General features: G+C 62.8%; 48 protein-coding genes, 1 tRNA gene and 1 pseudogene (2 of these 50 only partly in view). 20 read left to right on the forward strand and 30 right to left on the reverse strand.

The genetic code is table 11. The features are described from left to right. Positions 1 to 702 carry the 3' portion of a TetR/AcrR family transcriptional regulator gene (locus tag GDH07_RS08300; RefSeq protein ID WP_022643354.1) on the forward strand. The gene continues 6 nt to the left of window position 1, outside the view, so 702 of the gene's 708 nt are visible here — the last part of the coding sequence; its start codon lies off the left edge, out of view; the stop codon is at positions 700 to 702. A 177-nt stretch (positions 703 to 879) separates the two neighbouring features. Next, positions 880 to 1,878 (forward strand): beta-N-acetylhexosaminidase, encoded by a 999-nt coding sequence (gene nagZ, locus GDH07_RS08305; RefSeq protein ID WP_178124032.1) that lies wholly within the window; start codon positions 880 to 882, stop codon positions 1,876 to 1,878. 23 nt (positions 1,879 to 1,901) lie between these two features. On the opposite strand, the gene GDH07_RS08310 is transcribed toward nagZ, so the two are convergent. From GDH07_RS08310 to mfd, 3 genes are read right to left on the reverse strand one after another with little or no spacing between them, the layout of a single operon-like run. Next, positions 1,902 to 4,592: a DEAD/DEAH box helicase gene (locus tag GDH07_RS08310; RefSeq protein ID WP_152897116.1), complete on the reverse strand. Its 2,691-nt coding sequence runs from the start codon at positions 4,590 to 4,592 to the stop codon at positions 1,902 to 1,904. An 11-nt stretch (positions 4,593 to 4,603) separates the two neighbouring features. Then, the gene (locus GDH07_RS08315; protein WP_022643356.1) at positions 4,604 to 5,173 is read right to left on the reverse strand and encodes a CsiV family protein; all 570 of its coding nucleotides are present in this window, start codon (positions 5,171 to 5,173) and stop codon (positions 4,604 to 4,606) included. Between the two features lie 10 nt (positions 5,174 to 5,183). Beyond that, the gene (gene mfd / locus GDH07_RS08320) at positions 5,184 to 8,633 is read right to left on the reverse strand and encodes a transcription-repair coupling factor (RefSeq protein WP_343038195.1); all 3,450 of its coding nucleotides are present in this window, start codon (positions 8,631 to 8,633) and stop codon (positions 5,184 to 5,186) included. Positions 8,634 to 8,986: 353 nt separating this feature from the next. On the opposite strand from mfd, the gene GDH07_RS08325 reads away from it, so the two are divergent. Continuing rightward, complete coding sequence (locus tag GDH07_RS08325) at positions 8,987 to 10,450, forward strand: glyceraldehyde-3-phosphate dehydrogenase (protein ID WP_085597094.1); 1,464 nt, start codon at positions 8,987 to 8,989, stop codon at positions 10,448 to 10,450. 70 nt (positions 10,451 to 10,520) lie between these two features. On the opposite strand, the gene tcuC is transcribed toward GDH07_RS08325, so the two are convergent. After that, complete coding sequence (tcuC, locus tag GDH07_RS08330; protein WP_022643358.1) at positions 10,521 to 11,822, reverse strand: MFS transporter; 1,302 nt, start codon at positions 11,820 to 11,822, stop codon at positions 10,521 to 10,523. A gap of 291 nt (positions 11,823 to 12,113) precedes the next feature. Here tcuC and GDH07_RS08335 point away from each other — a divergent pair, with 291 nt between their 5' ends. Continuing rightward, positions 12,114 to 13,109 (forward strand): FAD:protein FMN transferase, encoded by a 996-nt coding sequence (locus tag GDH07_RS08335; protein WP_152897367.1) that lies wholly within the window; start codon positions 12,114 to 12,116, stop codon positions 13,107 to 13,109. A 201-nt stretch (positions 13,110 to 13,310) separates the two neighbouring features. After that, on the forward strand, positions 13,311 to 14,705 hold the full coding sequence (gene sthA / locus GDH07_RS08340) for a Si-specific NAD(P)(+) transhydrogenase (protein ID WP_031321327.1): 1,395 nt from the start codon (positions 13,311 to 13,313) through the stop codon (positions 14,703 to 14,705). Between the two features lie 42 nt (positions 14,706 to 14,747). On the opposite strand, the gene GDH07_RS08345 is transcribed toward sthA, so the two are convergent. Then, positions 14,748 to 15,470: a glycerophosphodiester phosphodiesterase gene (locus GDH07_RS08345; RefSeq protein WP_022643361.1), complete on the reverse strand. Its 723-nt coding sequence runs from the start codon at positions 15,468 to 15,470 to the stop codon at positions 14,748 to 14,750. A 50-nt stretch (positions 15,471 to 15,520) separates the two neighbouring features. Continuing rightward, positions 15,521 to 16,108: a PilZ domain-containing protein gene (locus tag GDH07_RS08350; protein ID WP_031321328.1), complete on the reverse strand. Its 588-nt coding sequence runs from the start codon at positions 16,106 to 16,108 to the stop codon at positions 15,521 to 15,523. 94 nt (positions 16,109 to 16,202) lie between these two features. Here GDH07_RS08350 and GDH07_RS08355 point away from each other — a divergent pair, with 94 nt between their 5' ends. The 3 genes from GDH07_RS08355 (at position 16,203) to GDH07_RS08365 (ending at position 19,460) form a co-directional block, all read left to right on the forward strand. Beyond that, entirely contained in the window at positions 16,203 to 17,453 is a 1,251-nt protein-coding gene (locus GDH07_RS08355; protein WP_152897117.1) for a lipoprotein-releasing ABC transporter permease subunit, read from the forward strand. A gap of 7 nt (positions 17,454 to 17,460) precedes the next feature. Then, the gene (gene lolD, locus GDH07_RS08360) at positions 17,461 to 18,144 is read left to right on the forward strand and encodes a lipoprotein-releasing ABC transporter ATP-binding protein LolD (RefSeq protein ID WP_178124015.1); all 684 of its coding nucleotides are present in this window, start codon (positions 17,461 to 17,463) and stop codon (positions 18,142 to 18,144) included. A 71-nt stretch (positions 18,145 to 18,215) separates the two neighbouring features. After that, on the forward strand, positions 18,216 to 19,460 hold the full coding sequence (locus GDH07_RS08365) for a lipoprotein-releasing ABC transporter permease subunit (RefSeq protein ID WP_085597090.1): 1,245 nt from the start codon (positions 18,216 to 18,218) through the stop codon (positions 19,458 to 19,460). Between the two features lie 36 nt (positions 19,461 to 19,496). On the opposite strand, the gene GDH07_RS08370 is transcribed toward GDH07_RS08365, so the two are convergent. Beyond that, a complete protein-coding gene (locus GDH07_RS08370) occupies positions 19,497 to 20,858 on the reverse strand; it encodes a heavy metal sensor histidine kinase (RefSeq protein WP_053138653.1) in 1,362 nt (453 codons plus the stop codon). Beyond that, positions 20,858 to 21,538, reverse strand: coding sequence for a heavy metal response regulator transcription factor (locus GDH07_RS08375; protein WP_152897119.1), 681 nt, complete (start codon positions 21,536 to 21,538; stop codon positions 20,858 to 20,860). The genes GDH07_RS08370 and GDH07_RS08375 overlap by 1 nt, the downstream gene beginning before the upstream one ends. Before the next feature lie 157 nt (positions 21,539 to 21,695). Here GDH07_RS08375 and copI point away from each other — a divergent pair, with 157 nt between their 5' ends. Both copI and queF read left to right on the forward strand, forming a co-directional pair. Then, complete coding sequence (gene copI / locus GDH07_RS08380; protein ID WP_152897120.1) at positions 21,696 to 22,262, forward strand: copper-resistant cuproprotein CopI; 567 nt, start codon at positions 21,696 to 21,698, stop codon at positions 22,260 to 22,262. Positions 22,263 to 22,330: 68 nt separating this feature from the next. Beyond that, complete coding sequence (gene queF, locus GDH07_RS08385; RefSeq protein WP_152897121.1) at positions 22,331 to 23,161, forward strand: NADPH-dependent 7-cyano-7-deazaguanine reductase QueF; 831 nt, start codon at positions 22,331 to 22,333, stop codon at positions 23,159 to 23,161. 58 nt (positions 23,162 to 23,219) lie between these two features. Here the strand turns inward: queF and GDH07_RS08390 are convergent, their stop codons facing one another. Both GDH07_RS08390 and pcrP read right to left on the reverse strand, forming a co-directional pair. Then, positions 23,220 to 23,483: a DUF4404 family protein gene (locus GDH07_RS08390; protein WP_022643370.1), complete on the reverse strand. Its 264-nt coding sequence runs from the start codon at positions 23,481 to 23,483 to the stop codon at positions 23,220 to 23,222. A 124-nt stretch (positions 23,484 to 23,607) separates the two neighbouring features. Next, positions 23,608 to 24,228, reverse strand: a complete 621-nt coding sequence (pcrP, locus tag GDH07_RS08395; RefSeq protein WP_152897122.1) for an HAD superfamily inactivated hydrolase PcrP — start codon at positions 24,226 to 24,228, stop codon at positions 23,608 to 23,610. Positions 24,229 to 24,419: 191 nt separating this feature from the next. Here pcrP and GDH07_RS08400 point away from each other — a divergent pair, with 191 nt between their 5' ends. After that, complete coding sequence (locus GDH07_RS08400) at positions 24,420 to 25,106, forward strand: MlaA family lipoprotein (RefSeq protein WP_031321331.1); 687 nt, start codon at positions 24,420 to 24,422, stop codon at positions 25,104 to 25,106. A gap of 79 nt (positions 25,107 to 25,185) precedes the next feature. On the opposite strand, the gene GDH07_RS08405 is transcribed toward GDH07_RS08400, so the two are convergent. Continuing rightward, positions 25,186 to 25,485, reverse strand: a complete 300-nt coding sequence (locus GDH07_RS08405; protein ID WP_085597084.1) for a PilZ domain-containing protein — start codon at positions 25,483 to 25,485, stop codon at positions 25,186 to 25,188. A 273-nt stretch (positions 25,486 to 25,758) separates the two neighbouring features. Here GDH07_RS08405 and rssB point away from each other — a divergent pair, with 273 nt between their 5' ends. Beyond that, on the forward strand, positions 25,759 to 26,940 hold the full coding sequence (rssB, locus tag GDH07_RS08410) for a two-component system response regulator RssB (RefSeq protein WP_031321348.1): 1,182 nt from the start codon (positions 25,759 to 25,761) through the stop codon (positions 26,938 to 26,940). Beyond that, on the forward strand, positions 26,940 to 27,422 hold the full coding sequence (rssC, locus tag GDH07_RS08415) for an anti-sigma factor antagonist RssC (protein ID WP_022643406.1): 483 nt from the start codon (positions 26,940 to 26,942) through the stop codon (positions 27,420 to 27,422). The genes rssB and rssC overlap by 1 nt, the downstream gene beginning before the upstream one ends. 75 nt (positions 27,423 to 27,497) lie before the next feature. Here the strand turns inward: rssC and tal are convergent, their stop codons facing one another. Beyond that, positions 27,498 to 28,424 carry a transaldolase gene (tal, locus tag GDH07_RS08420; RefSeq protein WP_022643376.1) on the reverse strand — a complete coding sequence of 309 codons (927 nt, stop codon included), beginning with the start codon at positions 28,422 to 28,424 and terminating at the stop codon, positions 27,498 to 27,500. A gap of 178 nt (positions 28,425 to 28,602) precedes the next feature. Further along, positions 28,603 to 29,613, reverse strand: coding sequence for a tRNA dihydrouridine(20/20a) synthase DusA (dusA, locus tag GDH07_RS08425; protein ID WP_152897123.1), 1,011 nt, complete (start codon positions 29,611 to 29,613; stop codon positions 28,603 to 28,605). 93 nt (positions 29,614 to 29,706) lie between these two features. On the opposite strand from dusA, the pseudogene GDH07_RS32475 reads away from it, so the two are divergent. Beyond that, positions 29,707 to 29,859, forward strand: a pseudogene (locus GDH07_RS32475) (site-specific integrase); the annotation flags it as partial. Positions 29,860 to 29,874: 15 nt separating this feature from the next. On the opposite strand, the gene GDH07_RS08435 reads toward GDH07_RS32475, so the two are convergent. Next, the gene (locus GDH07_RS08435; RefSeq protein ID WP_152897369.1) at positions 29,875 to 30,762 is read right to left on the reverse strand and encodes a serine hydrolase domain-containing protein; all 888 of its coding nucleotides are present in this window, start codon (positions 30,760 to 30,762) and stop codon (positions 29,875 to 29,877) included. A 211-nt stretch (positions 30,763 to 30,973) separates the two neighbouring features. On the opposite strand from GDH07_RS08435, the gene GDH07_RS08440 reads away from it, so the two are divergent. Continuing rightward, a complete protein-coding gene (locus tag GDH07_RS08440) occupies positions 30,974 to 31,456 on the forward strand; it encodes a hypothetical protein (protein WP_053138678.1) in 483 nt (160 codons plus the stop codon). A gap of 96 nt (positions 31,457 to 31,552) precedes the next feature. Here GDH07_RS08440 and GDH07_RS08445 read toward each other — a convergent pair whose 3' ends face one another. The 9 genes from GDH07_RS08445 to GDH07_RS08485 form a co-directional block, all read right to left on the reverse strand. Then, the gene (locus GDH07_RS08445) at positions 31,553 to 32,056 is read right to left on the reverse strand and encodes an SPOR domain-containing protein (protein ID WP_152897124.1); all 504 of its coding nucleotides are present in this window, start codon (positions 32,054 to 32,056) and stop codon (positions 31,553 to 31,555) included. Positions 32,057 to 32,194: 138 nt separating this feature from the next. Then, positions 32,195 to 33,073 (reverse strand): glycosyltransferase family 2 protein, encoded by an 879-nt coding sequence (locus tag GDH07_RS08450; protein ID WP_343038196.1) that lies wholly within the window; start codon positions 33,071 to 33,073, stop codon positions 32,195 to 32,197. Position 33,074: 1 nt separating this feature from the next. Then, entirely contained in the window at positions 33,075 to 34,178 is a 1,104-nt protein-coding gene (locus GDH07_RS08455) for a glycosyltransferase family protein (protein ID WP_053138688.1), read from the reverse strand. Further along, complete coding sequence (locus tag GDH07_RS08460) at positions 34,175 to 36,259, reverse strand: glycosyltransferase (protein ID WP_152897126.1); 2,085 nt, start codon at positions 36,257 to 36,259, stop codon at positions 34,175 to 34,177. The genes GDH07_RS08455 and GDH07_RS08460 overlap by 4 nt, the downstream gene beginning before the upstream one ends. 13 nt (positions 36,260 to 36,272) lie before the next feature. Further along, a complete protein-coding gene (locus tag GDH07_RS08465) occupies positions 36,273 to 37,301 on the reverse strand; it encodes a class I SAM-dependent methyltransferase (protein ID WP_343038197.1) in 1,029 nt (342 codons plus the stop codon). Between the two features lie 38 nt (positions 37,302 to 37,339). Continuing rightward, complete coding sequence (locus GDH07_RS08470) at positions 37,340 to 39,520, reverse strand: glycosyltransferase (protein WP_152897127.1); 2,181 nt, start codon at positions 39,518 to 39,520, stop codon at positions 37,340 to 37,342. After that, a complete protein-coding gene (locus GDH07_RS08475) occupies positions 39,513 to 40,205 on the reverse strand; it encodes a 2OG-Fe(II) oxygenase family protein (RefSeq protein ID WP_152897371.1) in 693 nt (230 codons plus the stop codon). The genes GDH07_RS08470 and GDH07_RS08475 overlap by 8 nt, the downstream gene beginning before the upstream one ends. A gap of 117 nt (positions 40,206 to 40,322) precedes the next feature. Continuing rightward, the gene (locus GDH07_RS32820; RefSeq protein ID WP_152897128.1) at positions 40,323 to 42,845 is read right to left on the reverse strand and encodes a polysaccharide pyruvyl transferase family protein; all 2,523 of its coding nucleotides are present in this window, start codon (positions 42,843 to 42,845) and stop codon (positions 40,323 to 40,325) included. Then, positions 42,835 to 43,647: an ABC transporter permease gene (locus GDH07_RS08485; RefSeq protein WP_246195911.1), complete on the reverse strand. Its 813-nt coding sequence runs from the start codon at positions 43,645 to 43,647 to the stop codon at positions 42,835 to 42,837. The genes GDH07_RS32820 and GDH07_RS08485 overlap by 11 nt, the downstream gene beginning before the upstream one ends. A gap of 490 nt (positions 43,648 to 44,137) precedes the next feature. Here GDH07_RS08485 and GDH07_RS08490 point away from each other — a divergent pair, with 490 nt between their 5' ends. Beyond that, positions 44,138 to 45,694: a GGDEF domain-containing protein gene (locus GDH07_RS08490; RefSeq protein WP_031321354.1), complete on the forward strand. Its 1,557-nt coding sequence runs from the start codon at positions 44,138 to 44,140 to the stop codon at positions 45,692 to 45,694. A 3-nt stretch (positions 45,695 to 45,697) separates the two neighbouring features. Here the strand turns inward: GDH07_RS08490 and GDH07_RS08495 are convergent, their stop codons facing one another. Continuing rightward, positions 45,698 to 46,222, reverse strand: a complete 525-nt coding sequence (locus GDH07_RS08495) for a GNAT family N-acetyltransferase (RefSeq protein WP_152897129.1) — start codon at positions 46,220 to 46,222, stop codon at positions 45,698 to 45,700. A gap of 30 nt (positions 46,223 to 46,252) precedes the next feature. After that, complete coding sequence (locus tag GDH07_RS08500) at positions 46,253 to 46,837, reverse strand: GNAT family N-acetyltransferase (protein ID WP_053138703.1); 585 nt, start codon at positions 46,835 to 46,837, stop codon at positions 46,253 to 46,255. 234 nt (positions 46,838 to 47,071) lie between these two features. On the opposite strand from GDH07_RS08500, the gene GDH07_RS08505 reads away from it, so the two are divergent. Beyond that, a complete protein-coding gene (locus tag GDH07_RS08505; RefSeq protein ID WP_022643418.1) occupies positions 47,072 to 47,911 on the forward strand; it encodes an arylamine N-acetyltransferase family protein in 840 nt (279 codons plus the stop codon). 388 nt (positions 47,912 to 48,299) lie between these two features. Beyond that, positions 48,300 to 49,835, forward strand: a complete 1,536-nt coding sequence (locus GDH07_RS08510; protein WP_152897130.1) for a nucleobase:cation symporter-2 family protein — start codon at positions 48,300 to 48,302, stop codon at positions 49,833 to 49,835. A 47-nt stretch (positions 49,836 to 49,882) separates the two neighbouring features. Here GDH07_RS08510 and GDH07_RS08515 read toward each other — a convergent pair whose 3' ends face one another. The 5 genes from GDH07_RS08515 to GDH07_RS08535 form a co-directional block, all read right to left on the reverse strand. Next, the gene (locus GDH07_RS08515; RefSeq protein ID WP_152897131.1) at positions 49,883 to 50,464 is read right to left on the reverse strand and encodes an SH3 domain-containing protein; all 582 of its coding nucleotides are present in this window, start codon (positions 50,462 to 50,464) and stop codon (positions 49,883 to 49,885) included. A gap of 89 nt (positions 50,465 to 50,553) precedes the next feature. Continuing rightward, on the reverse strand, positions 50,554 to 51,708 hold the full coding sequence (locus tag GDH07_RS08520) for an MFS transporter (RefSeq protein WP_152897132.1): 1,155 nt from the start codon (positions 51,706 to 51,708) through the stop codon (positions 50,554 to 50,556). Positions 51,709 to 52,278: 570 nt separating this feature from the next. Next, positions 52,279 to 52,354, reverse strand: a tRNA-Asn gene (locus tag GDH07_RS08525). A gap of 87 nt (positions 52,355 to 52,441) precedes the next feature. Beyond that, entirely contained in the window at positions 52,442 to 52,639 is a 198-nt protein-coding gene (locus GDH07_RS08530) for a hypothetical protein (RefSeq protein WP_053138707.1), read from the reverse strand. A gap of 121 nt (positions 52,640 to 52,760) precedes the next feature. Then, positions 52,761 to 53,957 (reverse strand): amino acid aminotransferase, encoded by a 1,197-nt coding sequence (locus GDH07_RS08535; RefSeq protein ID WP_022643423.1) that lies wholly within the window; start codon positions 53,955 to 53,957, stop codon positions 52,761 to 52,763. A 336-nt stretch (positions 53,958 to 54,293) separates the two neighbouring features. On the opposite strand from GDH07_RS08535, the gene uvrB reads away from it, so the two are divergent. Together uvrB and gltX are read left to right on the forward strand one after the other, a co-directional pair. Further along, positions 54,294 to 56,309, forward strand: coding sequence for an excinuclease ABC subunit UvrB (gene uvrB / locus GDH07_RS08540; protein ID WP_053138709.1), 2,016 nt, complete (start codon positions 54,294 to 54,296; stop codon positions 56,307 to 56,309). Positions 56,310 to 56,464: 155 nt separating this feature from the next. After that, positions 56,465 to 57,413: the 5' portion of a glutamate--tRNA ligase gene (gene gltX / locus GDH07_RS08545; RefSeq protein ID WP_152897133.1), read on the forward strand. The gene runs 533 nt beyond the window's last position; the window shows 949 of its 1,482 coding nt (coding positions 1–949); its start codon is at positions 56,465 to 56,467; the stop codon falls past the right edge of the window.

The raw sequence follows: 57,413 nt of genomic DNA on the forward strand, positions 1-57,413 counted from the left end.
CAGTCGGAAACCGTTGAACGCATTCTCGATGCTGCCGAGCAGTTGTTCGCGGAAAAAGGTTTTGCCGAAACCTCGTTGCGCCTGATCACCAGCAAGGCCGGGGTTAACCTGGCGGCGGTGAATTACCATTTCGGTTCCAAGAAGGCCCTGATCCAGGCGGTGTTCTCGCGCTTCCTCGGGCCGTTCTGCATCAGCCTCGATCGTGAGCTGGAGCGGCGCCAGTCCAAGCCCGACAGCAAGCCGAGCCTGGAAGAGCTGCTGGAAATCCTGGTGGAGCAGGCCCTGGTGGTACAGCCGCGTAGTGGCAACGACCTGTCGATCTTCATGCGCTTGCTGGGCTTGGCCTTCAGCCAGAGCCAGGGTCACCTGCGGCGTTACCTGGAAGATATGTACGGCAAGGTGTTCCGTCGCTACATGTTGTTGGTCAATGAAGCGGCGCCACGTATTCCACCCATTGAGCTGTTCTGGCGAGTGCACTTCATGCTGGGTGCGGCTGCGTTCAGCATGTCCGGGATCAAGGCCCTGCGGGCCATCGCCGAGACCGACTTCGGGGTCAACACTTCCATCGAGCAAGTGATGCGCCTGATGGTGCCGTTCCTGGCTGCCGGCATGCGTGCGGAAACCGGCGTCACCGACGAAGCCATGGCCAGTGCCCAGCTCAGGCCGCGCAGCAAACCCGCCCCGGCAGCCGCCAAGGCCTGACCCTCCGGCTGGGCGCGACAGCTTACATCCGCTAAGCTAGCCGCCCATGCCGATTCTCGTTTTCCACTTCCGTACCTTCCCCTTCGCGACATCGATCGCCGTGGGCGCCCGTGTTTCGCGGCTGCCGGCGTCGATGGTGCGCGCATTCGTGTTTAAGGAAACTCTATGACCGCTGGCCTGCAAGGCTCCTTGATGGTGGACGTCGCCGGTACCTGGCTGACGGCCGAAGATCGCCACCTCCTGCGTCAGCCTGAGGTGGGTGGGTTGATCATCTTTGCCCGCAATATCGAGCATCCACGCCAGGTGCGCGAGCTGTGCGCGGCGATCCGGGCGATCCGTCCCGACCTCCTGCTGGCGGTAGACCAGGAAGGTGGTCGGGTGCAGCGCTTGCGCCAGGGCTTCGTCCGCCTGCCGGCGATGCGTGCCCTGGCCGACAACCCGAATGCCGAGTACCTGGCCGAGCAGTGCGGCTGGGTCATGGCCACCGAAGTCCTGGCGGTTGGCCTGGATCTGAGTTTCGCGCCGGTTCTGGATCTCGATCACCAGCGTAGCGCTGTGGTGGGCACCCGGGCCTTCGAAGGCGATCCTGAGCGCGCCGCGCTGCTGGCCGGAGCCTTCATCCGTGGCATGAATAGCGCCGGCATGGCGGCCACCGGCAAGCACTTCCCCGGCCATGGCTGGGCCGAGGCGGATTCCCATGTGGCGATCCCCAATGACGAGCGCAGCCTGGAAGAGATCCGTGCCAAGGACTTGCTGCCATTCGCCCGCCTGAGCAAGCAGCTGGCGGCGGTGATGCCGGCCCATGTGATCTATCCGCAGGTCGACGGCCAGCCGGCTGGCTTCTCGCGGCGCTGGCTGCAGGACATCCTGCGTGGCGAGTTGCAGTTCGACGGGGTGATCTTCAGTGATGACCTGTCCATGGCTGGAGCCCATGTGGTGGGCGACGCCGCGAGCCGGATCGAGGCGGCCCTGAGCGCCGGATGCGACATGGGCCTGGTGTGCAACGACCGTGCTGCCGCCGAGCTGGCCCTGAGCGCTGCCCAGCGCCTCAAGGTCAGCCCGTCGCCACGGATCGCGCGGATGCGTGGCCAGGCCTTCGCCGGCCTGGAGTACAAGCAGGACCCTCGTTGGTTGGCCGCACTGGCCGCGCTGCGCGAGGCGCAGTTGATCGACTGACCTCGACCCCTCGACAGGCCGCTTCAGCGGCCTGTCTTGTTATCCGGCAGCGGGGCGAACAATGCCTCGATGTCCTCGCCCTGCAGTTTCCAGTCGCCAGCTTGGCGGCCATCCAGTACGCCTGCCGCCAAATCGGATTTTTCCTGCTGCAGGTGCTGGATTTTCTCTTCTACGGTACCCCGGGCGATCAGCTTGTAGACGAACACCGGTTTTTCCTGGCCGATGCGATAGGCCCGATCGGTAGCCTGGGTTTCGGTGGCCGGGTTCCACCAGGGGTCGTAGTGGATCACCGTGTCGGCCTCGGTCAGGTTCAGGCCGACCCCGCCGGCCTTGAGGCTGATGAGGAAGATCTGCAGCTTGCCGCTCTGGAAATCCCGCACTGGGGTGCGCCGGTCCCGGGTCTGGCCGGTGAGCAGGCCGTAGGTGATGTTGCGTCGCTTGAGCTCGATCTCGATCAGGCCCAGCATCGAGGTGAACTGCGAGAACAGCAGGATGCGACGGCCCTCATCGAACAGTTCCTCGAGCATGGTCATCAGGCTGTCGAGTTTGCCGGACGAACTGCCACGGGCTGGCGGCGAGTCATTGACCAGGCGCAGGTCGCAGCACACCTGGCGCAGCTTGAGCAGCGCCTCGAGGATGATGATCTGGCTGCGCGCCACGCCCTTGCGGGTGATCTCGTCGCGAACCTTCTTATCCATGGCCAGGCGCATGGTTTCGTAGACGTCGCGTTGCGCTTCGTTGAGCTCGACCCAGTGGATGATCTCGGTCTTGGGTGGCAGTTCGGTGGCTACTTGTTCCTTGGTGCGGCGCAAGAGGAACGGCTTGATCCGGCCGTTGAGGTGCTGCAAGCGCGCCTCGCTGGCTTGCTTCTCGATAGGCACCCGGTAGTCGCGATTGAAGCTCTTGGCGTCCCCCAGCCAGCCAGGCAGCAGGAAGTGGAACAGTGACCAGAGCTCGCCCAGGTGGTTCTCCAAAGGCGTGCCGGACAGGCACAGGCGCTGCCGGGCATTGAGCTGGCGGGTGGCCTGGGCGGCCTTGCTCGATGGGTTCTTGATGTACTGGGCTTCATCCAGGATCAGCACGTGCAGCGGCTGCGCGGCCAATTGCTCGATGTCCTTGGGGAGCAGGGCGTAGGTGGTCAGCAACAGGTCGTAGTCGGCCAACTGCGGGAAATGCTTCTTGCGCCCGGCGCCGTACAGCGCCAGGACCTTGAGCTGCGGCGTGAAATGCGCGGCCTCGTCCAGCCAGTTGGGGATCAGGCTGGTAGGCATCACCACCATGCACGGGCGGTCCAGGCGCCCGGCGTTTTTCTCGCTGAGGATGTGAGCCAGGGTCTGCAAGGTCTTGCCCAGGCCCATGTCGTCGGCCAGGATGCCGCCCACTTCCAGTTGGCGCAGCGACTGCATCCAGCTCAGGCCTTCGAGTTGATAGGGGCGCAGGGTCGCGTTGAGCCCCTCGGGGGCTGGCGCTGAATAGTCGCGGATGTCCCGCAAGCGCTGGGCGAAGCTGCGAATGTGCTCGCCACCCTCCCAAAGCAGCGGCAGTTCCTCCAGCGGGTTGAGGCGGATGGCGTCGGCGTTGCTCAGGCGCAGGGCCAGATCGCTGTTTTCCTGCAAGTAGAACTCGCCCAGGGTCGCCAGTACCGGTTTCAAGCGGCCATAGGGCAGCGCCACCTGCAGCGGGCCGTGCAGGGAGTTGGGGCGGTTGGGGATGTTCACCAGGATCAGCTCGTCGTCGCGGCGCTTGGCCAGGCGTTCCGGGTTGAGGATCTCGGTGTGCGAGCGCATCAGGTTGAGCAGGATCGGCAGCAGGCTCAGGCGTTCGCCATTGACGATGATCCCCAGTTCCAGGTCGAACCAGTCCCGCCCCGGGGCTTCATCGACGCTGGCGTACCAGTCGTCCACCGCCGTCAGGTCGAAGCCGAAGCCCTCGTCGATCTGCAGCTCCCACTGTTGTTCGCGCAGTTTGGGCAACTCGTTGAGGGTGAAGGTCAGCCAGGCGCTGTCGTTGACCATCTCGTACAGCTCACCGGCGCTTTCCGCAAGCGCCTTGCTTTGCCGGGTGGCGATCTTGAAGCCCAGGGCGCGCAACTGCTCGCGGCAGGCCTGCTCCAGCTCCGGCTGGCGCTTGATGCGCAGGGTCTGTTGTTCCTGGTGGATGATCAGGTCGGCGTGCTTCTGGCCGCTGGCATATTCGCCCAGGTAGTTGAAGGACAGTGCGGCGCGGTGCTGGATGTAGCGCTGCATCTTGCCGTTGCGCGGCTCGAAGGCACTGAACTCGATGCTCGCCAGCCATAGCCGGGGCACCGGTCGCACGTCGTCCAGCAGTTGCTGGGGTGGAGCCGGTGGGCGGCGGCTGTCGAGCACGGCGGAGAGTTTCTCCAGGAGCTCGGCGTCCTTGGCCGCCGCCGGGTAGGCCAGGGTTTCCTCCACTTGGAGGAGGACGGCGGCGATGTGCTTGCAGTTGCTGTGTACCGGGCACGTGCAGTGGCCGTCGATCAGCAGCAGGTTGCCCTTGCTCGACTCGCGCAGGGTGATGGTCTGGCGGTAGACATTGCCGCCGGAGCCTTCGCAGCTGGCGGTGATAGCGCTGTCTCCGGCGCTGACGATACGCACGCGTTTTTCCAGGGCATAACGCCGGCCGCGCTCCAAGGCTTGTTCCTTGAAGCGGTTGACCCAGGACGGGGCCAGGGGTTTGGTCAGGGGCGGGGTCATAGGGACTTCGATCAGTCCGGAATTTCAGTTGGGGCAGGGCGCGGTGCCGGTGCGGTCAGCGAGGTGATCTTGATCAGCAGCGCCAGGTGGCCGTTATCCAGGTAGTTGAGCTGGCCATTCTTGGTGTGGCTCTGCTGCTTCAGGCGCTCACTGCGGGTCACCAGGCCGTTGCTGTCGATCTGGTTGACCCAGAAGTCGGCATTCACGTCGGTGAAGCGCCCGAGGGTCAGGCCCAGGGTGCCCTCGATGGGGAACTGGCCGAACTGCTCGGGCCCGTCGCTGATGGCGACCTTGACCGGGGTTTCCCCCAGGTTTTGTTGCCAGGCTCGGTGCAGCAGCACGCTGTAGTTGCCGCTGGCGCCGAGCTTCTCGACGATCCCGCCCAGGGCCGGGGTGCGCTGGCTGTCCGGCCCCAGGCGCTGGGCGCCGGCGGCCCAGTCCTCCGGCGCGGCGCGGCTGATGATCTGGGGTTCGGCATTCTGGCGGACCAGGATCATTTCCACCTGGTACAGGTCATCGGCCAGGGCCATCGGCGCGACGACCAGGGCCAGGAGCAGGGGCAAGGAGCGGAACAGGCGCATGGGGCGTCCTTCAAGCTGTTTTCGGGGTGAGGCTCTCAAGCAGGGCCTCCAATGTATTAAAGCGCTCTTCCGGGCGTTCCATCGGCACCATGAACTTGAACAGGGTCGCGCCTTCGAACTTGTAGCGCTTGGGCTGGCCCTGGATCAGCTTGATCAGCGCCAACGGGTCCACCGGCGTGTCTGAGGCGAACTCGATGCGCCCGCCCTGGGGGCCACCGTCGATCTTCTTGATCCCCAGTTGCTCGGCCTGGAGCTTGAGCTGGGTCAGGCGGATCAGGTTCTTGGTCGGCTCGGGCAGCAGGCCGAAGCGGTCGATCATCTCCACCTGCATGTCCTTCAGGCCGTCTTCGTCGGTGGCCGAGGCGATGCGCTTGTAGAGAATCAGCCGGGCATGGACGTCCGGCAAGTAATCCTCGGGAATCAGCGCCGGCAAGCGCAGGTTGATTTCCGGGCCGCCGCCCAGGGGCTGGTCGAGGTTCGGCTGCTCGCCCTTGCGAATGGCCTTCACCGCCCGCTCCAGCATCTCCATGTACAGCGTGAAGCCGACGGCCTGGATCTGGCCGCTCTGGCCATCGCCCAGCAGCTCGCCGGCACCGCGGATTTCCAGGTCGTTGGTGGCCAGCACGAAACCGGCGCCCAGGTCCTGGGTGTTGGCGATGGCTTCCAGGCGCTTTTCTGCATCCGTGGTGATCTGCTGGCGTGGCGGGGTCAGCAGGTAGGCGTAGGCCTGGTGGTGGCTGCGACCGACGCGACCGCGCAACTGGTGCAGCTGGGCCAGGCCGAACTTGTCGGCGCGCTCGATGATGATGGTGTTGGCGCTGGGTACGTCGATGCCGGTCTCGATGATGGTCGAGGCGATCAGTACGTTGAAGCGCTTGTGATAGAAGTCGCTCATCACCTGTTCCAGCTCGCTCTCGCGCATCTGCCCGTGGCCGATGCCGATCCGCGCTTCGGGCACCAGTTCGGCGAGGTCGGCGGCGCATTTCTCGATGCTCTTCACATCGTTGTGCAGGTAGTACACCTGGCCGCCACGCAGCAGTTCACGCAGCAGGGCCTCCTTGACCGTGCTCTTGTTCTGCTCCATGACGAAGGTTCGCACCGACAGGCGCCGGGCCGGTGGCGTGGCGATGATCGACAGGTCGCGCATGCCCGAGACCGCCATGTTCAGCGTCCGCGGGATCGGGGTGGCGGTCAGGGTCAGGATGTCCACTTCGCTGCGCAGGGCCTTGAGCTGCTCCTTCTGGCGCACGCCGAAGCGGTGTTCCTCGTCGATGATCACCAGGCCCAGGTTCTTGATCTTCACATCGTCCTGCAAGAGCTTGTGAGTGCCGATGACGATGTCGATCTTGCCCTCGGCCAGGTCCGCCACGGCGGCGCTGACTTCCTTGGCCGACTTGAAGCGGCTCATGACCTCGACGGTCACCGGCCAGTCGGCGAAGCGATCTCGGAAGCTGTTGTAGTGCTGTTGGGCGAGCAGGGTGGTAGGGACCAGGATCGCCACCTGCTTGCCGCCATGCACGGCGATGAACGCGGCGCGCATGGCCACTTCGGTCTTGCCGAAGCCCACGTCGCCGCAGACCAGGCGGTCCATCGGCTTGGGCGAGAGCATGTCCTCGCGCACCGCTTCGATGGTGCTCTGCTGGTCCGGAGTCTCCTCGAAGGGGAAGCCGGCACTGAAGGTGGCGTAGTCGGCCTTGGGGTCGGCGAAGGCATAACCTTCGCGGGCCGCCCGGCGGGCATAGATATCCAGCAGCTCGGCGGCCACGTCGCGCACCTGTTCGGCGGCCTTGCGCTTGGCCTTTTGCCAAGCCTCGGAGCCCAGGCGGTGCAGGGGGGCGAGGGCATCGTCGCTGCCGGTGTAGCGGGCGATCAGGTGCAGGTTGGCCACCGGCACGTAGAGCTTGGCGCCCTCGGCGTACTCCAGGGTGAGGAATTCGGCGGCCTGGTTGTCGATCTCCAGGGTCGCCAGGCCCAGGTAGCGGCCCACGCCATGGTCGATGTGCACCACCGGCGCGCCTTCACGCAGCTCGGTGAGGTTCTTGATGACCGCGTCGTTGCTGGCGTCGGCGCGTTTCTCCCGGCGCCGGCGCTGCATCACGCGTTGGCCGAACAGCGGGCTTTCGGCGACCAGCGCCAAAGCCGGTTCGTCCAGGGCCAGGCCTTCATCCAGGGGGGCGATGGTGATCGCCAGGCGCTCCTTGCTGGCGACGAAGTCCGGCCAGTTGTCGACGGTCCTGGGGCGCAGCTTGAGGCGCTCCAGCAGCTCCAGCAACACCTCCCGGCGCCCGGCGGATTCGGCGGTGAAGAGTATCCGCCCGGGGAATTCGTCGAGGAACCTGGAAAGGGCCGCCAGCGGCTGGTTGGCCTTGGCCTCGATGGCAAGATCTGGCAGCTCGCGCGCCGGGAAGCGCTCGCGGCCCACGCCGGTCTCGATGTCTTGCTGGCTGGCTACCACTCGTGGCCAGTTCTTCAGCCGGGCGAAGCAGTCTTCCACCGGCAGGAACAGCTCGGCCGGCGGCAGCAAGGGCCGTGAGGGGTCGATCCGGCGCTCTTCGTAGCGATTGCGTACGTCGTTCCAGAAGTTTTCCGCGGCTTGCTCGATGCCCGGCAGGGAGAACACCTGGGTGTCCTGGGGCAGGTAGTCGAGCAGGGTCGAAGTTTCTTCGAAGAACAGCGGCAGGTAGTACTCGATGCCGGCGGGGGTGATCCCGCTGGTCAGGTCCTGGAAGATCGGGCAGCGGCGGAAGTCCACGTCGAAGCGTTCGCGAAAGCGTGCCTTGAAGCGGGTCACGGCTTCTTTCTGCAGGGGGAATTCCTTGGCCGGCAGCAGGCGCACCGAGTCGACCTTGTCGATGGAGCGCTGGTTTTCCGGGTCGAAGGTGCGCAGGGTCTCGATCTCGTCATCGAACAAGTCGATGCGGTAGGGCAGCTTGCTGCCCATGGGGAACAGGTCGATCAGCGCGCCACGCACGGTGAACTCACCGTGCTCGTAAACCGTGTCGACATAGCGATAGCCGCTGGCTTCCAGGCGGGTGCGCATCAGCTCCACGTCGAGCTTCTGGCCCACGTCCAGCACCAGGCTGCTGCCCAGCAGGAACTGGGTTGGCGCCAGGCGGTGCAGGGCGGTGGTGATCGGCACCACCAGCACGCCGTGCTCCAGTTCCGGCAGCCGATAGAGGCTGGCGATGCGCTGGGAAATGATGTCCTGGTGCGGCGAGAACAGGTCGTAGGGCAAGGTTTCCCAGTCAGGGAAATGCAGGACCGGCAGATCCGGGGCGAAGAAGCTCAGCTCCTGTTCCAGCCGGTCAGCGCTTTGGCTGTCGGCGGTCAGCAGGAGGGTGAAGCGCTTGGCGGCGCTGGCGGCTTCGGCGATGGCCAGGCTCAGGGCGGCACCGGGCAGATTGCCCCAGTGCTGTTTCCCGGTGGCGGCGGGGAGTAGCGGTAGACGCAGGACAGGCACGGACGGTCAAGCTCCAGGCGTTGCGACAAAGTCGGTAATTGTAACGGGCCGGGGTCGCCACTGTCAGTGGCTGATGTGTCGATTGGGCCAGTTAGGGAAAATGTAGTGGCAATGACAAAATAATCGGCTTTTGACGGCAAAATGTAGTGCCGATTTCGGGCGGTGTTACGGAGGGTTACGGACAGAAGGCCTGGCGCGGGTAAAAGCTGGCGTCGCTGGAAGCCGCGTGTTTACTGGGCTGCAGCGCGGTGTCAATTTTTTTGCAAGGGCTTTTGTTACGTTCCGCACGACAGGCGCGCATTGCTAGAGGAGGCTCTGGGCGGCATAATGTAGCCCCTTTTTTCTGCCCCTACATGTGGAAGGTTCCCGTGACTCAGAAGCCCGACCAGTGTCTTGGTGAATGGATCGACCGTGAAGCACTCGCAGAAGCGATGATTCCGCTTATCGGTCAGCTCTACCGCAACAACAATGTGGTGAGCTCGATCTATGGCCGCAGCCTGATCAACCAGTCTGTCATCGCGATTCTCAAAGCTCACCGCTTTGCTCGCCATCGTCAGTCCGACGACAGCGAATTGTCCGTCCACGAAACGTTCCCTCTCCTGAAGGCCATGAGCGAGCTCAAGCTCGGCGCAGCCTCGGTTGATCTGGGCAAGTTGGCTGTCAAATTCAAAACCCAGGGCAATGGCCGCACCGCCGAACAGTTCGTTCGCGAAGAGCTGGCCGATGTCGTGGGCCAACAAAACGCCTCGGCGCGCAAGGGCACTGACGTAGTGCTGTACGGCTTTGGCCGTATCGGTCGCCTGCTGGCACGCATCCTGATCGAAAAAACCGGTGGTGGCGACGGCCTGCGCCTGCGCGCCATCGTGGTGCGCAAGGGCGCCGAGAACGACCTGACCAAGCGCGCCAGCCTGCTGCGTCGCGACTCGGTGCATGGTTCGTTCAACGGCACCATCACCATCGATGAAGCAAACAACACCATCACCGCCAACGGCAACCTGATCCAGGTGATCTACGCCAAGAGCCCGAGCGAAGTCGACTACACCCAGTACGGCATCCACGATGCGCTGATCGTCGACAACACCGGTGTATGGCGCGATGCCGACGGCCTGGGCCAGCACCTGGCCTGCCCGGGCGCTGCCCGCGTGGTCCTGACCGCACCTGGCAAGGGCGCGCTGAAGAACATCGTGCACGGCATCAACCACGGTGAAATCACCCCTGACGACAAGATCGTTTCGGCTGCTTCTTGCACCACCAACGCCATCGTGCCGGTGCTCAAGGCCGTGAACGACCAGTACGGCATCGTCAATGGCCACGTCGAAACCGTTCACTCGTTCACCAACGACCAGAACCTGATCGACAACTTCCACAAGGGCAGCCGTCGTGGCCGCGCCGCGCCATTGAACATGGTGATCACCGAGACCGGTGCCGCCACCGCTGCCGCCAAGGCGCTGCCTGTGCTCAAGGGCAAGCTGACCGGCAACGCGATCCGTGTGCCGACGCCGAACGTGTCGATGGCCATCCTCAACCTGAACCTGGAAAAGGCCACCACCCGCGACGAGATCAACGAGTACCTGCGCCAGACCGCCATGCACTCGGATCTGCACAAGCAGATCGACTTCGTCAATTCCCAGGAAGTGGTGTCCACCGACTTCGTCGGTTCGCGCCACGCCGGTGTGGTCGATGCTGAAGCCACCATCTGCAACGATAACCGCGTTGTCCTGTACGTCTGGTACGACAACGAATTCGGTTACAGCTGCCAGGTAGTGCGCGTGATGGAAGACATGGCTGGGGTCAACCCGCCAGCGTTCCCACGCTAAGCGTCTATCGATGTGAAAACGCCCCGACTTGTCGGGGCGTTTTTGTTTGTGGCGATTGCCCGCGATGGGTTTACTGAGCGCCGCCAGTCACGGTCGCCTGCGCGGTCCGCAGGGCATGGCGGTTGCCGTGGAACAGCACCAGGGTGGCGATCAGCCCCAGCACGGCGGCGCCGCTGAGCCAGATCCCGGGAGCGGCCTTGTTGTCCAGCACGTGGATCAGGTAGGTGCAGGCTGCCGGAGTGAAGCCGCCAAAGGTCGCGGTGGCCAGGCTATAGGCCAGGGAGAAACCGGTGGTGCGGACTTCGGCGGGCATGATTTCGGTCAAGGCCACCACCATGGCACCGTTGTACGAGCCGTAGAGGAAGGACAGCCATAGCTCGACGATCAACAGGTGGCTGAAGCTGGGGTTGGCCACCAGCCAGGACAACGCCGGATAAGCGGTGAGAATCGCCAGGATGGTGGCACCCAGCAGCAGTGGCTTGCGCCCGATCTTGTCCGACAGCGAACCCATGACCGGCAACCAGAAGAAGTTGGACGCGCCGATGCACACGGTCACCAGCAGCGAGTCCAAGTCGGACAGGTGCAATTCGGCTTTGCCGAAGGTCGGGGTGTAGGCGGTGATCAGGTAGAAGGACACGGTGGTCATCACCACCAGGGCCATGCCGGCGATGACGATGCCGAAGTTCTGGCCGATGGAGCGCACGATTTCCTGCAGGGTCGGACGATGCTTGCGTGCCTGGAATTCCGGGGTTTCCTCCAGGGAACGACGAATCATGAAGATGGCCGGCACGATCATGCAGCCCACCAGGAACGGTACGCGCCAGCCCCAGTCGCCCATCTGTTCCGGGCTCAGCCAGTGGTTCAGGCCTACGCCCAGCAAGCCGGCGAACACCACCGCGGCCTGTTGGCTCGCCGATTGCCAGCTGACGAAGAAGCCCTTGCGGCCGGGAGTGGAGATCTCGGCCAGGTATACCGACACGCCACCCAGCTCCACTCCGGCGGAGAAGCCTTGCAGCAGGCGGCCGAGCAGGACCAGCAGCGGTGCGGCCACCCCGAGGGTGGCGTAGCCGGGGACGCAGGCGATCAATACGGTGCCGGCGGCCATCAGCGCCAGGGTGATGATCAGGCCTTGGCGGCGGCCATGACGGTCGATGTAGGCGCCAAGGAAGATCGCCCCCAGGGGGCGCATCAGGAAGCCTGCACCGAAGGTCGCCAGGGACAGCATCAGCGACGCGAAGGCGCTGTCGGCGGGGAAGAAGGTCTTGGCGATCGCCGTGGCGTAGAAGCCATAGACCATGAAGTCGAACATCTCGAGAAAGTTGCCGCTGACAACGCGAAAGATCGCCTTGCCTTTGCCCGTGGTCGTGGACATGTTTTGCACTCACTTTGGCTGTCTTGTTAGCAATCCCTGGTCATTGGTCGTCCTCACTGCAAAGGTGGGGGCGCGAGGCTGCACACTGAACAGTTTTGTAACAATATGTGTGTGGGCGGCGCCAGGCAACTAAAACTCTCGGTCATGGCCCGAGCCTCTGGTTCGTGGCTTTGCTCTCGGCCTGGGCGCGCCGGGAACCTGGCGTCTGTCGCATAATGGCCCGTTGTTTGGCGGGCAGGCCCGGTAGGGCGCGGATCGGAAGAGGTGGACTTGGCAGCTTGCAGGTGGTGGATGTGGTGCGCGGTGGTGGCGTCGCTGGCCGGGTGTGGCGCCGGGGAACGGCTGGAAACTGTCTCCGGTCCGACCATGGGCAGTACCTGGTCGGTGCAGTACGTCAAGCCGGAGGGCGGACTTGCGGCCCCGGCGGTCAAGGCCGAAGTCGAGGCGATCCTGGCCGAGGTGGACCGGCAAATGTCCACCTATCGCAGCGATTCGGATATCGAAAGGTTCAATGGCTTGCCCGCCCACAGTTGCCAGCCCATGCCCGGGCCGGTACTGCAACTGGTCCGGCTTGGCGAGCAACTGTCCCGGGACAGTGACGGTGCCTTCGACCTGACGGTGGAGCCGCTGCTGGATCTCTGGGGATTCGGCCCGCAAGGGCGGGTCGAGAAGGTGCCGGACGTGGCAGCGCTGGCCCAGGTGCGCGAGCGTGTGGGGCATGGGTTGCTGCGCATCGAGGGCGCGCAACTGTGCAAGGACGCGGCGGTGGAGGTGGATTTCAACAGTATCGCTGCTGGCTACGCTGTGGATCGCATCGCGGCGCGGCTCGAGGAGCTGGGTATCTCCAGCTATCTCGCCGAGGCCACTGGCGAGCTCAAGGCGGCAGGGCGCAAGCCTGGAGGCGCACCCTGGCGCGTCGCCCTGGAGGAGCCCCGGGATGATCGGCAAGTAGCCGAGCGAGTGATCGCGGTGGACGGTTATGGCGTTTCCACCTCCGGCGACTACCGTCATTACTTCGAGCAGGATGGCCAGCGTTATTCCCACACCTTCGATGCCCGGCTCGGCCGGCCCATTACCCACAAGCTGGCGGCGGTAACGGTGGTCCACCGCTCGGCGCTGATGGCCGATGGCTTGTCGACGTTGTTGCTGATCCTCGGTCCCGAGGCTGGTTGGGACTATGCAGAAAAACACGATATCGCCGCATTTTTTGTGCTGCGTGCCGATACAGGTTTCGTCACACGTGGCAATCCGGCGTTCGAGCAATTGTTCGCCGGGCAGGCCAACTGACCTTGCATGGGGTTGTGGGCGCCGTAGTGCAGGCAAAAGTAGCTTACGACGCGACCAAGGGTTAATGTGCGCGGCGTTGACGCTTCTATAGACTGTGCCCGGGTTCGTAACCGAGCCAAATTGATCCTTCATGTCGCTGGCCGCGGCATGATTTAGCCGTCGATGCCAAGCGGGCATCGCGGCCTGTTCTGAGGAGTACGCATGGCTGTCTACAACTACGACGTAGTGGTGCTGGGTTCAGGCCCCGCAGGAGAAGGTGCGGCGATGAACGCCGCGAAAGCAGGACGCAAGGTGGCGATGGTCGACAGCCGTCGCCAGGTCGGCGGTAACTGCACGCACCTGGGTACCATCCCGTCCAAGGCCTTGCGTCACTCGGTCCGGCAGATCATGCAGTTCAACACCAACCCGATGTTCCGGGCCATCGGCGAGCCGCGCTGGTTCTCCTTCCCGGACGTGCTCAAGAGCGCGGAGAAGGTCATCTCCAAGCAGGTGGCCTCGCGTACCGGCTACTACGCGCGCAATCGGGTCGACGTGTTCTTCGGTACCGGCAGCTTCGCCGACGAGCAGACGGTCGAAGTGGTCTGCGCCAATGGCGTGGTGGAAAAACTGGTGGCCAAGCACATCATCATCGCCACCGGCTCGCGTCCCTATCGCCCGGCGGACATCGATTTCAACCACCCGCGGATCTACGATAGCGACACCATCCTCAGCCTCGGCCATACCCCACGCAAGCTCATCGTCTATGGCGCCGGGGTGATCGGTTGCGAATACGCCTCGATCTTCAGCGGCCTTGGGGTGCTGGTGGAACTGGTGGACAACCGTGGCCAGTTGCTCAGCTTCCTGGACTCGGAGATTTCCCAGGCCCTGAGCTATCACTTCAGCAACAACAACATCACCGTGCGCCATAACGAAGAGTACGAGCGGGTCGAGGGTGTGGATAACGGCGTGATCCTGCACCTCAAGTCCGGCAAGAAGATCAAGGCCGACGCCTTGCTCTGGTGCAACGGCCGTACCGGCAACACCGACAAGCTGGGCATGGAGAACATCGGGATCAAGGTCAACGGCCGTGGCCAGATCGAGGTGGACGAGAACTACCGCACCAGCGTGCCGAACATCTATGGCGCCGGTGACGTGATCGGCTGGCCGAGCCTGGCCAGTGCCGCCCACGACCAGGGGCGCTCCGCTGCCGGCAGCATCGTCGACAATGGCAGCTGGCGTTTCGTCAACGACGTGCCGACCGGGATCTACACCATTCCCGAGATCAGCTCGATCGGCAAGAACGAGCAGGAACTGACCCAGGCCAAGGTGCCCTACGAAGTGGGCAAGGCGTTCTTCAAGGGCATGGCCCGGGCGCAGATCGCCGGTGAGCCGCAAGGCATGCTGAAGATCCTGTTCCACCGCGAGACCCTGGAGGTGCTGGGCGTGCACTGCTTCGGCTACCAGGCATCGGAGATCGTCCACATCGGCCAGGCGATCATGAACCAGCCGGGTGAGCTCAATACCCTGAAGTACTTCGTCAATACCACCTTCAACTACCCGACCATGGCCGAAGCCTATCGGGTAGCTGCGTACGACGGCCTCAACCGGCTTTTTTGAGCGGCTCCGGCCGGTGGCCTGAGCCGGCCGGGGAGACCGATTTCAGTAATTCTCGAGGGTGGCGCTGGCCAAACCGGGAAAGTCTGTAATCAGGCTGTCTACGCCGAAGTCGGCGAGCCTGCGCATCAGCGCTGGCTCGTTGACTGTCCACACTGACACATGCAGGCCCTGGCGCTGCGCCCGTTGCAGGCGTTCCGGGGTGCACAGGGTCCAGTTCAACGCAAGAATCTCGCAGCCATAGCTCTGGGCGACTTTCAACGGGTCGAGCCAGGCGTATTCGGCTACCAGTCCGCGGGACAGGTCCGGGGTCAGCTCCAGCGCGGCCTTGAGGACTTCGCGGGAACTCGAGGTCACGGTGACCTTATCCAGCAGGCCGAAGCGCTGGGCCATTTCGCGAATCGCCAGCACAGTGGTGGCGGCGCGGGTGCGCGAGGCGCTCTTGACCTCCAGCTGCCAGTGCTCGAAGTCGCATTTCTCGAACAATTCTTCCAGGCGTGGAATGGGGCAGGGGCTGACCCAGCCCGGCCCGCCCTTGCGCGCGTCGTAGGTCACCAGCTCGGCAGCGCTGTGCTCTACCACCTTGCCGCGTCGATCGGTGGTGCGCTTGAGGGTCGGGTCGTGGATCACCATCAGTTCCCCGTCCATGGACAGGTGCAGGTCGAGCTCGCAGCGGCGTACGCCGTGCTTGAGGCATTCCTGGAAGCTGGTCAGGGTGTTTTCCGGCGCTTCGCCCTTGGCGCCGCGATGGCCATAGATCAGGGTCACAATTGCTCCTTCAAGGGTGTGGTTGTTCTTCAGGGAGGGCCGGGCAGGGGTCAGCCGGCGGCTGGGTCGTTCTGTTCCCGGGCCTGGCGGCGTTGCTGGGCCTGTTTCTGCAGGATGTAGCGGGCCAGCAGCTGGCGCTGGGAGTCGGTCAAGGCTTCGAACTCGGTGCCGATCTCGAAGGTGCCGAAACCCTGGGGTTCGCAGTGGGTGACCTTGGCCCGCAGCAGCAGGCCCAGGGCCTGGGGCATCAACAGCAGCTTCACCGCCAGCTGGCTGCCGGTGGGATAGCACTGGTGATGGCTGAACTCGATGCCGCCTTCGGAGAGGATCACCCGCTGGGGTTCGCCGAACTTGCCCAGCACGGTCTGGGCCACCACCTGGCCGAGCAGGTCGATGCGCTTGTTCATGGCCTTGAGGTAGCTGGCCAGGGTGCGATCGCGCTCGCTGACCTGGCGTAGCAGGTGCTGGGATTCGAACTCGCTCAGGTGCAATTCGCTGAGCAGATTGAACAGCACGGACTCATCCTGCAACACTTCCTTGCTCGCCGCATCGTGGGCGGACAAGGGGCTAATTTCCAGTGCGATCGTGTCCTCGATACGGTAGTATTCGCGGCGATCTTCTTCATCTAATGTCGACATGGCGAACCCATGGTAGAGGCGGTGGTCTGAGTGTAAAGCTGCTTACCAGGCCTCGCCACAAGGACGTCTTCTTTTCCTCCGAACAAGCCCCGACATGTTCAGACCTCTGTTTGCTTTCATCGGCACGCGTTATACCCGTGCAAAGCGTCGCAACCATTTCGTGTCATTCATTTCCCTGACTTCGATGATCGGTCTCGCCCTCGGCGTGATCGTGATGATCGTGGTGCTGTCGGTGATGAATGGCTTCGACCATGAGATGCGCACCCGCGTGCTGGGCATGGTGCCCCACGCCACCATCGAATCCGGCGAGCCCATCAGTGACTGGCAGGGCCTGGCCGCCAAGGTCAAGGCCAATCCCCAGGTACTGGCGGTGGCGCCCTTCACCCAGATGCAGGGCCTGTTGACCAACAACGGCCAGGTGCAGAAGGTGTTGCTCAACGCCATCGACCCGGCCCAGGAACGCCAGGTCTCGATCATCGACCACTTCATGCGGCAGGGGCAGCTGGACGCGCTGGCGCCCGGCAGTTTCGGCATCGTCATCGGTGACAAGGCCGCCAACAAGCTGGGCGTCGGCCTGGGCGACAAGCTGACCTTCGTCGCCCCTGAGGTCTCGGTGACCCCGGCAGGCATGTTCCCGCGCATGAAGCGCTTCACCGTGGTGGGCATCTTCCACGTTGGCGCCGGCGAGATCGATGGCTACCTGGGCCTGACCAACCTCCAGGACCTGGGCCGCCTGCACCGCTGGAAGCCAGACCAGGTCCAGGGCTTGCGGTTGAAGTTCGACGACCTGTTCCAGGCACCGCGCACGGCCTGGCAGATCGCCCAGGAGCTGGGCGAGAACCATTTCTACGCCCGTGACTGGACCCGCACCCATGGCAACCTGTACCAGGCCATCCGCATGGAAAAAGCCATGATCGGCCTGCTGTTGTTGCTGATCGTCGCGGTCGCCGCCTTCAACATCATCTCCACCCTGGTGATGGTGGTGAACGACAAGAAGGGCGACATCGCCATCCTGCGCACCCTGGGTGCCACGCCGGCGACCATCATGGCGATCTTCATGGTCCAGGGCACGGTGATCGGCGTGGTCGGTACCCTGATCGGCGCCGTGCTGGGCATGCTCGCGGCACTGAATGTCAGCGCTGCGATCGCCGGTCTCGAGCGCCTGATCGGACACAAGTTCCTCAATGCCGACGTGTACTTCATCGACTACCTGCCGTCCCAGCTGATGGCCGAGGACGTGTTGATGGTCTGCGGTGCGGCGTTGGTCCTGAGTTTCCTCGCCACCCTGTATCCTGCCTGGCGTGCGGCGCGCACCCAGCCTGCGGAGGCGCTACGTTATGAGTGAGTTGGGCATGAGTGAAAAAGCAATCCTGAGCTGCCGCGACCTGGGCAAGTCCTATGAGGAAGGTCCGGAGTCGGTGGTGGTCCTGTCCGGCCTGCAACTGGAACTGCATCCGGGCGAGCGGGTAGCCATCGTCGGCAGCTCCGGCTCCGGTAAAAGTACTTTGCTCAACCTGCTGGGCGGCCTGGATACCCCTTCCAAGGGCAGCGTCTGGCTGGCCGGCGAGGAGCTCTCGGCCCTGGGGGAAAAGGCCCGTGGCCAGCTGCGCAACCGCGCCCTGGGGTTCGTCTATCAGTTCCACCACCTGCTGCCGGAATTCACCGCCCTGGAGAACGTCTGCATGCCGCTGCTGATCGGTCGTACACCGATCCCGGAAGCCCGCCAGCGGGCCACGGCGCTGCTGGAGCGGGTCGGTCTGGGCCATCGCCTGGAACACAAGCCCGCCGAGCTGTCCGGTGGTGAACGCCAGCGCGTGGCCATCGCCCGCGCCCTGGTGAACAAGCCGGGGCTGGTGATGCTCGATGAGCCCACCGGCAACCTCGATTCCCATACCGCCCAGGGCATCCAGGACCTGATGCTGGAGCTCAGCACCTCGATGCGCACCGCCTTTTTGGTGGTGACCCACGACATGAACCTGGCCCGGCAGATGGATCGCGTATTGCACCTGCAAGAAGGTCACCTGGTCGCGATCTGACGCGACCGCACGCGGCGTCGGCGGCTCGTCGGCCGGCGCCGGGTCATTAATCTTTCCAGGGTGCCTTGCCCATGTTCCGACCCTTATCGATCTTTATCGGCACGCGCTACACCCGCGCCAAGCGGCGTAACCGCTTCGTTTCCTTCATTTCCATGACCTCGATGATCGGCCTTGCCCTGGGTGTGCTGGCGATGATCGTGGTGCTTTCGGTGATGAACGGCTTCCAGCGGGAAATGAGCTCGCGGATCCTCGGCATGGTGCCCCATGCCACCATCGTCGGGGTCAAGCCCATCGACGACTGGCAGCCGGTAGCCGCCGCAGCCTTGAGCAATCCGCAAGTCACCGCAGCGGTACCGTTCACCGAAATGGAGGGCATGCTGTCCTACAAGGGTGCGATGCAGCCGATCCAGATCAGCGGCATCGACCCGGCCCAGGAGGGCAAGGTCTCCATCGTCGCCCAGCACATCGTCCAGGGCAGCCTGCAGGACTTGAAGCCTGGCGAGTTCGGGGTGGTGGTCGGCGAGATCACGGCCCGGCGGTTTCGCCTGAATGTCGGCGACAAGCTGACCCTGATCGTGCCGGAAGTCAGCACGGCACCCGGTGGTATCACCCCGCGCATGCAGCGCCTGACGGTGGTGGGAGTGTTCAGGGTCGGTGCCGAGCTCGACGGTTCCATGGGCCTGATCCACGTGGCCGATGCCGCCCAGATGCAGCACTGGCAGCCCAACCAGGTGCAGAGCGTGCGCCTGGCGGTCAAGGACCTGTATGCCGCGCCGCAGGTCTCGGCGAGCATTGCCAAGGACCTGGGGGCGGACTTCAGGGCCGATGATTGGACCCACACCCAAGGCAGCCTGTTCAGCGCGATGAAGATGGAAAAGACCATGATCGGCCTGCTCCTGCTGATGATTGTCGCGGTGGCGGCCTTCAACATCATCGCCACCCTGATCATGGTGGTGAACGACAAGGGCGCGGATATCGCGATCTTGCGCACCATCGGCGCCACTCCGCGGCAGATCATGGCGATCTTCATGGTCCAGGGGACGGTGATCGGCATCGTCGGCACCCTGATCGGCGGCGTGCTGGGCGTCCTGGCGGCGCTCAACGTGAGCGAGCTGGTGGGTTGGCTCGAACGCATCAGCGGCCAGCAGATCTTCAGCTCTGACGTGTACTTCGTCAGCAACCTGCCTTCGGAACTGCAGGGCGGCGATGTGGCACTGATCTGCAGCGCCGGGTTCATCCTGAGCTTCCTGGCGACGGTCTATCCCGCCTGGCGCGCCTCCAAGGTCGAACCGGCCCAGGCGCTGCGCTACTCCTGAGCCCAGGGCCCCTGCGCTGCGTCAGTGGCGCGGGGCTCAGGCTTGCTTGGGCAACTCGATCACGAAGCGGGTCCAGCCCGGGCCGGATTCGCAATGGATCTGTCCGCCATGGGCGCGGACTATCGACTGGGTGATGGCCAGCCCCAGCCCCGCATGTTCGCTGCTACCTTCACGGCGCGCCGGATCGGCCCGGTAGAACCGGTCGAACAGGCGTGGCAGCACTTCCTTGGCGATACCTTCGCCGCTGTTCTCGATGCTCAGTGACAGGTCCTTGGGGCGGTCGCTGATCTGCACCTGCACCGTGCCGGCAGCGGGAGTGAAGCGCAGTGCGTTGTCCAGCAGGTTGGACAGCGCCCGGCGCAGCATGCTGCGGTCCCCGGAGATCCGGGCGTTGCCTTCACGAGCGAGCTGCACTTGCGCGTCCTCGGCCAGGGGGCCGTAGAACTCCAGCAGCATGTCGGTCTCCTGGGCCAGGTCGAGCATTTCCCGTCGGGGGGCCAGCAGGCCATGGTCGGCCTTGGCCAGGTACAGCATGTCGTTGACCAACTGCGCCATCCATTGCAGTTCCTCGAGATTGCTGTGCAGGGCTTCGCGGTAGTCCTCGATGGGCCTGGGGCGGGTCAGGGTGACCTGGGTATGGGTCAGCAGGTTGGACAGCGGCGTGCGCAGTTCATGGGCGATGTCGGCGGAGAAGGCCGAGAGCCGCTGGAACGACTCATCGAGGCGACCGAGCATGGCGTTGAAGCTGCCGGCCAGTTCTGCCAATTCGGCGGGCATCTGCTCCGCCGGCAGGCGTTGGGTCAGGGAGTTGGCGGAGATGCCGGCCGCCACGCTGCCCATGCTGCGCAATGGGCGCAGGCCGCTCCGGGCCGCCCAGGCGCCGAGCAGGGCGGTGGCCAGTGCCGACAGGCCTACGGTGAGCCAGATCAAGTGCTGCATGCGCTGCAGGAAGTGCTGGTGATGGGTGATGTCCAGCAGCAAGGTCAGCCGTGGCGAGTCCGCCTGGCCGGGCACCAGCGCTGCGTTGTAGACCCGGTAGGCGGTTCCGGCCAGGTCCAGGCTGTGCAGTCCCTGGGTGGCGGGTAGCGGGGCGGGCAGGGCTGGCAAGGTATCGAACCAGGCCTGGCCATCGGCGGCGCCCACGCGCAGGGCCAGGTCCGGCTGGTGCTGCAGTTCATCTTGTAGTCGTGGCCGGTGGCGAGGAAAGTCCGCCGCCGTGGTGACGTCCTGCAAGGCGCTGCGCAGGGCGATCAGCTTGCCCTCCAGCAGTTGCTGGTCCAGTTCGACGAAGTGCGCCTGGCTCGCCCGGTTGAAGAGTATTCCGGCCAGCAACGAGACCACGGCGGTACAGGCGGCGAACAGCAGCGCCAGGCGCCCGCTCAAGGACAGGCGGCGCATCAGGCCAGGCGCTCTTCGAGCACATACCCCATGCCGCGCACGGTATGGATCAGCTTGTTGGGATAGTCGTCATCGATCTTCAGGCGCAGGCGGCGGATCGCCACTTCGATGACGTTGGTGTCGCTGTCGAAGTTCATGTCCCAGACCTGGGACGCGATCAGCGACTTGGGCAAGACCTCGCCCTGGCGCCGCAGGAGCATCTCCAGCAGGGCGAACTCCTTGGCGGTCAGGTCGATGCGCTGGCTGCCACGCTCCACCCGGCGACGGATCAGGTCCAGGCGCAAGTCGGCCAGTTGCAGGCTGGTTTCCTGGGTCGCGCTGCCGCCCCGGCGCAGCAGGCTGCGAACCCGTGCCAGCAGTTCGGAGAAGGCGAAGGGCTTGACCAGGTAGTCGTCGGCGCCCAGTTCCAGGCCATGTACCCGGTCTTCCACCGCGTCGCGGGCGGTGAGGAACAGTACTGGCATCTCCAGCCCGGCCCCCCGTACTGCCTGCAGGATCTGCCAGCCGCTGCGGCCGGGGAGCATCACATCGAGGATCAGCAGCGCGTAGTCGCCGGTCAGCGCCAGGTGCTGGCCGGTATTGCCGTCCGCCACCAGTTCGGTATTGAAGCCGGCTTCGCTCAGGCCCTGGCGCAGGTAGTGGCCGGTCTTGGGTTGGTCTTCGACGATCAATAACTTCATGGCGGGACTCTTGGCATATGGAACCGGGGCTTTATACCTTGCAGGGGCGCTGCGCAGGTGAAGCTGACAAAGTTGTAATCTACTTGTCAGCTGGCTGGCAGCGGTCCGGTCCTAGAGTGTGGCACAGGCTCAATTCTGTTCTTGTCGGGGTTTGATGATGAATCTGCAAAAGTTGTTGTTGCAAAGCCGTTCCATGCTCGCTGCCTGCCTGATGCTGGTGGCAGCACCGCTCTGGGCGTCGTCGGCCACGTCCTATGATTTCGGCCAGCCGGCCGCGGCGGCCAAGGCCACGCGCAGTATCGAGGTGGTGATGGGGGACATGACCTTCAACCCCAAGGCGCTGGAGGTCAAGGCCGGTGAAACGGTGCGTTTCGTGCTGATCAACAAGGGCCAGCTGTTGCATGAATTCAATCTGGGGGACGCGGCGATGCATGCCCGGCACCAGCAGGAAATGCTGCAGATGCAACAGAGCGGCATGCTGACCCCCACCGGCATGAAGGCCATGGAGCACGGTTCGATGGATCATGCCTCGATGGGGCATGGCTCCATGCCCGGGATGGCCCAGGGCATGCAGCACGACGATCCCAATAGCGTGCTGGTGGAGCCGGGCAAGCAGGCCGAGCTGACCTGGACCTTCAGCAAAAGCGGCAGCCTGGAGTTCGCCTGCAATATCCCCGGGCACTACCAGGCCGGGATGGTCGGCAAGCTGATGGTCAGTCCATAGGCGGCCGGGGCTCAAAGGCGGGAGCAAAGGCTGTTAGAATCCGCTGATTCTTCAGTCAGGTTTCCGCCATGCATCCCGCAGCCGAACATTCGCCGCTGGGCAAGTCCAGTGAATACATCTCCACCTACACGCCATCGTTGCTGTTCCCCATCCCTCGGGCGGCGAAATGGGCCGAGCTGGGCTTGAGCGCCGAGACCCTGCCCTACCAGGGCGTGGATTTCTGGAACTGCTTCGAGCTGTCCTGGTTGCTGCCTTCGGGCAAGCCGGTGGTGGCCATCGGCGAGTTCAGCATTCCTGCCGACTCGCCGAACATCATCGAGTCCAAGTCCTTCAAGCTTTACCTCAACTCGCTGAACCAGACGCCGTTCGCCGATCGGGCCACGCTCGAAGCGACCTTGCGCAAGGATCTTTCGGCCGCTGCGGGCAAGCCGGTGACGGTGCATGTCCGCAGTCTTGGGGAAGTCCAGGCGCAAGGCCTGGTGGCGCTGCCGGGCATGTGCATCGACGATCTGGATATCAGCGTCGACAGCTACGAGCACCCGCGTCCCGAACTGCTGCGCTGCGACAGCTCGCGGGTGGTGGAGGAGAGCTTGCACAGTCATCTGCTCAAGTCCAACTGCCCGGTGACCAGCCAGCCGGACTGGGGCAGCGTGGTGGTGCAATACCGTGGTGCGGCCCTGGACCATGCCAGCCTGCTGGCCTACCTGGTGAGCTTCCGCCAGCACTCGGACTTCCATGAGCAGTGCGTGGAGCGGATCTTCCTCGACCTGCAGCGCCTGCTCAAACCGGAGAAGCTCACTGTCTACGCGCGCTACGTGCGTCGCGGCGGGTTGGATATCAACCCTTACCGCAGTACCGAAACGGCGGACTTCGCCAATCACCGGTTGGTGCGCCAATAAACCAAAGCCCCGCTGTGATGGCGGGGCTTTGCATTTGGGCGCGTGCATCGAAGGTAGATCAGATGCCGATGTTGCCCAGGGTCTGGACGATGTTGCGCAAGGTTCCGGCGATGGCCGGGTGCTCCAGTTCGAAGCGCTCGACGGCCAGGTTGACGCCATCGGCGAGGCTGGTGTCGTGGGTGCTGTTCTCCAGCTGCAGCTGCAGTTCGATCTGCTGCATCAGTTCTTGCAGGTTCTCGCGTTCGGCCGGCGACAGCGGCGGGTTCTGTTCCAATTGCTCGCGCAGGGTATCGAGTTGTTGTTGCAGTTCGCGGGCAGGCATGGCGTTCTCCCTTCAGTGATAGGCAGAGGGATGGACCGCGTGCCTGAGGCAAAGGTCCATGCCCACGGGATTTAGATTAATCCACCCGCAAGCGCCGTGCATGATCTTGATCAACAGGCGTATTTCAGGGTTTTTCGCCCTTGAGCCTTCGCAGCCCGATGTCCTCCAGGCAGGTGGCCAGCTCACCCAGGTGGTCGATCACCGAGTGCACCCCCAGGCCGAACAATTGCACCGTCGCCTTGCCGCGCTTGAGTTCGCGCTCCTGCTGGCTCAGGGCCTGCCACTCGCTGGGAGGCAGGCCGCACAGAGAACCGCAGGACGCGAGGCCGATAGTCCACAGGCCGGCATTCAGCCCCGACTGCAACAAATGCGGTTCGCCACTGACCAGTACGCAACCGTCCAGGCCCTTGACCTTGAGCGCCATCAAGGCCTGCCAGCAAGCGTCGGGAGCGGGCCAGGGGATTGTGGTTGCTGGGGCCGGCTCGATCCATTCCGGCAGCGCAGCGGCCAATTGGCGAGTGCTGGTGTCGGGCAGCTGTTCCAACCAGGCACAGGGTATGCCCTGTCGTTCCAGGTGCTGCAGGCTTTCCAGGGCGCCGGGCGTGGCCTGGAGTCGTTCCGGGGTGGGTTGCCATGCCGTTTGCAGGCGTGACAAGGCACCGAAGTCCACCAGGCAGCCACTGAGCCCGAAAAGCACCGCGGTCAGGGGGCGGGAGGGTTGGGCTGGGGTGTCGAGGTGGGGCATGGCGGCGTCCTTGAAGTGCCTTCCGAAACTAGCGGCAGAACATGACATCAAGGTTACAGCCAGGTGAATACCCAGCCGATTCGTTCGTGCGGCTTGCGTCGATGCTGCCTAAAGCGGCACATCCGTTTTATACTCCGGGCCTAACCTCAGGGCATGACCCCATGAGAGAACAAGCCGAGGAGTTTCCTGCGATGCGCTGGAGCCGTTATCTAGTTCCACTATTTATGAGTGCCGGCGTGACGCTGGCTCCCCTGGCCGTCCAGGCGGCGGAGGAGGATCCGTGGGAAGGCGTCAACCGCCCGATCTTCACCTTCAACGATACCTTGGACACCTATGCCCTGAAGCCATTGGCCCAAGGCTACCAGGCGGTCACGCCGCAATTCCTGGAAGACGGCATCCACAACATGTTCCGCAACGTCGGTGACGTCGGCAACCTGTTCAACGACATCCTGCAGGCCAAGCCCCATGCCGCCGGTGTCGATACCGCGCGCCTGCTGATGAACACCACCCTGGGCCTGGCCGGCTTCTTCGATGTCGGCACCAAGATGGGCTTGCAACGCAACGATGAAGACTTTGGCCAGACCCTGGGTCACTGGGGCGTGGAGAGCGGTCCCTACGTGATGCTGCCGTTGCTGGGGCCGAGCACCCTGCGTGATGCGCCGGCCAAGTTCGTCGACAGCTACACCGCGCCTTATCGCTACATCAATGATGTTCCGGCGCGCAACATCGCCATGGGCGTGAACGTGGTCGATACCCGTGCCAGCCTGCTGGCGGCGGACAAGCTGATTCGCGGCGACAAATACACCTTCATTCGCAATGCTTATCTGCAGAACCGCGAGTTCAAGGTCAAGGATGGCAAGGTCGAAGACGATTTCTAGTCTTTGGAGGGTCTTGCGTTAGCGAAAAGGCGGCCATCAGGCCGCCTTTTTCATTGGCTTGTTTTCATTGCAGGAAGGGTTAGTTCATTTTAAGGATTGTAAGGCCAAGTTTCTGCCCTCCACCGTCCAGAGGCTTGATCCACACCACCTCGGTATCCGCTTCCAGTCCCCGGAGCGCCGTGTGCTCGGAATCGATGCGCACACTCAATTGATCGCCGATCTGGAACGAGCGCGGGGCCTGGACTTGCATGCCGCCGCTGGAAAGGTCGATGCAGACCGCTTCGATCACCTGTCCCTGGTGGATCAGCGTGATCTCGGCATCTACCCGCATGCGGATGTAATCGCGCTTTTCGCTATAGTCACGCTGATTCTGATTCATGGGGTCCATCCTGCAATTGAGTTGCGGTTTTGACGGTTTTTATAACTCTCGGTGATTTGTGGTGTAAAGACGCCAAGCGACCATCGGCATGAGCTTGAAACGCCCCGCGGATGGGAGTACCGTCTGCGCCTTAGAAGGGCACCTCTGACGGTCGGGCGTGCAGGATTCAAGATCCTGGCCTTGTCGGAGTGGCTAGAAAGCGAATCCAGTAGCGTGCCTCAGGCCCATGGCCAAGTCAGCTACGCCAACCCAATTCTGGCGCCGTTTGCCCACATGCAAAAAACCAGTGCCACGCTGCTGATAATCGATGACGACGAAGTAGTACGCGCGAGTCTCGCGGCCTATTTGGAAGACAGTGGCTTCAGCGTACTGCAGGCTGCCAATGGCCAGCAGGGTCTTCAGGTATTCGAGCGCGATAAACCCGACCTGGTGATATGCGATCTGCGCATGCCGCAGATGGGCGGCCTCGAACTCATCCGTCAAGTGACCGAACTATCGTCGCAAACCCCCGTGATCGTGGTTTCAGGCGCTGGCGTGATGAACGATGCGGTAGAGGCCCTGCGCCTGGGCGCGGCGGACTACCTGATCAAGCCCCTGGAAGACCTGGCGGTACTCGAGCATTCCGTGCGTCGGGCCCTGGATCGTGCCCGCCTGCTGCTGGAGAACCAGCGCTACCGAGAAAAGCTCGAAGCGGCCAATCGTGAGCTGGAAGCCAGCCTGAACCTGCTCCAGGAAGACCAGAACGCCGGGCGCCAGGTGCAGATGAACATGCTGCCTACCAGTCCCTGGTCGATCGACGCGTTCAACTTCGCTCACCAGATCATCCCGTCGCTCTACCTGTCGGGGGATTTTGTCGACTATTTCCGCGTGGACGAGCGCCGAGTGGCGTTCTACCTGGCGGATGTCTCCGGTCATGGTGCGTCTTCGGCCTTCGTCACCGTACTGTTGAAGTTCATGACCACGCGCCTGTTGTTCGAGTCCAAGCGCAACGGCACCTTGCCGGAGTTCAAGCCGTCGCAGGTGCTGGGCCATATCAACCGGGGCCTGATCAGTTGTAAGCTGGGTAAACACGTCACGATGGTCGGTGGAGTCATCGACGAGGAGACTGGTTTGCTGACCTATAGCATTGGCGGGCACCTGCCGTTGCCGGTGTTGTATACACCAGACAGCGTGCGCTATCTGGAAGGGCGCGGTCTGCCGGTAGGTCTGTTCGACGAAGCGACCTATGAGGACCACATCCTGGAGTTGCCGCCGGTATTCAGCCTGTCGCTGATGTCCGATGGCATCCTGGACCTTTTGACCGAGCCTACACTCAAAGAGAAAGAAGCGGCCTTGCCTGAACGGGTGAAGGCTGCGGGCGGCAGCCTGGATGGCCTGCGGCAAGTTTTTGGATTGGCCACGCTAGGGGAGATGCCGGATGATATCGCCCTGTTAGTGTTGAGCAGGAACCTTTGATGAGTACCGGTAGAATCCAGTTCGCCGAGCAGGACGGCACCTTTGTCCTGAAATTCGTCGGTGAAGTGCGCCTGACCCTGTGTTCGGCGTTGGATGCGACTATTGAGCGGATCTTCACGGCGCTGAACTTCTCGGCGATCGTGATCGACCTGACGGAAACCCGCAGCATCGACAGCACCACCCTCGGCCTGCTGGCCAAGTTGTCGATCCTTTCGCGGCAGAAGGTCGGCCTGTTGCCCACCGTCGTCACCACCCACGAGGACATCACCCGGCTCCTGCAGTCCATGGGATTCGATCAGGTGTTCAACATCGTCGATCGCCCGGTGCCTTGTCCGGAGTGCCTGACCGACCTGCCGTCCCAGGACCAGTCGGAAGAAGTGGTGCGGGTCAAGGTGCTGGAGGCGCACAAGATCCTCATGGGGCTGAACGATTCCAACCGTGAAGCCTTTCATGACCTGGTGAATGCCCTGGAGCGTCACTGACCGCTTGAAACCGGGCGATAAAAAAGGGCGAACCTGTGAGGGTTCGCCCTTTTTGCGTTCATGCCTTTCGTTCACTCAAAGCTTGGCAGTCAGCAGTGCCTCAAGCTTCTCCTGGTCACGGGCGAACTGGCGAATGCCTTCGGCCAGTTTTTCGGTGGCCATGGCGTCTTCATTGGATGCCCAGCGGAACTGCGCTTCGTTGAGGCTCTGGCGAGCTTCACCGGTCTTGCCCGGGCTCAGCTTGCGCTCCAGCTTGCCGGTGTCGGCTGCCAGTTTCTCGATCAGGTCCGGACTGATGGTCAGGCGATCGCAGCCTGCCAGTTGCTCGATCTGGTTGAGGTTACGGAAGCTGGCGCCCATGACCACGGTCTTGTAGTCGTTGGCCTTGTAGTAGTTGTAGATACGGGTTACCGACTGCACGCCGGGATCGTCGGAGCTGGTGTAGTCATTGCCGGTGGCCTTCTTGTACCAGTCGTAGATCCGGCCCACGAATGGCGAGATCAGGAAAACCCCGGCATCGGCGCAAGCTACTGCCTGGGCGAAGGAGAACAGCAGTGTCAGGTTGGTCTGGATGCCTTCGCGCTCCAGCTTCTCGGCGGCCCGGATGCCTTCCCAGGTGGAAGCGATCTTGATCAGCACTCGATCGCGACCTACGCCGGCTTTCTCGTACAGGTCGATCAAGCGATGGGCTCGCTTGAGCATGGCATCGGTATCGAAAGACAGGCGGGCGTCGACCTCGGTGGAGATCCGGCCCGGGATCACCTTGAGGATCTCCTGGCCCACGGCAACGCCAAAACGGTCGCTGGCCAGGCCGACATCACCCTTGCAGTCGCTGACGCTGGCGCCGAGCAGGTCGGCATAACCGGGAATGGCCGCGGCCTTGAGCAGCAGCGAGGGATTGGTGGTGGCATCCACCGGCTTGACCCGGGCGATGGCATCGAAGTCGCCGGTGTCGGCCACCACGGTGGTGATTTTCTTCAGTTGTTCCAGCTTGGAAGTCATGAGCGTGCTCTGTCCTATGGGTCTGATGACATTACCCGAGCGCTGGCAGGCGCTCAAGGGCGCGGAATGCTTGCAATGGCCCCGAAAACCATGACCTGGAAACAGGTGTTTGAATGTCGGGGCATGGTCCAGATAAATACGATGCCAAAACCCGGGTCAGGTTCAACCCGGCTGACGCCTAGCGTCCTTCCAGCAATTGGCCGGCCTGGTCCAGCAGCGCCAGCGGATCCTTGCTCTTGTGGATATCCACCGACAACAGCTGGCGGAACTTGCGAGCCCCGGGAAAGCCACTTCCCAGGCCCAGGACATGGCGAGTGATGTGGTGCATCGCGCCACCGCTGGCCAGGTGTTCGGCAATGTAGGGTCGTAATTGCGCCAGGGCCTCGGCCCGGGAAATCACCGGCGCGCTGCTGTTGAACAGTTGCTGATCCACCTCCGCCAGCAGATAGGGGTTGTGGTAGGCCTCGCGGCCCAGCATCACCCCATCGAAGGTCTGCAGATGTTCATGACAGGCCTCCAGGGTCTTGATCCCGCCATTGAGGATGATCTCGAGCTGCGGGAAGTCCGCCTTCAATTGGGCTGCCACTTCATAGCGCAACGGCGGGATCTCGCGGTTCTCCTTGGGCGACAGACCTTCAAGGATCGCGATCCGGGCATGTACGGTAAAGCTCGTACAGCCGGCCTCATGCACCTGCCCAACGAAATCGCACAGTTCTGCATAGCTGTCCCGGCCGTTGATACCGATCCGATGCTTGACCGTCACCGGAATCGACACCGCGTCGCGCATCGCCTTCACGCAGTCGGCCACCAGCGCCGGATGAGCCATCAGGCAAGCGCCGATCATGTTGTTCTGCACGCGGTCGCTGGGACAGCCGACGTTGAGGTTGACCTCATCGTAGCCATGCTCCTGGGCCATCCGCGAGCAGGCGGCGAGGTCCGCCGGAGTGCTGCCGCCCAACTGCAGCGCCAGCGGGTGTTCGGACTGGTGATAACGCAGGAAACGCTCATGATCGCCGTTGAGCAAGGCGCCCGTAGTGACCATCTCGGTATAGAGCAGGGTGTGCTTGGACAGTAGCCGCAAAAAATACCGGCAGTGCCGGTCCGTCCAATCCATCATCGGTGCAACGCTAAACCGCCGGGACAGCGTAGGGCTTGAGTTTACTGGGGCTGTAGCTGAATTCTGGACCATTTTGCTCTACGTGTTTCCGGTGTGTTTTGGGGCGTTTCTTGGCGTTCTGCAGTACGAAGGCTCCTTCAGGAGCTGGTACATACCACATCGGATATGGCGACTATCCGGGCAAGAAAACTGGCAGATGGGAAGCTGAGCTATACCGCTCGGATCCGCATCAAACGAAATGGATTGCAAGTTTACCAAGAGCGCCAGGTCTTCGCCTGTAAACAGCTTGTCCAGGTCCGGATACGCAGGCAGGCAAGCTGCACAGGCTCCGATTCAGCATCCTCGTCGTAGGACCTGTACCAGTCGTTCAGCCACCTGGGTTTCTACCGCGCCTTCGCTGGCGCCTGCTGCAAAAGCGGCGCAGCAAGCCGATGTGTTGCCATCGCCGATTCGATAAACCGCGATCACGCTGCCTGGTCCGCAGCCTGTGTGCCCGCCAAGCAAGAAACCGCCCTCGATTGAGCCCTGCATAAGACCCAGGCCATAGCCGGGCTCGATCCATGGTCGCCCTGGAATCGGGCCGCCCAATGTTCGAACTGTCTGCATTTCCTGAAGCAGACCCGCTGAGAACAGCTGCCCGGAGAGCAAGCGATCCAAGAATAGCGCCGCTTGCGAAATCGGCCCGATCAGCAGGCCGTGATAGACCCAGGCGGGGTCATAGTTCGACGCGTTTCCTGCAGCCGTTACCTGTAGATCCGCTGCTGTTTTAGCGAAACGGACATTCGACACTCCCAGGGGCGCCAGTACACGTTGAGTGACCGCATCGCCCAGTTCAAGGTCGGTCACCCGCTCAATCAGCCTGCCCACCAACAGATAGCCAAGGTTCGAGTATCGCCAATGGGTGCCGGGAGCGTATCGGAGTCGAGCCCCGTCAAGGCGTTGCAGCATTTCCGCAGCTGGCCAAGCTGGTTCATTGTGGGCAACGGCGGCGTGATACTCCGCCAGCTCGCCATAGTCGGCCAGACCTGCTTCATGGCGTAGTAGCTGGCGTAATGTGAAGACTCGCTCGGGAACAGGGGAGTCCAGTTGCAACAGCCCGTCACGCACCAAAGACAGGGCGGTCGCCGCCAGGACTGTCTTGGTGAAGCTCCACCAGGGGACGATCAGCTCCGGGCCATCAGGCGTGGCAGGCTTACCATTTGCTATGAGCGAGCTGAACATGGATTTCCTTGGTGTTGAGCGGTTCGACAAAATACCCCATGCACGCTCATTGCCCGAAGACCCGCGATCCAGATAGGCGCTGGCAACGGACAAGCGATCAAGCCCATCCTCGATATACGCTAACGGCAACTGGCTAGCATGGACGCGGCGTTGTGGCTGAGCCAAAGTTCCGTCGTTTTCCCCTACGCCACATGCACATGGAGTGAATGTCATGCCTTCGATCAAGCTCGCCAGCCTCGCCATCGCCGTCATGGCCCTCACGGCCTGCGCCGTGCCTGGCAAAACCAGCAACCAGGACAATGAGGTCAAGCTCGCCGCGCAACGGTTGATTGGCCAACCGGCCAAGAAAGCCTTCGAGTTGTTCGGCAAACCCGACCAGGGCATGGGGCCTTCATCCTACGGCAGTGGTGGTTTCTATGCCTGGAACCGGGTGCAGACCCACCTGGGGCCCGACAAGGTGTTCGTACAGACCGGTACCGAGTATGTCGGCCAGCGCGAGACCTTGGTTGGTGTCGGCGGCCAGGGTGTCAGCGGTGTGATGCCGGTGAGCAGCGAGGCCGTCTATCGCAAGACGGGGTACTACGAGAACCAGACCGTGCTGGACTACTTCTGCAGCATCACCCTGTATACCGACAGCAAGAACATCATCACCGACGCCAGTGTGATCGATTGCCAGAGCCCCCAGCGGCGCTAGGTACTGTACCCAGGATTGTCCGAGGCAGGGTCATCGGTGCGTTCCGCCAGATCCGGCCTACGGGCTCCATCTCCAGACAGATCGATCCCGGTCTTGCTACCTCTTCACCGACCGCCATGTCACCAGGCCATCCAGGCCATGGCTGGATTTCAAGTACCTGAGCACGTTCTGTGCCTCGGCCTTTTCTTCAAAGGGGCCTGCGAAGGCATGCGGTGCCTCGTCGAGAATCGTCGGCAGATCGATCAGCACCATCTGTGCTGTCAACTGGGCGAAAGCTTCATCCGTAGGGGCAGTGAAACGCACCACCCAGCCGCTGCGATCCTCCAGAGCGATAGGTTCCACTTCGTTCCCGCAGTGCTTGCATCGTGTGGCTGCGGCCTGAATGGTCTCAAGGCACATCGGGCAGGGCCGCAGATCCTCGTGCACCAGCGCGTCGATGCCAGTCTTCGCTACTCGTGGCAATAGCAGTACGGCGGCCAGGGCGAGCCCTGGCAAGAAGAGAGCAATGGCCAGCCATCGAGGACCTGAGCGGCCGCGGGTGTTCGCGGCGTAGGCGGTCATGCCCATGAGCAGGAGCCAAGTGAGAAGCAGGATGTTCATTGCGACATTCTTGTCTTGAGGATTGAATTCAAAGATACGAAAGATGATGGGGGCGCACTCTATCAGCAAAAGATCGGCTTAATACGCGTGACTCTGCTGCAGGTAACGACCTTGTGAGAACGAGGCTGCGCAGATGAATCATCTGGCGTCGAAGACTTTCCCAAAGCGTTTCATCATGTGGTAACCCACCATGAAGCCAAATCTCATCCAGACGCCTATGCAGATGCCCCAAGACAAGGGCGAGGGGTAGTGCTTACGAAAGAACTTGCCATAGAAACGGAGCATGCCTCGGTGTTTGTGCCACTCGACAAATATCGGACGAGCCCGACTGCAGGCGCCCCAGGCGTGGAAGATCTTGACCTGTGGTACAAAGCAGACTTTCCAGCCTTCCAGGCGAAAGCGCATGCACAGATCGAGGTCTTCGCAGTGCAGGAAATAACCTTCATCCCAACCCCCAACGCTGTCCAGCGCTTCACGCTTGACCAGCATGCAGGCACCGGAAATGGCCTCGACGTTCATCGGTGCGCAAGGCAGTGCCTCTCGGTGCAGCAGGTAGTCGGAAAACCAGCGTGGCGACACTCGAGCCAGCCCCGACAGATTCAAGGCGCGCACCACTGCTCGACGCGGCGTGGGAAACACCCTGCGGCCCCCGGGTTGCTCACTTCCATCGAGATTGCACAACTGGCCGCCTGCCATGCCTCGCTCCTTGGAATGGGTCAGGGCTTGGAGCATGCCAGCGATTGCACCAGGCTGCAGTACGGTGTCCGGATTCAGGAACAAGATGTACGGCTGCAGGCATTGTTGTGCGCCAAGGTTGCAGGCTGCGGCGAATCCGATGTTGTTGCTGTTGCGCAGTATGACCAGGCGTTCGTGGCTGCCATGACAGATCTCCACCCTGCGCAGGCTATCGTCGTGGGAAGCATTGTCGACCAGAACCAGGCGACCTGCATTCTCTGCCAGCACCGAAGCTATGCACTCCTCAAGCAGCGGGCCGGCATTGTAGTTGACGATCACCACGTCACAGGATCTCGGCATGGACCACCTCGAAGCGTTTTGCCCACGAATTGTTCTCGCGAAACGCAAGGGTGTTGCCTTTGGGTTCACTGAAGTCCAGAGCTTGTCGAGCGACTTGAGTGATGTCCCGGACCTCGTCGCAGAGGAATACTCCCGAAATATCCCGGCGGTTGGTCATTTCTCCGAATGCACTGCTGACCACCGGCAAACCCAGCGCCCGGTACTCGTAATACTTGATCGGATCGACGAAGCGAGTGAGATCGTTGCGCTTGAAGGGGATCAGCCCGACAGCGAATTCGGTCATGGCTTGCAGCGCATCGGCGTGGGACAGCGCCGGCAAAAGACGGATGTTGGTCGCCAGGGAGGTTGGCGCAGCGCCATATTGAGGGCCGATCAAACGTACTTCGGCATCAGGAAAGGCCAGTGCCAGAGCCTGCACGAAATCCCAGTCGAACCATTTGGCCAAGGTTCCGACATAACCGAATACGGGCGCAGCCACCGCGCTACCGGAGCGACGCAGCCCCAGGGCGGGCAAGCGTTCGGTGGCGCAGGCATTGAGCAGCAATTGCGTGTGGACCCTTTGTCCTTGCCAATAGCGTTGCAAAGCCGAGCAGGAAGCCAAGGTGATGTCCACGGCCCGGGCGGTTTCGTGTTGGCGGCGACTCATGGAGCGGCGTGACCAGCCCCGGTAGAAGGCCGGTACGTTATCCATGACGTCGTAGAAACTGCTGGCGAAAATCGGTTCACGCAACAACTGCAGGGCCAGCCTGGACGGCTTGCCTATGCCCAGCAGCGTGATGCCCTGGGCGAAATCTCGCACCTGGCGCACCAGGCCGCGCCAGAGCAGGCTGTTCAACCATCCCGATCCGGGCAGCGGCTCTATCGGCAGGGCCCGCGGACTGGCCAGCGTCAGCCAGGCGGGCTGCGGCTCACGCGGCCCCTGGGGCGGGCGTTGGCCGAGCAGGTCGGAGATTCCCGGCAGGCGCGTGGGATACGGTTCGACCCATAGCACCTGAGCCCGGGTCGCCGCGTGAAATTGGCGGACCAGTTCATGGGGACGCTGGGCAAAACTGTGCCAACTGACGGGTGAAAGGTAGACCAGCCTCATGACTTCTCCCGGGACACATGGGGTACCCAGGAGCGCTCCCACTTGGCTTCGTAAAGCGCCTTGTTGCGATTGAACAGTTGCTGGCGTTGGCCCTCGGGCATCCGATCGAACGACGCGGACAGGTGGTGGTGGATGAAGACGTCCTCGACGAAAGCACAAGACAACCCGATCTGCTCCACCCGCCGGCAATAATCGTCATCTTCGAAGAATCCCAGTCCGAAGGCCTCGTCCAGCGGGCCAACGCGCAGGTAGGTCGAGCGCGACAGCATCACGGCGAAGAAACCCAGGGTAGCGCAGGGCACCAATTGGCCGATGTGGCGCCAGGTGTATTGCCGGGCACAAGCGGGCATTTGCCCGAGGGTCCGGTAGCCGATGTCGATCCTGGCCTCGTTGCCGATGTTGTTGGTCACCGGCCCGACCAGGCCCAGCCCGGGATTGCGTTGCAGGTGCCGGCGCAGGCTCTGGGCCCAGCCGCAGGTGACCTGGGTGTCGTTGTTGAGCAGCGCCAGGTACTCGCCCCGGGCCCTGGCCAGGCCCTGGTTATTGGCGGCGGCGAAGCCCAGGTTGCTGGAATTGAGGATCAGCTGGTGCCCGCCGCTGGCAGCCCACTGTCGCAGGAACTCGACGCTGCCGTCGCTGGAGGCATTGTCGACGACGATGAGCTCCAGCTCCCGACCCAAAGGATCGGCGTCCAGGCTTGCCAGGCAGTCGCGGGTGAAGGCGAGGTTGTTACAGGTCACCACGATCACGCTGATCAGCGGTTGCGCTTGGGGAGTCTCGGCCAGGGCCAGCAGCGTCCGTACTCTGTGGTTCCAGGTCTGCTGCCGGGCGAAGTCCTGGCGTTGCCGAGCCGCCTCGGTCGGTTCGGGCTCGTCCAGGGCTTGGGCGATGGCGGTGATGAAGGATTGCGTATCCCCGGCGATCCTTACCAGAGGAGCCAGTTCATGCAGCTCGGGCAGGTCCACCGTGACTACCGGCTTGCCTGCACTCAGGTACTCGTAGACCTTCACCGGGTTGGTGGCCAGGGTCAGTGCCTGGATCCGGAACGGCAGGATGCACACGTCGAACGCATGCAGATAGGCGGACAGTTGTGTATAGGGGATTTCGCCGGTCAGCCTGACATTGGCGTGGCTGCGCAGTCGTGAGCCGACCTTTGCCGTGTCTGCGCCGATCAACAGCACTGTGCAATCGGCGAAGGCCTGGGCGATGGTCGATACCAGTTGCACGTCGAACCAGTCGGCCAGCGCACCGTAATAACCGATCACCTTGCGGCCGCTTGGGTCCCGGTGGCAGTGACGGGGAGCCTTGGAGAAATACTCGAAGTCGGCAGCGTTGCGTAGCAGGGCCTGTGGGCTATCGGCAAGGGTCGGACACTGTTGCTTCCAGTGCTGCGCGAGCCACTCCGAGGTGAAAAGGGTCAGGTCCGCCTCGCCCAGCAGTTGCTGCTCCAATGGCAGCAATCCATGGGCATTGTTGCCAAAGCCCTGGTGATGGTCCATGCAGTCATAGACCAGGTGATTGTTGGGCAGCAGCCTGGCTACCGGAAACCAGAATGGGTGCTGGACCAGCGAGACCACCCTTGGTGCGTCCACCCAGCCGAGGAACTGGCCCAGGCTGCGGCACAGCTGCCGGATCGTCCCGGCGTCGGGCGGGTCCTGATAGATCACCGGCGCCTTGCAGGCGAACAGCCGTACCTCGAACAGCCGGCCCTGACGATCCAGGGAGCGTACGCTGAAGCCATCACGCAGGTCGTCTTCCAGGCTGGCTGCGATATAGAACACCCGCCGCCCCGCAAGGCTCAGGCCATGGGCCAACTGTTGTGGGCGTTGATAACGCAAGTCCCAGTCGATGGCGCCCCACACCAGGTAGTCGGGCAATTGCGTTGGTGCTGCCGGTACCAAACCTGGCGCGGGGACGAACGGCCGGCTTGCCTGCTGGTAGCGGCGCAGCGCACGCCAGGCTGGCAGCCAGGCACTGCGGTACAACCGTCGAACCAGGGCCTGTACCGACGCCGGTAGCGGCAGGCGACGATAGGCGCTGCGTAAATGCTTGAGCAACGCAAGGGATGCTGTTCGACTCATCAACAGGCTCTCGTCACGGACGACTTCCATGGGCGGCGCCCCAAGGTTTTGGGGTTGCGGCGACGATCGCGAAATCACTGTGCAACGTCCCCGACTCGATCAAGCCGTCTTCGATGTCGAAGAGCATCTGCAGGATTCGCATTGCTTGCGGGTTGTCATCTCGGAAGTTGCCGGCAATACCATGCAGCAAGAATTGCAGCAGGGTGCCGCCACAGGCATTGAAGGCGCGGATATCGAAATGCTCCTGGACCACCCGCAGGATGTCCTGGGAGCGCACGGCTTCCGAAGGGTCGACCTTCACCACCTCCAGTGGATCGGGCAGTGGCACCTGGTTTTGCACCTGGCCATGGGAGCCCTGGACGAAAGAGTGACGCATCGAGGGCGGAATCAGGGCGAAGGCATGGCTGATGGCCGCGCACTGGATTTCGTCGAAGGCGAAGTGGTTGGCGCCCAGGTATTCATTGAGAAACAGCCAGCCGTCGGGCTTGAGTGCCTGGCGAACATTGGCGCAGACGCTTTCCAGTTCGCGGATATGGTGCATCGAGCCGTTGAACCAGACCGCGTCGTAATGGGCACTGGGCAGTGCCGTACGCTCGATATCGAGCAACTGGTAGTCGATGCTCCCGGCGCCCAGGGCTGTCGCCTGGGCCCTGGCGGTATCCAGGGCCGCCGGCGCGATGTCCAGGGCGTCGCAATGCTGGAATGCCTTGAGGTTGTACAAGTCGCGCTCCAGGTCTCCGGTACCGCAGCCGACGCTGAGCATGCGGGCTACGGGCAGGCGGCCGCCGAGAAAGGTATCCAGGCAGTAGGACACCCAATAGTCATGGCCGCTTCCCGCCGTGGCCTTCTGTTGGTGACGCCGCTGGATGGCCGGCACCGCACGCCAGTAGACGTCCGCGGAAAACGGGTCCGAGCCGGCCTGGTTCTGCGACCAATGTTCAGCGGTCCGGGCCTTGCGCCGCTGCTCTTCGGTCTCATTGACCGGGGCTTCAGTGGTGGATGCGACCTGCCCACTGAGTCTGTTGATGATGTTCTTCAGCACGCTTGGCCTCTTGTTCTGGTTAGAGCCGATTCATGGGTTCAGTCAGTGAACCTGGATTTCGGAGCGTCCGTTTCCAGCTCCCGGCGCAGTGTGTTGTGAGGTTTCCAGGCACCCCACTTGCTTTCGAAATAGGCCTGGTTCCTGTCCCACAAGCGCTGGTACTCGCCCGTTGGGATCAAGGCCTTGAACGAGGCCTGGCCGTGGTGGTGGATGAAGGCGTCTTCGGCGCAGACCGTGCGCCAGCCCGCGGTCTGTACCCGGCGGCTATAGTCATCGTCCTCGAACATGCCGATGCCGAAGGTCTCGTCGAGCCAGCCCACCTGTTCCAGCACCTCGCGGCGCAGTGCCACGCAGAACATGGCGAGCATCGGGATATCGAAGCAGCGTCCGCGATACTGGCTCTCGCGGCGGTCGGCGAAATCTTCCAGGCCATCGAGTCGCTGATAGTCGATCCGGACCTTGGCTTCGTTGCCCACCGCATTGGTGGTGGGGCCCACCAGGCCAATCCCGGGGTCGGCCAGGTGGCGCAGCAGGGGCGTCAGCCAGCCCCTGGGGACTACGGTGTCGTTGTTGAGCAGTACCAGGTACTCGCCACGGGCGCGCCGCAGCCCCTGGTTGTTGGCGGCGGCGAAACCGAGATTGCGCCGGTTGAGCACGATGTTCACCCGCGGCTCGGTACGGGCCAGGTAGCGCAGGTAGTTACGGGTGTCATCGCCGGAGGCGTTATCGACGATGATCAATTCCAGATTGGGATAAGCACCGTTACCCAGCAGGCTGTCGACGCAGTTACGAGTCAGCTGGACATTGTTGTAGGTGACGATCACCACTGACACCTTCGGATACAGCGCCACCAGCGCGTCGCGGGTGGTCTCGAAGCGTTGTCTCCAGTCGTTGGCCCGGGCCAGTCCGATACGCTGCTCCCAGAGCTGAGAGTCGGTTTCCTCCAGGGCCTTTTCGATCTGGGTCACGAAGCTTGGCGCGCCTTCGGCGAAGTACAGGTAGGGTGCGTAGAGCTGCATTTCCAGGAGCGGCACCGAGACCACCGGTTTGCCGGCGCTGATGAATTCATAGAATTTCACCGGGTCCACGCAATGGGTCATGTCGCTCAGGTGGAAGGGAATGATGCAGGCGTCGAACCGATACAGGTACTGCGGCATCTGGGCGTAGGGCTGGCGCCCAGTCAGGTGTACGTTGGGCAGCCGATCGAGGCCGGCGAGGTCGCTGACGAACACGTCGCCGACCAGCACCAGGTTCCAATCCGGGCGTTGTCGAGCGATGGTGGCGACCAATTTCAGGTCGACCCACTTGGCCAGTCCACCATAGAAACCGATCACCGGTCCCTGCAGTTCGGCAAGCAGGGTGTTGGGCGTGCAGTGGCGAGCGAAGAATTCAAAGTCCACGCCATTGCGTACCAGGACGCAGCGACGGCTCTTGCCGACCCACTTGTCATGCAGCATCGAAGCGCTGACGGTGACCAGGTCGGCCTGCGCCACCAGCACCTGTTCCTTGGCCAGCAAGGGGGCACCGATGTTTGGGAAGCCCTGCCACTCGTCCATGCAATCGTATTGCACGAGCCAGCCCCGGGTCTGGCGCAAGTGCAGGGCCAGGGTCGTCCAGTAGGGCAGGTGGACCACCGATACGGCAGCCTTGATCCGAAAATCGGCAGCCAGGGCCTGTAAGGACTCGGTGTTGCTACATAGATTGTCCGGGGTGATACAGGTGGCGTAGTGGTCCTGGGACGCATGCCCGTGCAGGTTGACTTCGAAGACTCTCGGAGCCACTTCCCGCAGCTGGTACGGCTGTTCCAGGGTCGGGCTCAGGACGATATAGAACACCCGGTAGCCATGGGTAGCGAATTGCGTCATCAACTGCTGGGGGCGCTGGAACCTGGCTGACCAGTCGATATTGGCAAAGCACAGCAGGTCGAATGGTCCCGGGCTCGGCAAGGCTGATGGCTCGTTGGCGGGGGGCGGGACAGGTTCCGATACAGGGCTGGATCCCAGCCATTGCGGGCTCGGCTCCATGGGCAGCGGATATTCACTGCCGTTGCCAACGGCTCCGTGGCGCAGCAGTTGCCAGAGCATCCGCAGTGGACGAGTCAGGCGCCAGGAACGCGAGCGCCGCATGTGCTCGATATGCGCCAGGGCGGCATCGCGCTCGGCGATCGCCAACGCATGCTCGTGGCCGGCTGTTGCTGGGGGCGATCCTGGCTTATCCATGTGGGCTTGCATAGGTGTGCAGGGGCGTCTGGTCATTCGCGGGCCACATGGAGCTCTGCGATCCCGGCCGGTAGAAGGTCACGGTCATGCTTCGTCGCGAGGTCCGGCAACTGTCCACCACCGGCGAGACCGCATGCCATGAACTCTGGCTTCGCACCAAGAGCGCTGAACTGCCCACTAGCGGCGGGATCACTGCGACGACGTCTTGAGGGTCCGCCGAGCGCAGAATGTTCAGGCAACCGCCATCCTCGACGCTCCACGTATCGTTGAAGTAGAGGATGTGCGTGACCAGCTTGTCGTCCAGGTCCAGGTGTGGACCCAGGCAAGCCTGGGGGCCGTAGTGGAAGACGTTGACCTCCATCGGTGCCGTACGCAGGTCCATGTCGGCCAGCATCGACAAGGCCAGGCGATAGGCTGGCCGGGTCAGTTCGGTGGCCAGTTGCAACCAGCTCGGGCTCAAGCCCTGGGCGTGGACTATACGTCCGGTACCCAGCTCCACTAGCTGTCGTGCCTGGTATTCGTAGTCCTTTTCCCCGCCATAGCCGGATACCCGCTTGAACGCATCGTGGGGGTAGCTGGCCGCCAGCGTGGCGGCGTCTTCGGCCGAGTACAGGCCATCGATCCGGCCCCAGCGAAAGGGCTGCTGGTGCAACGGTTGGTGGGCGAGCATCTTCAGGTCCAGCAGCATGTTCTTCCTCCTTGAATCCATGTCATGTGCGATGCAGTGTTGCGGTGCCACGCAAGGAGCCGGTGTGCACGGCCAGTCACATTCGTCGCGGGACTGGTCCGTGGTTGGCCATCGTCATTCCTGGAACTGTTGCAGTTGTTGCATTTGCCGACGCAGGTCATCCAGTTCGGCGCGTTGGCGCAGGCACTCCTCACGCCAGTCCTGTTGTTGGTCTTCCAACTGGTTGGGCAGGTCTTGCCAGAGCCGGTTCATCCATTGTCGGGTGGGGCGGCGCCCTTGACGGATCAGCTCGGCTACCCTGTCCCAGTGTTCGCGCAACTGTTCCCTGGCCGCTTCCAGGCGGGGGCAGGGGGATCGGCGTCGCAGGCGTTCGAGGAACCACTCCAGGGCAATGGGCTCGGCGCTCGGCAATGGGTAGATGCCCTGGTAGTCGAGCAGGGCGCTGTACTTGCCCAAGTGCAGGTTGGCCGAGCTGAAGATGGGGACGCCGAAGGCCAGGGCGGTGATCGCCAGGTGATAGCTGTGGCCGATCACGCCTTCGGCATGTCCGAGAATTTCCGCCAGCAACAGCGGCGATGGCCAGTAGGGCAGGGTCACCGCTCGCGGTAGATCGTCACCAAGGATCGATTCGTGGTCACCCAGCACCGGGCCAATGGGCAGGAGCAAGAGTTGCCATTGCTCCAGGCCGGCGCCCTGGGCTCTCCACAATTGCAGGAAGTTCTCCAGGCCGGTGATCGCGTGTACCACCAGGTATCGCTTGCCCAGGCCCGCCCGCTGGCACAGCTGGCGATACTCGGCCGAGGGGCGCTGCAGGTCGATGAGGTTGGCCAAGCCGAAAGCGGTATCCGGCAGTACCTCCACCTGTGCCTGTTCGCTGAGTGCCGACAAGGCCTCTCGGGACAGGGTGTCGCGTACCCGTACATGGGGGCTGAGTTCCAGGGACAGTCTGAGTAGCGGTCGGGCCCAGGACGGAATCTCGTTGCAATGCATGCCCGGGGCGTTCCAGATCAGCGGCACATCGTGCTGCAGGGCCAGGAGGGCAGGAGAGAGCCAGTAACCGGTGGGGTGATGGATCTGCGGGGTTGGCGGGTAATAGCCGACGGCCACCAACTTGTCGAAGCGAATGATGAAACCACCTCCGATCAGTACTCCATCCAGGCTGTCCACCAACTCGGGCAACTCGCTTACCGAGGTCACGTCGTAGGGCCAGCGCGGTGTACTGCGCTGATGGTAGGAGAAGGCGCGCAGCTGTACCGCCCCCAGGCGTGCCTGCAGTTCGTGCTCGGCGATGATGGGGAACAGCAGGTCGCCGTAGTTGGCTACATCGAAAGTGCCGAAGATCGCTACCTGCCAAGGTTTATCCGTTGGGCGGGGGGCGGGCCTGGCGATATTCGGCGGTTCTGGCTCGACGGCTCGGATATCCAGGTCGACGAGGCCGAGGAAATGCTTGTCCCCCGGCAAGATATCGAAAGCCAGCGGCGCTACCTGCTTTTCGATCAGTTGGGACGTTTCCTCGGTTTCCCCATTCATCAGCTTGAGGGTCACGTGATAACGCCCGGGTGCCAGGTTGGCGGTGAAGCTCAGGCGTGTACTGGCGCTACACCAGCCTTGCTGCGGGGCCTGGCATGCCAAGGCCACGTTGGCTCCTGCGACCACCAGCAATCGCGCTTCCTGCACAGTCAGGCTGAGATTGGGGCGCGCGATCTGGTCGCTGACCGTGGCATGGACCTCGATCTCCACTGGGTCGCCATGGACAAAACTGCAGTATGAGGTCCCCGTGGCGCTGAACAGCGCCGAAGCGATCTGGCCCTCGTTGGTGCCGAAGGCGATGCCCTGGCCTTGGCCAAGTGCAGGCTTGGTGGTGACCTGGATCGTACCGGCGCTGGCCCCGCGTCGTTGCTCGTCGCGCATGTCCAGCAGATAGAGTTCCGCCACTTCCTCCGGAGCACCACTGGCACGGACTTCGCCGTTGCGCAGGTACAGGGCACGGTTGCAGAATCGTTTGACCATGCTCATATCATGGGATACGAACAGCAGCGTGGTGCCCTGGCGGACCAGGCGCTCGAGGCGTTCCAGGCACTTGAACTGGAACGAGGCATCACCGACGGCCAGTGCTTCGTCGACGATCAGGATATCCGGTTCGACGCATATCGAGACAGCGAACGCCAGGCGTATCAGCATGCCGCTGGAGTAGGTCCTGGTAGGTTGGTCGATGAATTCGCCGATGTTGGCGAAGGCGGTGATCTCCTCGAAGCGCGCTTCTGTTTCCCCGCGTGTGAGACCGAGCACCGCAGCGTTGAGGTAGACATTCTCGCGACCAGTGAACTCCGGGTTGAACCCCGATCCCAGTTCCAGCAGGGCGGCGATTCGTCCGTGGCTGGTCACGCTGCCCGAGGACGCGCCGACGATACCGCAGATCAGTTGCAGCAAGGTCGATTTGCCGCTGCCATTACGGCCGATGATGCCCAGGCTCTCGCCCCTGCGTACCTCCAGCGAGACATCCTTGACCGCCCAGAACGGGCGATAGCGCTGCCTGCCGTTGGGTAACAGCATCTGCAGCAGACGATCCCTGGGATGGCTGTAGACCTGGTAGCACTTACCCAGGCCCTGGGTCTTGATCACCAGTTCAGAGCACATCGGCAAATCCCTGGCGCGTTTTCTGGAACCAGGCCCACCCGAGGACGGCGACGACGCAGGCAGCAAGCATTTCCCCGAGCCACAGGCCAATGCTGGGCACTACCCCCCATATCAGTACTTCTCGGGACGACTCGATCACCAGAGCCAATGGATTCAGGTAGAACCAGGGCTGGAAAGCAGTCGGCAGGGCGGTCACGGGATAGAAGACCGCCGAGAGCATCAGCAAGGCGGACATCAACACTCCGATGACTTGGTCGATGTCCCGCAGGTAAACCCCCAGGGCGGCCAGGAACCAGGACAAGCCCAGGGCAAGCAGCACCAATGGCAATAGCACCAGGGGAAGCAACAGGGCGGTCGGGGGAGGCAGGCCAAAGACCAGAAGATAAAAGCCCAGCCAAACGACCATGCCCATCAGCAGGTGGAACAGTGCGGTTCCAAGGAGCACCAACGGCAGAATATCGAGAGGAAACAGCAGTTTCTTCACATAGTTGCCGTGGTTGAGGACCAACCTAGGTGCGCGGCCGATGCAGTCTGAAAACAGGTTGAAGACCAGCAGGCCAGTGAATACCAGCAAGGCGAACTGGCTGGTGGAGTCATTGCTGCCTTCCCAGCGCACCTTGAACACCATGCTGAACACAAAGGTATACACCAGCAGCATGAGTAGTGGATTGAAGAAAGACCAAAGTAGTCCGGCAGTCGAGCCGCGATAACGACCCGCGATTTCACGTGAGATCAGTGCCCGTAATAATTCGCGATGACGCCAAGGCCAGACGTCCGTGACCTCTAGTGTATTTCCAGCCAACTTCCACTCCTTGGCGGCCAACTATTCCAGCATCACGATTTGCCCGACCAGGCGGTTCGGGGAAATGGGTCGATGTGTTGGGTTCGGTACAGTTATTTTTGGAATTGTTTATAGACCAGAATTTCCCACATCGAAGGTGGGGAAATGATTCTTTCTGATAAAGGGAATGCTAGTAAAGAGCCATCAGCAGAAAATCTCCAGACTATGGCTGTTTGGCTGGCTGGTCAGTTTGTGGCCGGTTGGTTTAGGAGAGCTGCATCGGGTGGGGGACGTTGTGCGATACTGCGCCGCCCCAGCGGTCGTCGGCCAAGACGCATACCGGAAATACCGCCATGGCGATCTATGCTTCAGGCATTGCCAGTCGCTGCCGATAACCCTCGATGTGCCGATCCGCTCGCCTCCCAGCCGGTTGCCGCGTATGCGGGCCGGCCAAGACAACAACAAAGGGATTTGCGTCGCAAATTACGCCTTTTCCCGTCAGGACGACCCATTGCCTGTCCCCATATACGATGTAAATGCCCCTGGTGGCACCTTGAAACGCCTGCCCTTGCTCAAGGCGGCAGTAGGTTTCATCTCCATGGTTTTCCTCTGCCTGTGCGGCTTGCTGTACTTGCAGCTGGAGCAGTCGTGGCGCCATGACCTGGCCCAGGCCGAGGTCAACTCCACCAACTTGACCCAGGCCATGGCCCAGCAGGCCGAAGACACCTTCATGGAGGCCGACCTGGTGCTGATGAGCCTCTCCGAATGGATCGAGGCGCTGGGCGAGGGGGCGGAGCAACGTCAGCGGCTGCAGAAGATCTTCGCCCGGCGGGTGCTGGCCCTGAGTCAGCTCAGCGGGGTATTCCTCTATGACCGGCAGGGCCAGTGGGTAGTCAGCTCTTTCAACGATTCACCCCATGGCAAGGACGTGGCCGATCGTGATTACTTCCGTTTCCACCAGCAGAACGCTTCGTTGCAGGCCCATATCAGCCCGGCGATCCGCAGTCGTGCCAATGGCGAATGGATCATCCCGATTTCCCGCCGCATCAACGACGAGGCTGGGAACTTCCAGGGCGTGTTGATGGCCGGCATCAAGCTGACCTACTTCGACCAGTTCTTCAAAAGCTTCAATATCGACGAGCAGGGGACGATGTTCCTCGCGCTCTCCGATGGCACCCTGATCGCCCGGCGGCCATTCGAGGCTCGCCAGGTCGGGGCTTCGCTGTCCCGGGGCGAGATCTTTTCCAAATACCTGCCTGAAGCCCCGGCAGGCAATGCCATGATCACCTCGATCGTCGATGGAGTGCCGCGCCTGTATGGCTATCGCCAGTTGCAGGCGTACCCGTTGGTGGTGGCTGCCGCCAATTCCAAGGATTCGATTCTCAAGGGCTGGTATGCCTCGGCCTACCAGTCGACGGCCATCGTCGCCCTGGTGTTGCTGGGAGTCGGGTTGTTCGGCTGGGTCTTCGTCAACCAGGTGCGCAACAACGAACGGATCGAGGCCGACTTGCGCGAGGCACAAGAGGCGCTGGAGGTGATCGCCACCCATGACAGCCTGACCGGCCTGGCCAACCGGCGCTTGTTCGAGCGGGCCCTGGTGATCGAGTTCGGCCGAGGGGCCCGGCAGAGTAGTCCGCTGGCCCTGATCATGGTCGATATCGATTACTTCAAGCGCTACAACGACACCTACGGCCACGTTGCCGGCGACCACTGCCTGACGCAGGTGGCCCAGGCGCTGCAAGCCTGCTGCCAGCGCCAGGCCGACCTCGCGGTGCGCTACGGTGGTGAGGAGTTCGCGGTGTTGCTGCCCGACACCGATATCCACGGTGCGGTGGCCATGGCCGAGCAGATCCGCCAGAGCGTCATGGCGCACAACATTCCCCATAGCGGTTCGGCGGCCGGTTGCGTGACGGTCAGCCTGGGTTGCTATGCCTTCGTGCCCAGCGGCCGCGACAGTACCGAGGTGTTCATCGAGCGGGCGGATGCGGCGCTGTATCAGGCCAAGGCCACGGGGCGCAACCGGGTCTCGGCGCTGTCCGCCCAGCCACTGCAGCGTTCCGATCGCTGAGCCTTACCAGGCCTTGCAGAACACCTGGTTGCCATAGCTGTTGCCGCCGAACTCATAGCTCGTGACACCCACCGCGTCATAGCCCTGGGCCAGGTAAAAGGCCAAAGCCGGCTGGTTGCCCTCCCAGGCGCAGAGCCACAGGCAGCTGGCGCCACGTCCCCGGGCGAGGTTTTCCGCCTGGCGCAGCAGGGCCTGGCCGATGCCTTGACGCTGGGCATGGCGCTGGACGTACAAGCGCACCAGTTCCATGCCGTCGGCCAGTTGTTCCAGGGGCGGGCGGGTGCCGCTGGCGGCGAGCTCGGCGAACCCCTGCAGGTGCCCCTCGCGTTCGGCCAGCAGCAGGATTCGCCGGGGATCGGCCAGGCGTTGGCGGAACTGCTCCGGGGCGTAGACGTTCAGGGCCTCCTCGGCCAGGTCGGCACGCATGCCATCCAGGGCGTAGGTATCGAAGAAGACCTGGATGGCCAGGCCGCCGAGGCACAGGGCGTCCTCGTGGCGAGCATGGCGAAAGGTCAGGGTGGTGGGCATGACTGCATCCTTGTAGTTGATTGCCGGTAGTCAGTGGGCGGCGGATCGCTCGAGCAACTGTTCCAGGTGCTGGCGTACCGCCGGCCATTCGTCGTCGATGATGCTGAAGCGCACGGAGTTGCGCTTGCGGCCATCGGGCATGATGCGTTCGTGGCGCACTATGCCCTCCTGCTGTGCGCCCAGGCGCAGGATTGCCGCGCGGGACTTGTGGTTGATCTCGTCTGTGGTGAACTGGACCCGCACGCAGGCCATGTCCTCGAAGGCATGACGCAGCATCAGGTACTTGGCTTCGGTATTGACGAAGCTGCGCTGCCAGCGGCTGGCGATCCAGGTACTGCCGATTTCCAGCTTGCGGTTGTGCCGGTCGATCTTCCAGAACCGTGTGCAGCCGATGACCTGGCCAGTGGCGCGCAGCAGGGTGGCGAAGGGTTGCACGCTGCCGGCGGCGCGGCCCTCCAGGGCGCTGGCCAGGTAGTGGCCGACCGTGCTGGGTGAGGGCACCACGGTAAAGGGCAGGTTCCACAGTTCGCCGTCCCGGGCCGCTTCGACCAGGGCGTCGGCGTCGCTCTCTTGCAGGGGGCGCAGGATGATCCGCGGGCCTTCCAGTGGGCGCATGGCGGGGGATTCTCCAGGTCTGGGCTGGGCGGTCGGCTATTACAGGACCCCGGACACGGCTTGGCAAGGGCCAATCCGGGACCAATGCGATAAAAAATATCAGCCGAATCGATTGTCGATCCGTGTCTGTTCTGGCTTATACATAAACCCGACATGCAGGGGCTGGCGTTGCTCGAATGGATCGGCACGCGGATTGCCGGAGCCCTGCGCGACACTCATATCAAGGACCCGTGCATGAGCCAGCCGCACCTGATGAACTTCGACCTCTACCTGCACCGTCTCGGCTACGACCGAGCGCCAGCGCCCACCCTGGAAACCTTGCAGGAGCTGCAGCTGCGCCATGTCTGCCGGTTCACTTTCGAGAGCCTCTCGACCTTGCTGCATGCACCGGTACCCATCGACCTGGCGGCGGTGGAGCGCAAGATCTTGCAGGACGGGCGCGGCGGCTACTGCTATGAGCTCAATCAGCTCTTCCTGGAGCTGCTGCAGCACTTGGGCTACGAGGTCCGGGGCATCACCGGACGGGTAGTGATGGGGGGACCGGAAGATGCGCTCACGCCTCGCAGTCATCGCCTGACGCTGCTGCAACTCGATGGCCGGCGCTATATCGTCGATGTGGGTTTCGGCGGCATGGTGCCGACCGCGCCCTTGCTGCTCGATACCGAGCAGGAGCAGGCCACGCCCCATGAGCCCTATCGCATCATCCGGCATGACGACAGCTACATCCTGCGGGCCAAAGTCGCTGATGAATGGCGCGCGATGTACGTGTTCGACCTGCAGGTGCAGGGCGAAGTGGATTACGAAATGGGCAATTGGTACGTCTCCACTCATCCGGCCTCGCCGTTTCTCGGCCAACTGATGGTGGCGCGGATCGGCCCGGGAGTACGCCATACCCTGCACAACCAGAGCTACGCCCTGCATCGCATGGGCCAGCCCAGCGAGCGCCGCCAGATCACCGAGGTCGAGGAACTGATGAGTCTGCTGCAGGGTGAGTTCGCCTTGCGCCTGCCGGACCATCCAGATCTGCCGCAGGTGCTGGAGCGACTGCTGCAAGCCGAAGTCGTACCCGCATGACGCAGGGCTGACCAGCACCTGGCGTCGCGCTGTGATGTGCCGCGACTGTGTACAGAATCCAGGTGCCGTTGCCTCGGTGGGTTGGCCGATCGCGCCCAAGGGCTGATTCGTTTGTCGGATCGGCCTTTTTTATTGGGCCGCCGGGTGAGGCTGGCCAGTCCATGACTTTGCTGGCCCAGGGTTTCGGTGGCCCTGATGCGAGGGCTCTGCAACGGCTTTTTCCCGGTGTGGCCGGGGCATCGACAGGATCGCGAGCAGCAGCCTGGGCGATGGTTTTGCGAGCCGAAGACGCCGGAAAGTTGGCGGATAAACTGTATACAATTCTATGGACAGTTCTCTTTGATGTTGCATACAGTGTGCGCATAACAAAAACAGGGAACCCCAAACCATGACTACCCCTCAGGTTTCACAGCAGCGGCCCGAAGACGAAAACTTGGGTGTTGGCGCGAATATGGCCTATGGCCTGCAACACGTGCTGACCATGTATGGCGGCATCGTTGCGGTGCCGCTGATCATCGGCCAGGCTGCCGGCCTGGCGCCGGCGGAAATCGGCCTGCTGGTCGCCGCCTCGTTGTTCGCCGGGGGGCTGGCCACGTTGCTGCAGACCCTGGGGGTGCCGTTCTTCGGCTGCCGCCTGCCGTTGGTGCAGGGGGTGTCCTTCGCGGGTGTGTCGACCATGGTGGCGATCGTCACCAGTGGCGGCGAGGGTGGTTTCCAGTCGGTGCTCGGCGCGGTGATCGCTGCATCCCTGATCGGGCTGCTGATCACCCCGGTGTTTTCCCGCATCACCAAGTTCTTCCCGCCCCTGGTCACCGGTATCGTCATCACCACCATCGGCCTGACGCTGATGCCCGTGGCGGCGCGTTGGGCCATGGGCGGCAATAGCCGTTCGGCGGATTTTGGCAGCATGTCGAACATCGGTCTGGCTGCTGTCACCCTGGTCCTGGTGCTGCTGCTGAGCAAGGTCGGCAGTGCGGCGATCTCTCGACTCTCGATTCTCCTGGCGATGGTCATCGGCACCGTGGTCGCGGTGTTCCTGGGCATGGCTGACTTTTCCGGAGTGACCCAGGGGCCGATGTTCGGCTTGCCCACGCCGTTCCATTTCGGCATGCCGACCTTCCATCTCGCGGCGATCCTGTCGATGTGCATCGTGGTCATGGTGACCCTGGTGGAAACCTCGGCGGATATCCTCGCAGTAGGGGAGATCATCCATACCAAGGTCGACTCCAAGCGCCTGGGCAATGGCCTGCGGGCCGACATGCTGTCGAGCATGATCGCGCCGATCTTCGGTTCCTTCACCCAGAGCGCCTTCGCCCAGAACGTCGGGCTGGTAGCGGTCACCGGGATCAAGAGTCGCTTCGTGGTGGCCACCGGTGGCCTGTTCCTGGTGATCCTCGGCCTGTTGCCGTTCATGGGGCGGGTCATCGCCGCCGTACCGACCTCGGTGCTTGGCGGGGCCGGCATCGTGCTGTTCGGCACCGTGGCCGCCAGTGGTATCCGCACCTTGTCCAAGGTCGACTACCGCAACAACATGAACCTGATCATCGTCGCTACCTCCATCGGCTTCGGCATGATCCCCATTGCCGCACCGAGCTTCTATGATCATTTCCCCAGCTGGTTCGCAACGATATTCCACTCGGGCATCAGTTCCTCGGCGATCATGGCGATCCTGCTGAACCTGGCGTTCAACCATTTCACCACTGGCAACTCGGACCAGCAGTCGGTGTTCGTCGCCGGTACCGAGCGCAGCCTGCGCTTCCAGGACATCGCCGGCCTGCGGGAGGGGGACTATTTCAGCGGGGGCAAGCTGCATGATGCCGAGGGCAAGGAAGTACCGCTGCTGGCCGATGGTCCGGCGGTCGGGGCGGAAGGCGAAGCGACGCCACCCAGCCATGTTCGTGGCAGCGTCGAAACCACCCATTGAGTGGCTCCGTGGTTACTGACGACCGGCGCCCAGGCGCCGGTTTTTGCTTATTCCAGGTTCTCCAGGGGCGCCAGGGCCTGGAGGACCTCGGGGTCGTCCTTGTATTGCTGGCGCAGTGTCGCCAGTTGGCGATCCACGCCGGTGCAGCTCTCCTTCACCGCCTTTTCAAGCTCGGCCCGGCGCTCGGCGTCATAAGGCTCCTCGCCGGCGAAGTGCTGGCATTCCTCGTGGCGCTGGATCAGGGCGCTGGCGTCGGCCGGCAGTTGAGCGCCGCCGTAGTGCCCTCCCAGTTTCAGGCGCTGTTCCTCGACCCAGCCGCTGTAGTCCTCCCCATCCTTGGCGATGTACATGACCTGGGCCCAACCGTCCTCGGTGGCGGCGTACACCGTCAGGCCGTCGCCGGGAATCACGAACAGCTTCTTGTCCATGCAGGCCGCGTGCGGGGCGCTGTGAAAATGCAGGCGCCCGGTGCCGATCACCTTGGCCTCCAGGGGCGGGCGATAGTCGCCGGCTTCCCGGGCGGCTTTTTCGCCCAGGGCGGCGCAGTCCACCGCAGGTTCGGCCAGGGCTGGCAGGGATAAAGACAACAGCAGGCCGCACAGCGGCAGGAGGCGCAGGGTTCGGTCCATCGCAAAGGTGTCCATGGGCGGGGAGGGAGGGGTGATGGTAATGACAAAGACGCGACCTGTGAATGATCACTGGCCGCGCCCGCAGATGCTTATTGTGCGACCTTGAACTGGCCCTGCCGCACTAGGGACAGGGCGAACAGCACCACGATGGCGGCGGCTGCCGATAGGGTCAGGGGCAGACCGTAGCTGCCGCCGCCCATGGCCGCGCCGCTGAGCAGCGGTCCGAGCAGGCTGCCGATGCCCCAGAGCAGGCCGGCGCTGGCGTTGGCGGTGACCAGGTCCGGGCCGCTGAAGGACTGCCCGATCAGGACGATCGCCAGGGTGTAGATGCCGCCCGCCGCGGCCCCGAGGATCACCAGGCTCGGCCAGAGCAGGCCGGGGGTTTGCATCAACACCGGCAGGCCCAGGCCGATCAGCAGCGAGATGATGCCGCATCCCAGGTAGATACCGGGGCGTCCGAGCTTGTCCGAGAGCCAGCCCAGGGGGAATTGGAACGCCGTGTCGCCCAGGAGAATGACGGTCACCATCAGGGCGGCGAGCTTGATGCTGTAGCCATGGTCGGCGGCATAGACCGGGAATAGCGAGAGCACCATGCTGTCGAAGAAGGCGAAGAACAGGATGCCCACGCACAGTGCCGGGGCGACGCGGATGAAGCCCAGTACCGAGAAGGTCCGGCTTTCGGCGTGGGGGCTCGGGGCATCTTCCCGGGGCAGGGTCAGCCAGACCACGGCGATGGCCAGCGCATAACCGATGGTGACGATGCCCAGCACGGCCGGTCCTTCGGTGCCCAGTACCGACACCAGGCCCGGTCCCAGCAGCTGGAAAAAGGTGAAGCAGGTGGTATAGACCGCCACCAGGCGCCCACGGCTGCTGTCTTCGGCCATCTCATTGACCCAGGTTTCCCCGAGGATAATGATCAGCCCGGCGCCCAGGCCCATGCCGATACGCGCCAGGCCCAGGCTGTAGAGATCAAGGCCCGGCAACTCCAGGGCGGCCACGCTCAGGGCACAGAGGCTGAAGCACAGCAAGTAGATCTGGCGGCGGGTCAGGCGTTGGCACAGGACGTTGACCAGGAAGGCCGAGAGCATCATGCCGGCGGCGGGCAGGGCCGACATGAGGCCGATCTGGTTGTTGGAGGCCCCGGCCTGGTACAGGCGCAGGGCCAGGATCGGCACGCTGGAGCCGATGCTCAGGCCGACGATGGAGATGCCCAGGATCAGGGCGGCTAACAAGGCTTTGTTCATTGCTCGAGACCTGCACCCGGATTTCCAGGTGCCTAGATGAAGTAAAGAGGCGCAGTCATGCGTCGTGACGCCGGCGGCGGTGCAGACGATTGCCGGACGAACCCTGGTGGCGCGCGCAGGTCTTGGGGCAAGCGAGTTGTTTTCAGGTCGCTTGCGCCAGGTTCGGATCGCAGGGGGTTACGGGTGCCGGGGCAGTCGCGGTCAGCGCAGGCCTTGGGGCGGAGAGAAGGTGAAGGCGAACAGCACGCTGCGACGCCGACGATTGATCGCGCAGTCATGCTGGACAATGGCCAGGCTGGCCGAAGGGGAGTTAGAGGAAGAACTGCACGCTAACTGTGCTGGCACGGACATCATTGTCTGACTGGTTGGAAAAAGAGGCGCACAGCCTACGTCAGGCCCTTGCGCCAAAGCAACCAGGCATGTGCATGGGGTTTTCAGGGATATACGAATAGCTTGGCCGCATGCCTGGCTGGCATGCGGAGGAGATATCTGAGGGGATATTGCTTGAGCCGATTTGCCTGAGGAGCAGGGCGCTCTTCGTGGATTGCGTGGCAAATCAGTCTTGGAAGATGGCTCCACGACCTGGACTCGAACCAGGGACCCAGTGATTAACAGTCACTTGCTCTACCAACTGAGCTATCGCGGAATGCGCCGTATCTTACTGATTCAAAAAGGGAAGTCAAGCGCTTGAAGAAAAAAGGCGAATTTTTCTTCCGGTGTGCAGACGTTGCCCTCAGCCACCGAAGGTCAAGGTGCCAAGCATCAGCCTGGCCATCAGCGCATTGGCCGCCAGTTGCACCAGCCACAACGCCAGGCCCCCGAGGAATACGCCCAGGGCGATCTGCAGCACCAGGCTTTTTTCGCGTTTCTGCGAGCGGGGCAGGTAATGTTCGGGGTCGTCGCGTTCGGCCCGCAGGTCATCGTTTTTCATTGGCGGTTCTCGCTTGGCAAGACACGGTTTGAGTCTAGAGGGCGTGGGGGAGAATGTCGGGCGCCCATGAAAAAGGGGAAGCCGTGGCTTCCCCTCTTGTTCACAGGCTACCGGCAGTGGCTCAGATCACCTGGAGGATGGCCTTGGTCACCGCGCCGATATTGCTCTGGTTCAGCGCGGCAACGCAGATGCGGCCGGTGTCCAGGGCATAGATGCCGAACTCGTTGCGCAGCCGGCCCACTTGCTCGGCGCTCAGGCCGGAGTAGGAGAACATGCCGCGTTGGCGGCCAACGAAGCTGAAGTCGTGCTGTGGGGCGCCCTTGGCCAGCAGGTCGACCATCTGGGTGCGCATGCCGCGAATCCGCAGGCGCATTTCCGCCAGTTCCTGCTCCCACTGGGCACGCAGTTCCGGGTTGTTGAGCACCGCCGCGACGATGGTGGCGCCATGGGTCGGCGGGTTGGAGTAGTTGGTGCGGATCACGCGCTTGACCTGGGACAGCACGCGGGCGCTTTCTTCCTTCGAGCTGCTGATGATGGACAGAGCGCCGACACGCTCGCCGTACAGCGAGAACGACTTGGAGAAAGAGCTGGAAACGAAGAAGGTCAGGCCCGAGTCGGCGAACAGGCGGACAGCGGCGGCATCTTCGTCGATGCCATCGCCGAAGCCCTGGTAGGCCATGTCCAGGAACGGCACCAGGTTCTTGGCCTTGACCACTTCCAGGACGTTCTTCCAGTCCTCGGGGCTCAGGTCGACGCCGGTCGGGTTGTGGCAGCAGGCGTGCAGGACCACGATCGACTGCTCTGGCAGGGCGTTCAGGTCTTCCAGCAGGCCGGTACGGTTCACATCATGGGTGGCCGCGTCGTAGTAGCGGTAGTTCTGCACCGCAAAACCCGCGGTCTCGAACAGCGCGCGATGGTTCTCCCAGCTCGGGTCGCTGATGGCGACCACGGCATTGGGCAGCAGTTGCTTGAGGAAGTCGGCACCGATCTTCAGGGCGCCAGTGCCGCCGACGGCCTGGGTGGTGACTACGCGGCCAGCGGCCAGCAGTGGCGAGTCGGCACCGAACAGCAGCTTCTGTACCGCCTGGTCGTAGGCGGCGATGCCGTCGATCGGCAGGTAGCCACGGGAGGCATGCTGGGCTGCGCGGATCGTCTCGGCTTCGACAACGGCGCGCAGGAGTGGAATGCGTCCCTCCTCATTGCAGTACACGCCCACCCCAAGGTTGACCTTGTCGGTACGGGTGTCGGCGTTGAATGCTTCGTTGAGGCCCAGGATTGGATCGCGTGGTGCCATTTCGACAGCGGAGAACAGGCTCATTTTACGGCGGCTCTGAATGGAGTGTGGAGGGACGTGTCGCGCTCCAGCCGAATGCACTAGAGCGGTGCACAAACGGGGAGCTAGTATAGAGGCCATCATCGCGGCGGGCGACAGGCTATTAGCCTTTTGCGACAAGTTTTTCAGGTTATTTTCTGACCGTTAGTCTTATTGCAACATTCGGCGTGTTAGCGGGTGTAAGACCTTTACCTTGAAAGCTGTGGGATTTGGCTCCACATTCTGAATATTCCCGTTTTCTTTCCTCGACGACCTGGGTCGTACGTGGTCTTTCCCATTGCTGTCCGGTCGCGCCGCGCAGGATGATTCCAGAGGTAGGTTATGTCTGAGTTCCAGCTCGTTACCCGTTTCCAGCCTGCCGGCGACCAGCCGGAGGCCATCCGCCTGATGGTCGAAGGCATCGAGGCCGGCCTGGCGCACCAGACCCTGCTCGGTGTGACCGGTTCAGGCAAGACCTTCAGCATCGCCAACGTCATCCAGCAAGTGCAGCGGCCGACCCTGGTACTGGCCCCGAACAAGACCCTGGCGGCGCAGTTGTACGGCGAGTTCAAGGCGTTTTTCCCGAACAACGCAGTGGAGTACTTCGTTTCCTACTACGACTACTACCAGCCCGAAGCCTATGTGCCGTCCTCCGATACCTTCATCGAGAAGGACGCCTCGATCAACGACCATATCGAGCAGATGCGCCTGTCGGCGACCAAGGCGTTGCTGGAGCGCAAGGACGCGATCATCGTCACCACGGTGTCCTGCATCTATGGCCTGGGCAGCCCCGAAACCTACCTGAAGATGGTCTTGCACGTGGATCGCGGCGACAAGCTCGACCAGCGTGCCTTGCTGCGGCGCCTGGCGGACCTGCAATACACCCGCAACGACATGGACTTCGCCCGCGCGACCTTCCGGGTCCGCGGCGACGTGATCGATATCTACCCGGCGGAATCCGACCTGGAGGCGATCCGCATCGAGTTGTTCGACGACGAAGTGGAAAGCATCAGTGCCTTCGACCCGTTGACCGGCGAGGTGATCCGCAAGCTGCCACGCTTCACCTTCTATCCCAAGAGCCACTACGTGACCCCGCGCGAGACCCTGCTGGAGGCCGTCGATGGAATCAAGGAGGAGCTGCAGGAGCGCCTGGAGTACCTGCGTTCCAACAACAAGCTGGTGGAAGCCCAGCGCCTGGAGCAGCGCACTCGCTTCGACCTGGAGATGATCCTCGAGCTGGGCTACTGCAATGGTATCGAAAACTACTCGCGCTACCTGTCCGGGCGTCCGGCCGGGGCGCCGCCGCCGACCCTGTATGACTACCTGCCGCCCGATGCCCTGTTGGTGATCGACGAGTCCCATGTCAGCGTGCCCCAGGTCGGCGCGATGTATAAGGGCGATCGTTCGCGCAAGGAAACCCTGGTGGAATATGGCTTCCGCCTGCCTTCGGCGCTGGATAACCGGCCGATGCGCTTCGACGAATGGGAGGGCGTCAGCCCGCAGACCATCTTCGTCTCCGCCACTCCCGGCAACTACGAGGCCGAGCACGCCGGCCGGGTGGTGGAGCAGGTGGTACGCCCCACCGGCCTGGTGGACCCCCTGGTGGAGGTGCGCCCGGCGTTGACCCAGGTCGACGACCTGCTGTCGGAAATCACCAAGCGCGTGGCCCTGGAGGAGCGGGTGCTGGTGACCACGCTGACCAAGCGCATGGCCGAGGATCTCACCGACTACCTGGCTGACCACGGCGTCCGTGTGCGCTACCTGCACTCGGACATCGATACCGTGGAGCGGGTGGAGATCATCCGCGACCTGCGGCTGGGGACTTTCGACGTGCTGGTGGGGATCAACCTGCTGCGCGAAGGCCTGGACATGCCCGAGGTGTCGCTGGTGGCGATCCTCGATGCCGACAAAGAAGGTTTCCTGCGCTCCGAGCGCTCGCTGATCCAGACCATCGGTCGCGCTGCGCGTAACCTCAATGGCAAGGCGATCCTCTACGCCGACAACATCACCGGCTCCATGCAGCGCGCCATTGGCGAGACCGAGCGCCGGCGCGACAAGCAACTGGCTTTCAACCAGGCCAATGGCATCACCCCAAAGGGGGTGGTCAAGGACATCACCGACATCATGGAAGGTGCCACCGTGCCCGGTTCGCGCAGCAAGAAGCGCAAGGGCATGGCCAAGGCCGCGGAGGAGAGCGCTCGCTACGAAAACGAGCTGCGTTCGCCGAGCGAGATCACCAAACGCATCCGCCAGCTCGAGGAAAAGATGTACCAGTTGGCCCGGGACCTGGAGTTCGAGGCGGCAGCCCAGCTGCGGGACGAGATCGGCAAGCTGCGTGAGCGCTTGCTCAACGTCTGAGCGGTGCGCGCCCCATGGCAGCGGCCATGGGGCGCGATCGCCCGTAACCGTGACCTGGGCTTAAATGCCCTCCTTACTGGAGCGCGCCTGGTATCGCCTGTTACCATTCGCCCCTTGTTTGTTCCTTAGCTTTTCTATTCTTTCCGAGACATGCCATGACCACCGTCCGTACGCGCATCGCGCCATCGCCTACCGGGGATCCCCACGTAGGTACTGCTTATATCGCTTTGTTCAACTATTGCTTTGCCAAGCAGCACGGCGGTGAGTTCATCCTGCGTATCGAAGACACCGACCAACTGCGTTCCACTCGCGAGTCCGAACAGCAGATCTTCGATGCCTTGCGCTGGCTGGGGATCAACTGGAGCGAAGGCCCGGATGTCGGCGGTCCCCATGGCCCGTATCGCCAGAGCGAACGTGGCGATATCTACCAGAAGTACGTCCAGCAACTGGTGGACATGGGGCACGCGTTCCCATGCTTCTGTACCGCCGAGGAACTGGACCAGATGCGTGCCGAGCAGATGGCCCGCGGCGAAACCCCGCGCTACGACGGGCGCGCATTGTTGCTGTCCAAGGAAGAAGTGGCCGAGCGCCTGGCGGCCGGTGAGCCCCATGTGATCCGCATGAAGGTGCCCAGCGAAGGCGTCTGCGTGGTACCGGACATGTTGCGTGGCGATGTCGAGATCCCGTGGGATCGCATGGACATGCAGGTCCTGATGAAGACCGATGGCTTGCCGACCTACTTCCTGGCCAACGTGGTCGACGATCACTTGATGGGCATCACCCACGTGCTGCGTGGCGAAGAATGGCTGCCGTCGGCGCCGAAACTGATCCTGCTTTACGAGTACTTCGGCTGGGAGCAACCGCAGTTGTGCTACATGCCGCTGCTGCGTAACCCGGACAAGAGCAAGCTGTCCAAGCGCAAGAACCCGACTTCGGTGACCTTCTACGAGCGCATGGGCTTCATGCCCGAGGCCATGCTCAACTACCTGGGGCGCATGGGCTGGTCGATGCCGGACGAGCGCGAGAAGTTCTCGTTGCAGGAAATGGTCGACAACTTCGACCTGTCGCGGGTCTCCCTGGGCGGGCCGATCTTCGATATCGAGA

Source organism: Pseudomonas piscis, assembly GCF_009380155.1.
Lineage (GTDB): Bacteria > Pseudomonadota > Gammaproteobacteria > Pseudomonadales > Pseudomonadaceae > Aquipseudomonas > Aquipseudomonas piscis.

Bases quoted from the DNA above. Each gene is read 5' to 3' on its own strand.
- GDH07_RS08310 (WP_152897116.1), bottom strand. From the start codon at position 4,592: ATGACCCCGCCCCTGACCAAACCCCTGGCCCCGTCCTGGGTCAACCGC.
- GDH07_RS08505 (WP_022643418.1), top strand. From the start codon at position 47,072: ATGAGCCAGCCGCACCTGATGAACTTCGACCTCTACCTGCACCGTCTC.
- GDH07_RS08440 (WP_053138678.1), top strand. From the start codon at position 30,974: ATGCCTTCGATCAAGCTCGCCAGCCTCGCCATCGCCGTCATGGCCCTC.
- GDH07_RS08370 (WP_053138653.1), bottom strand. From the start codon at position 20,858: ATGCGCCGCCTGTCCTTGAGCGGGCGCCTGGCGCTGCTGTTCGCCGCC.
- GDH07_RS08400 (WP_031321331.1), top strand. From the start codon at position 24,420: ATGCGCTGGAGCCGTTATCTAGTTCCACTATTTATGAGTGCCGGCGTG.
- GDH07_RS08435 (WP_152897369.1), bottom strand. From the start codon at position 30,762: ATGTTCAGCTCGCTCATAGCAAATGGTAAGCCTGCCACGCCTGATGGC.
- GDH07_RS08355 (WP_152897117.1), top strand. From the start codon at position 16,203: ATGTTCAGACCTCTGTTTGCTTTCATCGGCACGCGTTATACCCGTGCA.
- dusA (WP_152897123.1), bottom strand. From the start codon at position 29,613: ATGGTCCAGAATTCAGCTACAGCCCCAGTAAACTCAAGCCCTACGCTG.
- GDH07_RS08535 (WP_022643423.1), bottom strand. From the start codon at position 53,957: ATGAGCCTGTTCTCCGCTGTCGAAATGGCACCACGCGATCCAATCCTG.
- tcuC (WP_022643358.1), bottom strand. From the start codon at position 11,822: ATGTCCACGACCACGGGCAAAGGCAAGGCGATCTTTCGCGTTGTCAGC.
- GDH07_RS08515 (WP_152897131.1), bottom strand. From the start codon at position 50,464: ATGGACCGAACCCTGCGCCTCCTGCCGCTGTGCGGCCTGCTGTTGTCT.
- GDH07_RS08390 (WP_022643370.1), bottom strand. From the start codon at position 23,483: ATGCCTGCCCGCGAACTGCAACAACAACTCGATACCCTGCGCGAGCAA.
- lolD (WP_178124015.1), top strand. From the start codon at position 17,461: ATGAGTGAAAAAGCAATCCTGAGCTGCCGCGACCTGGGCAAGTCCTAT.
- GDH07_RS08405 (WP_085597084.1), bottom strand. From the start codon at position 25,485: ATGAATCAGAATCAGCGTGACTATAGCGAAAAGCGCGATTACATCCGC.
- queF (WP_152897121.1), top strand. From the start codon at position 22,331: ATGCATCCCGCAGCCGAACATTCGCCGCTGGGCAAGTCCAGTGAATAC.
- sthA (WP_031321327.1), top strand. From the start codon at position 13,311: ATGGCTGTCTACAACTACGACGTAGTGGTGCTGGGTTCAGGCCCCGCA.
- rssC (WP_022643406.1), top strand. From the start codon at position 26,940: ATGAGTACCGGTAGAATCCAGTTCGCCGAGCAGGACGGCACCTTTGTC.
- pcrP (WP_152897122.1), bottom strand. From the start codon at position 24,228: ATGCCCCACCTCGACACCCCAGCCCAACCCTCCCGCCCCCTGACCGCG.
- tal (WP_022643376.1), bottom strand. From the start codon at position 28,424: ATGACTTCCAAGCTGGAACAACTGAAGAAAATCACCACCGTGGTGGCC.
- GDH07_RS32820 (WP_152897128.1), bottom strand. From the start codon at position 42,845: ATGTGCTCTGAACTGGTGATCAAGACCCAGGGCCTGGGTAAGTGCTAC.
- GDH07_RS08365 (WP_085597090.1), top strand. From the start codon at position 18,216: ATGTTCCGACCCTTATCGATCTTTATCGGCACGCGCTACACCCGCGCC.
- GDH07_RS08350 (WP_031321328.1), bottom strand. From the start codon at position 16,108: ATGTCGACATTAGATGAAGAAGATCGCCGCGAATACTACCGTATCGAG.
- GDH07_RS08455 (WP_053138688.1), bottom strand. From the start codon at position 34,178: ATGAGGCTGGTCTACCTTTCACCCGTCAGTTGGCACAGTTTTGCCCAG.
- GDH07_RS08520 (WP_152897132.1), bottom strand. From the start codon at position 51,708: ATGAACAAAGCCTTGTTAGCCGCCCTGATCCTGGGCATCTCCATCGTC.
- GDH07_RS08445 (WP_152897124.1), bottom strand. From the start codon at position 32,056: ATGAACATCCTGCTTCTCACTTGGCTCCTGCTCATGGGCATGACCGCC.
- GDH07_RS08325 (WP_085597094.1), top strand. From the start codon at position 8,987: ATGTGGAAGGTTCCCGTGACTCAGAAGCCCGACCAGTGTCTTGGTGAA.
- GDH07_RS08530 (WP_053138707.1), bottom strand. From the start codon at position 52,639: ATGAAAAACGATGACCTGCGGGCCGAACGCGACGACCCCGAACATTAC.
- GDH07_RS08495 (WP_152897129.1), bottom strand. From the start codon at position 46,222: ATGCCCACCACCCTGACCTTTCGCCATGCTCGCCACGAGGACGCCCTG.
- uvrB (WP_053138709.1), top strand. From the start codon at position 54,294: ATGTCTGAGTTCCAGCTCGTTACCCGTTTCCAGCCTGCCGGCGACCAG.
- GDH07_RS08335 (WP_152897367.1), top strand. From the start codon at position 12,114: ATGTGGTGCGCGGTGGTGGCGTCGCTGGCCGGGTGTGGCGCCGGGGAA.
- GDH07_RS08510 (WP_152897130.1), top strand. From the start codon at position 48,300: ATGACTACCCCTCAGGTTTCACAGCAGCGGCCCGAAGACGAAAACTTG.
- GDH07_RS08470 (WP_152897127.1), bottom strand. From the start codon at position 39,520: ATGGATAAGCCAGGATCGCCCCCAGCAACAGCCGGCCACGAGCATGCG.
- copI (WP_152897120.1), top strand. From the start codon at position 21,696: ATGAATCTGCAAAAGTTGTTGTTGCAAAGCCGTTCCATGCTCGCTGCC.
- GDH07_RS08500 (WP_053138703.1), bottom strand. From the start codon at position 46,837: ATGCGCCCACTGGAAGGCCCGCGGATCATCCTGCGCCCCCTGCAAGAG.
- rssB (WP_031321348.1), top strand. From the start codon at position 25,759: ATGCAAAAAACCAGTGCCACGCTGCTGATAATCGATGACGACGAAGTA.
- GDH07_RS08375 (WP_152897119.1), bottom strand. From the start codon at position 21,538: ATGAAGTTATTGATCGTCGAAGACCAACCCAAGACCGGCCACTACCTG.
- GDH07_RS08460 (WP_152897126.1), bottom strand. From the start codon at position 36,259: ATGAGTCGAACAGCATCCCTTGCGTTGCTCAAGCATTTACGCAGCGCC.
- GDH07_RS08315 (WP_022643356.1), bottom strand. From the start codon at position 5,173: ATGCGCCTGTTCCGCTCCTTGCCCCTGCTCCTGGCCCTGGTCGTCGCG.